This window comes from Methylococcus geothermalis, assembly GCF_012769535.1.
GTDB classification, from domain to species: domain Bacteria; phylum Pseudomonadota; class Gammaproteobacteria; order Methylococcales; family Methylococcaceae; genus Methylococcus; species Methylococcus geothermalis.
The window spans coordinates 1109410-1165612 of the sequence record NZ_CP046565.1 but is presented as its reverse complement, the minus strand read 5'-3'; the positions used below and the strand labels follow the sequence as shown (position 1 = coordinate 1165612).

At 63.3% G+C, this 56203-nt stretch carries 55 protein-coding genes, 1 tRNA gene and 1 pseudogene (1 of these 57 cut by a window edge); 22 read left to right on the top strand and 35 right to left on the bottom strand.

Annotated features, from left to right (window positions below):
- The 4 genes from GNH96_RS05650 to GNH96_RS05635 form a co-directional block, all read left to right on the top strand.
- Nucleotides 1-271 carry the 3' portion of a YybH family protein gene (locus GNH96_RS05650; protein WP_169602777.1) on the top strand. It extends 188 nt beyond the left edge of the window, so 271 of the gene's 459 nt are visible here — the last part of the coding sequence; its start codon lies beyond the left edge, outside the window; its stop codon occupies nt 269-271.
- Between the two features lie 244 nt (nt 272-515).
- Nucleotides 516-1100 (top strand): superoxide dismutase, encoded by a 585-nt coding sequence (locus tag GNH96_RS05645; RefSeq protein ID WP_169602776.1) that lies wholly within the window; start codon nt 516-518, stop codon nt 1098-1100.
- A 117-nt stretch (nt 1101-1217) separates the two neighbouring features.
- On the top strand, nt 1218-1913 hold the full coding sequence (locus GNH96_RS05640; protein ID WP_169602775.1) for an SDR family oxidoreductase: 696 nt from the start codon (nt 1218-1220) through the stop codon (nt 1911-1913).
- A gap of 28 nt (nt 1914-1941) precedes the next feature.
- Entirely contained in the window at nt 1942-2370 is a 429-nt protein-coding gene (locus GNH96_RS05635; protein WP_169602774.1) for an exosortase system-associated protein, TIGR04073 family, read from the top strand.
- A gap of 7 nt (nt 2371-2377) precedes the next feature.
- On the opposite strand, the gene GNH96_RS05630 is transcribed toward GNH96_RS05635, so the two are convergent.
- The gene (locus tag GNH96_RS05630) at nt 2378-2791 is read right to left on the bottom strand and encodes a gamma-glutamylcyclotransferase family protein (protein ID WP_169602773.1); all 414 of its coding nucleotides are present in this window, start codon (nt 2789-2791) and stop codon (nt 2378-2380) included.
- A gap of 53 nt (nt 2792-2844) precedes the next feature.
- Here GNH96_RS05630 and GNH96_RS05625 point away from each other — a divergent pair, with 53 nt between their 5' ends.
- The 5 genes from GNH96_RS05625 to GNH96_RS05605 all read left to right on the top strand — a co-directional run bounded on the left by GNH96_RS05625 (nt 2845) and on the right by GNH96_RS05605 (nt 8964).
- Entirely contained in the window at nt 2845-4995 is a 2151-nt protein-coding gene (locus tag GNH96_RS05625) for an AMP-binding protein (RefSeq protein WP_169602772.1), read from the top strand.
- The gene (gene lplT / locus GNH96_RS05620) at nt 4992-6155 is read left to right on the top strand and encodes a lysophospholipid transporter LplT (protein WP_169602771.1); all 1164 of its coding nucleotides are present in this window, start codon (nt 4992-4994) and stop codon (nt 6153-6155) included. The genes GNH96_RS05625 and lplT overlap by 4 nt, the downstream gene beginning before the upstream one ends.
- A 106-nt stretch (nt 6156-6261) precedes the next feature.
- A complete protein-coding gene (locus tag GNH96_RS05615) occupies nt 6262-6588 on the top strand; it encodes a DUF2782 domain-containing protein (RefSeq protein WP_228720031.1) in 327 nt (108 codons plus the stop codon).
- Between the two features lie 45 nt (nt 6589-6633).
- A complete protein-coding gene (gene gshA / locus GNH96_RS05610) occupies nt 6634-8217 on the top strand; it encodes a glutamate--cysteine ligase (protein WP_169602769.1) in 1584 nt (527 codons plus the stop codon).
- A 24-nt stretch (nt 8218-8241) separates the two neighbouring features.
- The gene (locus GNH96_RS05605) at nt 8242-8964 is read left to right on the top strand and encodes a phosphoadenylyl-sulfate reductase (RefSeq protein WP_169602768.1); all 723 of its coding nucleotides are present in this window, start codon (nt 8242-8244) and stop codon (nt 8962-8964) included.
- A gap of 10 nt (nt 8965-8974) precedes the next feature.
- Here GNH96_RS05605 and cysB read toward each other — a convergent pair whose 3' ends face one another.
- The 3 genes from cysB to GNH96_RS05590 all read right to left on the bottom strand — a co-directional run bounded on the left by cysB (nt 8975) and on the right by GNH96_RS05590 (nt 11305).
- Nucleotides 8975-9949, bottom strand: coding sequence for an HTH-type transcriptional regulator CysB (cysB, locus tag GNH96_RS05600; protein WP_169602767.1), 975 nt, complete (start codon nt 9947-9949; stop codon nt 8975-8977).
- Nucleotides 9950-10042: 93 nt separating this feature from the next.
- The gene (gene fdxA / locus GNH96_RS05595) at nt 10043-10366 is read right to left on the bottom strand and encodes a ferredoxin FdxA (protein WP_169602766.1); all 324 of its coding nucleotides are present in this window, start codon (nt 10364-10366) and stop codon (nt 10043-10045) included.
- Between the two features lie 135 nt (nt 10367-10501).
- A complete protein-coding gene (locus tag GNH96_RS05590; protein WP_169602765.1) occupies nt 10502-11305 on the bottom strand; it encodes an inositol monophosphatase family protein in 804 nt (267 codons plus the stop codon).
- A 225-nt stretch (nt 11306-11530) separates the two neighbouring features.
- On the opposite strand from GNH96_RS05590, the gene GNH96_RS05585 reads away from it, so the two are divergent.
- The 4 genes from GNH96_RS05585 (at nt 11531) to GNH96_RS05570 (ending at nt 16604) form a co-directional block, all read left to right on the top strand.
- The gene (locus GNH96_RS05585; protein ID WP_169602764.1) at nt 11531-13228 is read left to right on the top strand and encodes a SulP family inorganic anion transporter; all 1698 of its coding nucleotides are present in this window, start codon (nt 11531-11533) and stop codon (nt 13226-13228) included.
- 72 nt (nt 13229-13300) lie between these two features.
- Nucleotides 13301-14782 carry a sensor histidine kinase gene (locus GNH96_RS05580; RefSeq protein ID WP_169602763.1) on the top strand — a complete coding sequence of 494 codons (1482 nt, stop codon included), beginning with the start codon at nt 13301-13303 and terminating at the stop codon, nt 14780-14782.
- Nucleotides 14772-16169: a sigma-54-dependent transcriptional regulator gene (locus GNH96_RS05575; protein WP_169602762.1), complete on the top strand. Its 1398-nt coding sequence runs from the start codon at nt 14772-14774 to the stop codon at nt 16167-16169. Before GNH96_RS05580 ends, GNH96_RS05575 begins: the two co-directional genes overlap by 11 nt.
- Before the next feature lie 198 nt (nt 16170-16367).
- Nucleotides 16368-16604, top strand: coding sequence for a hypothetical protein (locus GNH96_RS05570; RefSeq protein WP_169602761.1), 237 nt, complete (start codon nt 16368-16370; stop codon nt 16602-16604).
- On the opposite strand, the gene ribA is transcribed toward GNH96_RS05570, so the two are convergent.
- From ribA to GNH96_RS05535, 7 genes are all read right to left on the bottom strand, one after another.
- The gene (gene ribA, locus GNH96_RS16235) at nt 16572-17786 is read right to left on the bottom strand and encodes a GTP cyclohydrolase II (protein WP_169602760.1); all 1215 of its coding nucleotides are present in this window, start codon (nt 17784-17786) and stop codon (nt 16572-16574) included. The two genes, GNH96_RS05570 and ribA, sit on opposite strands and share 33 nt — an antisense overlap.
- A gap of 134 nt (nt 17787-17920) precedes the next feature.
- Nucleotides 17921-19960 carry a thioredoxin domain-containing protein gene (locus tag GNH96_RS05560; protein ID WP_169602759.1) on the bottom strand — a complete coding sequence of 680 codons (2040 nt, stop codon included), beginning with the start codon at nt 19958-19960 and terminating at the stop codon, nt 17921-17923.
- Between the two features lie 139 nt (nt 19961-20099).
- Nucleotides 20100-21227, bottom strand: coding sequence for a sodium ion-translocating decarboxylase subunit beta (locus tag GNH96_RS05555; RefSeq protein WP_169602758.1), 1128 nt, complete (start codon nt 21225-21227; stop codon nt 20100-20102).
- Nucleotides 21228-21240: 13 nt separating this feature from the next.
- Nucleotides 21241-23037 (bottom strand): sodium-extruding oxaloacetate decarboxylase subunit alpha, encoded by a 1797-nt coding sequence (oadA, locus tag GNH96_RS05550; protein ID WP_169602757.1) that lies wholly within the window; start codon nt 23035-23037, stop codon nt 21241-21243.
- An 11-nt stretch (nt 23038-23048) separates the two neighbouring features.
- Entirely contained in the window at nt 23049-23273 is a 225-nt protein-coding gene (locus GNH96_RS05545) for an OadG family protein (RefSeq protein WP_267313391.1), read from the bottom strand.
- Nucleotides 23274-23454: 181 nt separating this feature from the next.
- The gene (locus GNH96_RS05540) at nt 23455-23748 is read right to left on the bottom strand and encodes a hypothetical protein (protein ID WP_169602755.1); all 294 of its coding nucleotides are present in this window, start codon (nt 23746-23748) and stop codon (nt 23455-23457) included.
- A gap of 39 nt (nt 23749-23787) precedes the next feature.
- Nucleotides 23788-24078 (bottom strand): cellulose binding domain-containing protein, encoded by a 291-nt coding sequence (locus GNH96_RS05535; protein ID WP_169602754.1) that lies wholly within the window; start codon nt 24076-24078, stop codon nt 23788-23790.
- Between the two features lie 386 nt (nt 24079-24464).
- On the opposite strand from GNH96_RS05535, the gene ispG reads away from it, so the two are divergent.
- Nucleotides 24465-25688, top strand: coding sequence for a flavodoxin-dependent (E)-4-hydroxy-3-methylbut-2-enyl-diphosphate synthase (ispG, locus tag GNH96_RS05530; RefSeq protein WP_169602753.1), 1224 nt, complete (start codon nt 24465-24467; stop codon nt 25686-25688).
- A gap of 6 nt (nt 25689-25694) precedes the next feature.
- Here ispG and GNH96_RS05525 read toward each other — a convergent pair whose 3' ends face one another.
- Together GNH96_RS05525 and acnB are read right to left on the bottom strand one after the other, a co-directional pair.
- Entirely contained in the window at nt 25695-26513 is an 819-nt protein-coding gene (locus tag GNH96_RS05525; protein WP_169602752.1) for a ferritin-like domain-containing protein, read from the bottom strand.
- Nucleotides 26514-26547: 34 nt separating this feature from the next.
- Entirely contained in the window at nt 26548-29124 is a 2577-nt protein-coding gene (gene acnB / locus GNH96_RS05520; protein WP_169602751.1) for a bifunctional aconitate hydratase 2/2-methylisocitrate dehydratase, read from the bottom strand.
- 134 nt (nt 29125-29258) lie between these two features.
- On the opposite strand from acnB, the gene GNH96_RS05515 reads away from it, so the two are divergent.
- Nucleotides 29259-30215 carry a histone deacetylase family protein gene (locus tag GNH96_RS05515; protein WP_169602750.1) on the top strand — a complete coding sequence of 319 codons (957 nt, stop codon included), beginning with the start codon at nt 29259-29261 and terminating at the stop codon, nt 30213-30215.
- On the opposite strand, the gene GNH96_RS05510 is transcribed toward GNH96_RS05515, so the two are convergent.
- The 12 genes from GNH96_RS05510 to GNH96_RS05455 form a co-directional block, all read right to left on the bottom strand.
- Complete coding sequence (locus GNH96_RS05510; protein ID WP_169602749.1) at nt 30212-31540, bottom strand: UDP-glucose dehydrogenase family protein; 1329 nt, start codon at nt 31538-31540, stop codon at nt 30212-30214. The two genes, GNH96_RS05515 and GNH96_RS05510, sit on opposite strands and share 4 nt — an antisense overlap.
- Before the next feature lie 46 nt (nt 31541-31586).
- The gene (locus GNH96_RS05505; protein WP_169602748.1) at nt 31587-32768 is read right to left on the bottom strand and encodes an O-succinylhomoserine sulfhydrylase; all 1182 of its coding nucleotides are present in this window, start codon (nt 32766-32768) and stop codon (nt 31587-31589) included.
- Nucleotides 32769-32779: 11 nt separating this feature from the next.
- A complete protein-coding gene (gene purF / locus GNH96_RS05500) occupies nt 32780-34288 on the bottom strand; it encodes an amidophosphoribosyltransferase (protein ID WP_169602747.1) in 1509 nt (502 codons plus the stop codon).
- 44 nt (nt 34289-34332) lie between these two features.
- Nucleotides 34333-34857 (bottom strand): CvpA family protein, encoded by a 525-nt coding sequence (locus GNH96_RS05495; protein WP_169602746.1) that lies wholly within the window; start codon nt 34855-34857, stop codon nt 34333-34335.
- A 3-nt stretch (nt 34858-34860) separates the two neighbouring features.
- Complete coding sequence (locus GNH96_RS05490) at nt 34861-35691, bottom strand: SPOR domain-containing protein (RefSeq protein WP_169602745.1); 831 nt, start codon at nt 35689-35691, stop codon at nt 34861-34863.
- Complete coding sequence (gene folC / locus GNH96_RS05485) at nt 35676-36980, bottom strand: bifunctional tetrahydrofolate synthase/dihydrofolate synthase (protein ID WP_169602744.1); 1305 nt, start codon at nt 36978-36980, stop codon at nt 35676-35678. Before folC ends, GNH96_RS05490 begins: the two co-directional genes overlap by 16 nt.
- 3 nt (nt 36981-36983) lie before the next feature.
- Entirely contained in the window at nt 36984-37961 is a 978-nt protein-coding gene (accD, locus tag GNH96_RS05480) for an acetyl-CoA carboxylase, carboxyltransferase subunit beta (protein WP_169602743.1), read from the bottom strand.
- A 14-nt stretch (nt 37962-37975) separates the two neighbouring features.
- Nucleotides 37976-38779 (bottom strand): tryptophan synthase subunit alpha, encoded by an 804-nt coding sequence (gene trpA / locus GNH96_RS05475; RefSeq protein WP_169602742.1) that lies wholly within the window; start codon nt 38777-38779, stop codon nt 37976-37978.
- A complete protein-coding gene (gene trpB / locus GNH96_RS05470; RefSeq protein ID WP_169602741.1) occupies nt 38776-39987 on the bottom strand; it encodes a tryptophan synthase subunit beta in 1212 nt (403 codons plus the stop codon). Before trpB ends, trpA begins: the two co-directional genes overlap by 4 nt.
- Entirely contained in the window at nt 39962-40630 is a 669-nt protein-coding gene (locus tag GNH96_RS05465; protein WP_169602740.1) for a phosphoribosylanthranilate isomerase, read from the bottom strand. Before GNH96_RS05465 ends, trpB begins: the two co-directional genes overlap by 26 nt.
- Nucleotides 40627-41442: a tRNA pseudouridine(38-40) synthase TruA gene (gene truA / locus GNH96_RS05460; RefSeq protein ID WP_169602739.1), complete on the bottom strand. Its 816-nt coding sequence runs from the start codon at nt 41440-41442 to the stop codon at nt 40627-40629. Before truA ends, GNH96_RS05465 begins: the two co-directional genes overlap by 4 nt.
- 231 nt (nt 41443-41673) lie before the next feature.
- Nucleotides 41674-42141, bottom strand: coding sequence for a cysteine rich repeat-containing protein (locus tag GNH96_RS05455; RefSeq protein ID WP_169602738.1), 468 nt, complete (start codon nt 42139-42141; stop codon nt 41674-41676).
- A 312-nt stretch (nt 42142-42453) separates the two neighbouring features.
- On the opposite strand from GNH96_RS05455, the gene GNH96_RS05450 reads away from it, so the two are divergent.
- Nucleotides 42454-43125 (top strand): protein-methionine-sulfoxide reductase heme-binding subunit MsrQ, encoded by a 672-nt coding sequence (locus GNH96_RS05450; protein ID WP_169602737.1) that lies wholly within the window; start codon nt 42454-42456, stop codon nt 43123-43125.
- Nucleotides 43126-43418: 293 nt separating this feature from the next.
- Here the strand turns inward: GNH96_RS05450 and GNH96_RS05445 are convergent, their stop codons facing one another.
- The 10 genes from GNH96_RS05445 to GNH96_RS05400 all read right to left on the bottom strand — a co-directional run bounded on the left by GNH96_RS05445 (nt 43419) and on the right by GNH96_RS05400 (nt 50420).
- A complete protein-coding gene (locus tag GNH96_RS05445) occupies nt 43419-43979 on the bottom strand; it encodes a hypothetical protein (protein WP_188114793.1) in 561 nt (186 codons plus the stop codon).
- 410 nt (nt 43980-44389) lie between these two features.
- Nucleotides 44390-44716, bottom strand: a complete 327-nt coding sequence (locus GNH96_RS05440) for a hypothetical protein (protein ID WP_169602736.1) — start codon at nt 44714-44716, stop codon at nt 44390-44392.
- Nucleotides 44717-44896: 180 nt separating this feature from the next.
- Complete coding sequence (locus tag GNH96_RS05435; RefSeq protein WP_169602735.1) at nt 44897-45112, bottom strand: hypothetical protein; 216 nt, start codon at nt 45110-45112, stop codon at nt 44897-44899.
- A 354-nt stretch (nt 45113-45466) separates the two neighbouring features.
- The gene (locus GNH96_RS05430; protein ID WP_228720030.1) at nt 45467-46084 is read right to left on the bottom strand and encodes a hypothetical protein; all 618 of its coding nucleotides are present in this window, start codon (nt 46082-46084) and stop codon (nt 45467-45469) included.
- 139 nt (nt 46085-46223) lie between these two features.
- Nucleotides 46224-46466 (bottom strand): transposase, encoded by a 243-nt coding sequence (locus tag GNH96_RS05425; protein ID WP_169602734.1) that lies wholly within the window; start codon nt 46464-46466, stop codon nt 46224-46226.
- Nucleotides 46467-46547: 81 nt separating this feature from the next.
- Nucleotides 46548-46621, bottom strand: a tRNA-Gln gene (locus GNH96_RS05420).
- An 11-nt stretch (nt 46622-46632) separates the two neighbouring features.
- On the bottom strand, nt 46633-47025 hold the full coding sequence (rpsI, locus tag GNH96_RS05415) for a 30S ribosomal protein S9 (protein WP_169602733.1): 393 nt from the start codon (nt 47023-47025) through the stop codon (nt 46633-46635).
- A gap of 16 nt (nt 47026-47041) precedes the next feature.
- Nucleotides 47042-47470 carry a 50S ribosomal protein L13 gene (gene rplM, locus GNH96_RS05410; protein WP_010960215.1) on the bottom strand — a complete coding sequence of 143 codons (429 nt, stop codon included), beginning with the start codon at nt 47468-47470 and terminating at the stop codon, nt 47042-47044.
- 76 nt (nt 47471-47546) lie between these two features.
- Nucleotides 47547-49394, bottom strand: coding sequence for a polysaccharide biosynthesis protein (locus GNH96_RS05405; RefSeq protein WP_169602732.1), 1848 nt, complete (start codon nt 49392-49394; stop codon nt 47547-47549).
- Nucleotides 49395-49397: 3 nt separating this feature from the next.
- Nucleotides 49398-50420, bottom strand: a complete 1023-nt coding sequence (locus GNH96_RS05400) for an MraY family glycosyltransferase (protein WP_169602731.1) — start codon at nt 50418-50420, stop codon at nt 49398-49400.
- Between the two features lie 166 nt (nt 50421-50586).
- Between GNH96_RS05400 and GNH96_RS05395 the strand changes: the two genes are divergently transcribed.
- From GNH96_RS05395 to GNH96_RS05370, 6 genes and pseudogenes are all read left to right on the top strand, one after another.
- Nucleotides 50587-50772, top strand: a complete 186-nt coding sequence (locus tag GNH96_RS05395; RefSeq protein WP_169602730.1) for a YezD family protein — start codon at nt 50587-50589, stop codon at nt 50770-50772.
- Nucleotides 50773-50909: 137 nt separating this feature from the next.
- On the top strand, nt 50910-52535 hold the full coding sequence (locus tag GNH96_RS05390; RefSeq protein ID WP_169602729.1) for an OprO/OprP family phosphate-selective porin: 1626 nt from the start codon (nt 50910-50912) through the stop codon (nt 52533-52535).
- Between the two features lie 66 nt (nt 52536-52601).
- The gene (locus GNH96_RS05385; RefSeq protein ID WP_169602728.1) at nt 52602-53618 is read left to right on the top strand and encodes a sulfate ABC transporter substrate-binding protein; all 1017 of its coding nucleotides are present in this window, start codon (nt 52602-52604) and stop codon (nt 53616-53618) included.
- A gap of 222 nt (nt 53619-53840) precedes the next feature.
- Nucleotides 53841-54695, top strand: coding sequence for an EAL domain-containing protein (locus GNH96_RS05380; RefSeq protein ID WP_169602727.1), 855 nt, complete (start codon nt 53841-53843; stop codon nt 54693-54695).
- 191 nt (nt 54696-54886) lie between these two features.
- A pseudogene (locus GNH96_RS05375) lies at nt 54887-55228 on the top strand (phosphoadenosine phosphosulfate reductase domain-containing protein); the annotation flags it as partial.
- 67 nt (nt 55229-55295) lie between these two features.
- A complete protein-coding gene (locus GNH96_RS05370; RefSeq protein WP_169602726.1) occupies nt 55296-56141 on the top strand; it encodes a DUF3883 domain-containing protein in 846 nt (281 codons plus the stop codon).
- Nucleotides 56142-56203 lie beyond the last annotated feature (62 nt).

Here is a 56203-nt window from a genome sequence, read left to right as displayed (position 1 = left end):
AAAAGTCTCCCGCGATCCGGGCGAAATCCGCAACTTCTGGCGGACCTTGATCGACCAGGGCGCCTTCAAAATCGATATCGTAGATGTTAAAGGCGAAAAAGACGACACCATCGTCACCACCACGACCTTGTCCGACCTGAAGACGTTGCAGGATTCGCACCAGACGCTGAGGTACCACTACGACGGCGTGCTCTACAGCGTGCTGAAACGCCAGAGCGATGGCAGCTGGAAAGCCCAGGTCCAGCAGTGGTCGGAACGAGCCCGTGGCTGAGATCGGCAACGCCGCCGATCGGCGCCGGCACCTGCCCGGGCCGTGTAAGCCCCTGCCCCGAACGAGCTTCCCCTGAAGCTCGTTCGTGCTTTCCCCGGCCGCTCGGTCCACCGCCCGGTTTCTTGCCCCGACGGTCGATGCCAACCCCGGCTTTTCCTAGTAAAATACCCGGGATTTCATCTGCCCGGAGGCATCCTCGCCGTTCGGGCGATTTGCCACCATCCACCCAACAAGGAGACCAGTCATGATCCATGAACTACCCGCCCTGCCATACGCCAAGAATGCCCTGGAACCACACATTTCAGCGGAAACGCTGGAATTCCATCATGGGAAGCACCACCAGACCTACGTCACCAATCTGAACAACCTGATCCCGGGTACCGAGTACGAAAACCTGTCCCTGGAAGAGATCATCCGCAAGGCGCCGGCCGGCGGCATCTTCAACAACGCGGCCCAGATATGGAACCACACCTTCTATTGGAACAGCCTGTCCCCGAACGGCGGCGGCGAACCCACCGGTGCGCTGGCCGAAGCCATCGTCAAGACCTTCGGCTCGTTCGAGAAATTCAAGGAAGAATTCACCAAGTGCGCGGTGACGACCTTCGGTTCGGGCTGGGCCTGGCTGGTCAAGAACGCCGATGGCAGCCTGGCGCTGGTCAGCACCGCCAACGCCGGCTGCCCGCTGACCTCGGGCCAGACTCCGCTCCTGACCTGCGATGTGTGGGAGCACGCTTATTACATCGACTACCGGAATGCCCGCCCAAAATATGTGGAAGCGTTCTGGAACCTGGTGAACTGGGAATTCGCCGCGGCCAATTTCGCCGGCTAAAGCCGTTCCCCGGCGAACGCCGGAGCCCTTGCCCAGGCCGGGCAAGGGCTTTTTCATGTCCACCCGTGGATATAATAGAATTCGCCTCCGAGACATCCTCCGATTGAGGGACCCAGCGTGCTTTCCGTTCTGGTGACCGGCGCCAACCGCGGCCTCGGCCTCGAATTCACCCGACAGTACCTCGATGCCGGCTGGCGAGTGATCGCCACCTGCCGCCATCCCCACGACGCCCCGGAACTGCGCGACCTGGCCAAGCGTCACGAGCACTTGGCCATCCACGCCTTGGACGTGCGGACCTTCACCTCGATCGATCAGTTCGCCTCGGCGCTGGCCGGCCAGCCGCTCGATGTCCTCATCAACAACGCCGGCGTCTACGGCGACGAACCCGGCAACGGCTTCGGGGCCATCGACTACGAACTCTGGCAGGACGTCCTCAGAACCAACGCCATGGCGCCGGTGAAAATGGCGGAAAGCTTCCTGCCGCATCTCGAACGCGGAAGCCGCAAGCTGATCGTCGGCATAACCAGCCTGATGGGCAGCATGGGAGACAACACCAGCGGCGGCGCGCTCTACTATCGCTCCAGCAAAGCGGCACTCAACGCCACGTTCAAGAGCTTGTCCCTGGACCTCAAGCCGCGCGGCATCGGAGTGCTGCTCCTCAACCCCGGATGGGTGCAGACCGACATGGGCGGCCCCCAGGCGCCGACGACCGCGGAGCGAAGCGTCGGCGGCATGCGGCGAATCATCGCTGAATACACGCCGGCGCTGTCCGGGCGCTTGATGAATTTCGACGGCAGGGAATTGCCGTGGTAACCCATCCTCGAGTCTTAAGGACCCCGCCATGCCGAACAAAGCACTCGCCCTCCCGACCCTGCTCCTGCTGACGGGCCTCGGCGCCGCCATCCCGGCAGCGCAAGCCGACGACTACGGCACCACCACATCGCTCAAGCTGGGCAGCGGCCTGTCGAACCTGGCCATGGGCTGGCTGGAGATACCAAAGAACATGATCAACACCAGCAACCAGACGAACGTCCTGTTCGGCATCTCCGGCGGCCTGCTCAAGGGTCTGCTGCACACGGTCGGACGCACGCTCACCGGCGCCGTGGACTTCGTCACCTTCCCGGTTCCGACCCAGCCGATCGCCCATCCGGAATTCGTGTGGCAGAAATTTTCCGAAGAAACGACCTACGGCCCGGCATTCGCCTCGGGGACCTTCAAGGACCCGAAGCCCGCACCGGCCCCCGCGGCCGCGCCTTATTCGAAGATGTGAGTTGCGCTCAGCGAAACTGCCGGCGGCAGCGCCGGAGGTAGGCCGGGCCGTGCGCCTTGATGAAATCATCCAGTTTCCAGTCGCGGTCAATCAGCAGATGCACGTTGCGGGGCGGGATCAGATAGACTTCGGCCGGTTTGCGCCCCAGTTCGGCGGTTGAAACCATGACCTCAGTCCGTGTGTAGAAAGCGTCCTCGAACCGGTCCAGCCGAGCGAGAGCGCAAGAGTCGAGGCCGAGAAACAAGGTGCCTTGAGTGATCGCTCCGGTTTCACGCCGCAATCCCGGATAGCTGCGGCGGCGCAGGCGATAGCGCGCATGGTCGTGGAGCCAGGCCGGCACGGTCTCGAAACTCCGTCCCGCCACGGCGGCCATCACGCCCGGCAACTGCAGGGTGCCATAGGCGAACAGCGACATTTTCATTTTTCCCGGAATCCAACAGGTTCATTACAGCCGGCAACAAGGCCACCTTCGAAATGATCAAGCCGATAATCCGACTCGTACTCAAGGCCCTGTACCGGGTCCAGGTCAAGGGCATCGAACATTATCACGGCGCCGGAAAGCGGGTGCTCATCGTCTCGAACCACACCTCGTTCCTCGATCCCCTGCTGCTCTGGGCCTTTCTCCCAGACGAAATCACCTTTGCGATCAACACCCATATCGCCCGATCCTGGTGGGTCAAACCTGCCTTGCACTGGGTCCGCACCTTCCCGATGGACCCCATCAATCCCATGTCGATCAAGGCCTTGACCCATCACCTGCGCCGGGACCTGAAAGCCGTGGTATTCCCGGAAGGCCGCATCACCGTGACCGGCTCGCTGATGAAGATCTACGACGGGTCCGGCATGGTCGCGGACAAGGCCGACGCCGTGGTGCTGCCGATCCGGATCGACGGTGCCCAGTACTCACCGTTTTCCCGCCTCAAGGGCGTGGTCCGGCTGCGCTGGCTGCCCCGGATCACCATCAACATCCTGCCATCGCGAAAGATCAGCCCACCGCCTGACATCCATGGCGAGGAACGCCGCCGCCATGCCGGTCTCGCGCTGTCGGACATCATGAGCGAGATGATATTCGCCACCGGCAACCACCACGGCACCTTGTTCTCGGCCCTGCTCGATGCCCGCAAGGTGCACGGCGGCAAGACTCTCGTGCTCGAAGACACCGAGCGCAAGCCGGCCAGCTACAACCAGCTGATCGCCCGCGCCCTGTTCGCCGGCGAGCGACTCGAACGCTTGACCGAAGCGGGTGAAACGGTCGGCCTACTGCTGCCCACCGCCATCGGCACGGTGGCGACGCTGCTCGGATTGCAGCACACCGGCCGCATCCCCGCCATGCTCAATTTCAGCACCGGCGTCTCCGTTCTGCTGGCGGCCTGCGAAACCGCGGCGATCCGGACGGTCCTGACCTCCCGGCGCTTCGTCGAGGGAGCAAAACTGGAGGATACCATCAGCCAGCTTGAAACCAAGGTCAAGGTGATCTATCTGGACGACGTCTTCCGGGACGTGTCGGCCCTGGACAAACTGCGGGCGCTGGCGAAAGGACGCGCGGTCGATTACGGCTACCGCAACCGTGTTTCGGCGGATTCGCCGGCCGTGATCCTGTTTACCTCGGGCTCGGAAGGAGCGCCCAAGGGCGTCGCGCTCTCGCACGCCAACCTGCTCTCCAACCGCGAGCAGTTCGCCGCGCGCGTGGACTTCGGGCCGCAGGACGTGATCCTCAACGCCCTGCCCCTGTTCCATTCCTTCGGCCTCACCACCGGCACCCTGTTGCCCCTGCTGTCGGGCACCCGGATATTCCTTTACCCCTCGCCGCTGCATTACCGGATCATCCCCGAGGTCGCCTACGACATCAACGCCACCATCCTGTTCGGGACCAACACCTTTCTGAGCGGCTACGGCAAACATGCCCATCCTTACGATTTCTACAGCATCCGCTACGTGTTCGCCGGCGCCGAAAAGGTACAGGCCGAGACCCGCAAGCTGTGGGCCGAAAAGTTCGGCATCCGCATCATGGAAGGCTATGGCGTCACCGAAACCAGCCCGGTGCTGACGGTCAACACCCCGATGCATTACCGGGAAGGCACGGTCGGCCGCCTCATGCCGGGCATCGACTACGCCCTGGAACCGGTCGAGGGCATCGCCGACGGCGGCCGTCTGCACGTGAAAGGGCCGAACGTCATGCTCGGCTATCTCCAAGCCCACGCGCCGGCTCGGATCGAGCCGCCAGCCTCCTGCTTCGGTCCCGGCTGGTACGACACCGGCGACATCGTCAGCGTGGACGAGCACGGCTTCGTCACCATCAAGGGGCGGGCCAAGCGGTTCGCCAAGATCGGCGGAGAAATGATCTCGCTGGCGGTCATCGAAGAACTGGCGGCCAAGGTGTGGCCGGATGCGCAGCATGCCGTGATCAGCCTGCCCGACCCGCGCAAGGGCGAACAGATCGTACTGGCCACCAACCACGCTCGAGCCGAACGGACGCCGCTGTTCGAACGGGCACGGGCCGAGGGGCTGGGCGAACTCTACCTGCCCAAGCAGATCCGGATCCTGCCGGCCCTGCCGCTGCTCGGCTCCGGCAAGATCGACTACCCCTCGCTCGCGGCCCTGTTGTCGGCGGAGAACAGCGCATGATCAAGGGGCTCGTTCCACTGGTCATCGCCCAGTTCCTCTCCGCCTTCGCGGACAACGCGATCCTGTTCACCGTCATCGCCATCGTGCTGCAGGGAGGAGAACGCGGGGAGTGGTACATCCCGGCGCTGCAGAGCGTTTTCCTGGTCGCCTACGTCACGCTTGCACCCTGGGTCGGCATCTGGGCCGACCGCCTCCCCAAGCCACAGGTGCTGATCATCGCCAATCTCATCAAGACGGCGGGAGGCGGCCTGCTGCTGGCCGGCATCGAACCTCTGATCGCCTATTCGCTGGTCGGTGCCGGGGCTGCGCTGTACAGCCCTGCCAAATACGGCATCCTGCCGGAAATCGCGGACGAGGATCAGCTCGTCAAGGCCAACGGATGGGTGGAGGGCGCCACCATCGCCGCCATTCTGCTCGGGACCGTCGGCGGCGCCAGGATCGCCGACCAGTCGATCCCGGCGGCCCTGTTCGTCATCTGCGGCTGCTTTCTGCTTTCAACCCTGGTCAGCCTGACGCTGCCAGGACTGCCCGCGCGCCGCCACGACGGATCGCCAGCCGTCCAGCAACTGGTCACGCAGAGCAGAATATTGCTGAAGTCGCAACGCGCCCGGCTGGTGCTGCTGGGCCTGGCCATGTTCTGGGCCGCCGCCGCGACCCTGCGCGTCGTTCTGGTCGCCTGGGCGCCCGCGGTACTCCACACCCAGACCGCCACCGATATCGCCGAGCTTACTCTGTTCACCGCCATCGGCATCGTGATCGGCGCCGCCCTGGCGCCGAGCTGGATCCCGCTCTCGGCGATCCGCCGTACCCGCTATGCCGGTTACGCCATCGCGCTCATGTTCGGCCTGCTTGCGGCTTCGTCCGAACCCTGGCCGGCCCGCACCGCCCTGCTCGGTATCGGCGTCGCCGGCGGCTTCTTCGTGGTACCGCTCAATGCCGCCATCCAGGATATAGGCCACCGCGGCGTCGGCGCCGGGATCACCGTGGCGATCCAGAATTTCTTCCTGAACGCCGCCATGCTCGTCGCTGTCGGTCTTTATACCGCCGCTGCCGCTCGTGGCGCCGATCCGGTCATGGTCCTGCTGGTCATGGGCGCCATCGTGCTCGTATTCGTCGCGAGAATAGCCGTCCGGCTTCCCCGAAACCTGACGGATACCTGACAACGCCACGGCAGAGGGGCGGGCGGGCCGAATCTATAATATGATTAGCGCCCTGAAGACTTCAGACCTCATAGCGTCCATGCCATTCCCGACCCGACGACTTCCCATGTTGCTCCTGCTGCTCACGCCGCTTGCCTGGGGCATTGATTCGCCGGAGGATGGCAACCTCCAGCCCGTGCCCGATCCGCCGGACATCCCGGGGCCGGTCCAGAGCGGGGAGGAGCTGGCGCCGGACGTGACCATCATGCGCAAGGGCGAAGACCTCTACGAGGAATACCGCATCAACGGCAGGCTCTACATGATCAAGGTCAAACCCAAGATCGGCCCGCCCTACGTCATGATGGACAAGGATGGCGACGGCAACATGGACGTCCGGACGACCGACATGGCCCGCAGTATGGACATCCCGCAATGGGTCCTGTTCAGCTGGTAAACCGCCGCCTGCGCTCACGGCAACAAACTTTCAGGATTTCCGCGCTTGAGAAAACTCATCGACTCGCGGCTCGAGCAGCTCGCCCGCGCCGGGCAGGCGCATCTGCTGCGAAAAGGATTGAAGGGACTGGAAAAGGAGAGCCTTCGCATCACGACCTCCGGTGAAATTGCGCAAACCCCGCATCCGAAGGCCCTGGGATCGGCGCTGACCCATCCCGCCATCACCACCGACTATTCCGAAGCGCTGATCGAGCTGATCACCCCGCCTTTCGAGGATAGCGCCGACACCTTGGCGGCGCTGGAAGACATCCATCGCTTCGTTCATGCCAATATCGACGGCGAACTGCTGCTGGCGACCTCGATGCCCTGCCGGATCGAGGGCGACGAGAGCATCCCGATCGCGGTCTATGGCAGTTCCAACATCGGCAAGATGAAGCACGTCTACCGCCGCGGCCTGGGCTACCGCTATGGCCGGGCCATGCAAGCCATCGCCGGCGTCCATTTCAATTATTCGGTGAACGAGGATTTATGGCCGGTGCTGCAGGCACTGGCCGGCGACCGCCGGCCGCTCCCGCAGTTCGTTGCAGACCGCTATTTCGGGATGGTGCGCAACATCCAGCGCTTCGGCTGGCTGATCCTGTACCTGTACGGCACATCGCCCGCCATGTCCAAGTCCTTCCTTACAGGGAGGGAGACGCCGCTGGCTTCGAGTTTCGCCGAATTCGACCCGACCACTTGGCACCGTCCCTACGCCACCTCGCTGCGCATGAGCGACATCGGCTACCGCAATGACAATCAGGCCAGCCTCGACATTTCCTTCAACCGGCTCGATGATTACGTCCGCGATCTGAGCCACGCCATCTCCACGCCCTATGCGCCCTACCAGGCCATCGGCATCGAAGTGGACGGCGAATACCGCCAGCTCAACGCCAACATCCTGCAGATCGAAAACGAATACTACAGCACCGTGCGCCCGAAGCAGATCACGCGCTCCGGCGAAATGCCCACCCTGGCCCTGAAGAAACGCGGCATCAGCTATCTCGAACTGCGCTCGGTGGACCTGAACTGCTATCACCCGGCCGGAATCAGCCCCGAACAATTGAGGTTCCTGGAGACCTTCATGCTGCTATCCTTGCTCGCCGACAGCCCGCCGATGAGCACCGAGGAGAAGAAAACCGCGGCCAACAACATGCTGGCCACCGCCTGTTGCGGCCGCACGCCGGGCATGGCACTGATGAGGGGCGATGGCGCGGTGGACCTTCGAGCCTGGGCTAAGGAGCTGTGCGAATCCATGGAGCCGATCGCCGCTGCGCTGGACGGCGATTCGAATGACCGCCCCTATTCCCTCGCCCTTGAGCACCAATATGTGGCTATCGCCGATCCCGAACAGCACCTTCCTTCGGCCCGCATGCTGCGGGAAATGCGCAGCAACCGCGAATCGTTCGCCGAATTCGCCCAGCGGCTCTCGGTGCAGCACGCCGAAGCCATGCGCAGCCATCCCCTCGCGCCCGAAACGGAAGCCAGCATGCGGCGCATGGCCGAAGAATCCCTGGCGGAACAGGAAGCGATCGAGGCAAGCGATTCTCTCGCCTTCGCCGAGTTCCTGCAGCGCTACTTCGCCCAAACCTGAAAGCACGTCATAGACTCTGCCCCCATGACACACGCCGACATCGAAACACTCCGGACCGAACTGGCCGACCGTTCGCCGCGCACCGTGCTGGAAGCGGCATTGAAGCGCTTCGAACGGATCGCCGTCTCCTTCAGCGGGGCGGAAGACGTTGTACTGGTGGACATGGCCTCGCGCCTCCGTCCCGGCATCGAGGTATTCACGCTGGACACCGGCCGCCTGCACGCCGAAACCTATCGCTTCCTCGAAGAAGTGCGCGAGCGCTTTCCGATCAGGCTCGAAGTCTTGTCTCCGGATGCGGCGGAACTGGAAACCATGGTGCGGGAAAAGGGGCTGTTCAGCTTCTACCGGGACGGCCACCAGGAATGCTGCGGAATCCGCAAGGTCGGGCCGCTGCGCCGCAAGCTGGCGACGCTCGATGCCTGGATCACCGGCCAGCGCCGGGATCAGAATCCGACCCGGCAGGCGGTACCGGAAGTGGAAGCCGATCCGGCCTTTGCGAGCGAAGACCATCCCCTTGTGAAGTTCAATCCGCTGGCCGGCTGGACTTCGATCCAGGTGTGGGATTACATCGCCGCCTGCGACATCCCGTTCAATGCCTTGCACCTCAAAGGGTATGTCAGCATCGGCTGCGAACCCTGCACCCGCCCGATCCGCCCCGGCCAGCACGAACGCGAGGGCCGCTGGTGGTGGGAGGATGCGCTCAAGAAGGAATGCGGCCTGCACATCGGCGACTCCTCCAAGGACTGAGCGGCCGCAGCTACCGGACCGGCAAAGTCAGGCCGGCAAACAGGGTTTCGAGCTCCTTGGGTTCGCGCGAAGCCAGCGCCCGATCCACCACCTCGCGGGTCAGGTGCGGTGCGAACAGTGCAATGAAATCGTAGAGGAAACCGCGAACGAAGACGTCGCGCCTCAGCCCGATATTGGTCACACTGTATTCGAACAGGTGGGAGGCATCCAGCGCCACGAGGTCCGCGTCCGTCTCCGGGTTGTAGGCCATCTTGGCGATGATGCCCACTCCCAGCCCCAGCCGCACATAAGTCTTGATGACGTCGGCGTCGACCGCGGTCAAGGCGAGCCGCGGCTTGATGCCCGCCGTGTTGAAAGCCTGATCCAGTTGCGAACGGCCGGTGAAACCGAAGACGTAGGTGATCAACGGATGTTCGCCGATATCCTGCAGGGTGAGGCTGGGCCTCTCGGCCAAGGGATGGCCCTTCGGCACCAGGGCGATCCGGTTCCACTTGTAGCAGGGCAGCATCACCAGGTTGCCGAACAGCTCGATCGCCTCGGTGGCGATGGCAATATCCACCAAACCGCGCGAGGCTTCCTCGGCAATCTGGAGCGGCGTGCCCTGATGCATGTTGAGCTTGATGCCGGGATAACGCAGCATGAACTCGCGCACCACCGGCGGCAGGGCATAGCGGGCCTGGGTATGGGTGGTCGCGATGGAGAGCGAGCCGACGCGGTTGTCGCGGAACTCCTGGGCAACGCTGCGGATGTCCTGGACCTTGCTCAGAATCTGCCCTGCCAGTTCGACCACGTGTTTTCCGGCCGGCGTGATCTCGGTCAGATGCTTGCCATTGCGGGAGAATATGGAAATGCCGAGTTCCTCCTCCAGCAGCTTGATCTGCTTGCTGATGCCGGGCTGGGAGGTGAACAGGGCATCCGCGGTGGAGGAAACGTTGAGATCGTGCTGGGAGACTTCCCAGACGTAGCGAAGCTGCTGCAGCTTCACGTCGCTACTCCGGGAATCGAGCCGGCACGCGCGTCGCGCCGAGGAAGCGAAGACGCGCGCCGGTACAGCGAAGCCGGTGCTTGGCCGGGACGGTCAGCGCTCAAGATACTGCAGCTTGTCCGGCTTGCCATTCCACTCGTCGGCGTCGGGGAGGGCATCCTTCACTTCGGAAATGCTGGGCCAGATCTTGGAAAGCTCGGCGTTCAACTGGATGAACTGCTCCTGCCCTTCGGGCAGTTCGTCCTCCGAATAGATCGCATGAGCGGGGCATTCGGGTTCACACAGCGTGCAATCGATACATTCATCGGGGTCGATGACGAGAAAATTGGGGCCCTCGTGAAAACAATCCACCGGACAGACATCAACGCAATCGGTGTATTTGCATTTGATGCAGTTTTCAGTCACAACAAAAGTCATCTGAGCAATCCTAAAAGTCGTTCGCTTGAGTGAAACCTTGGCATGTCGGGAACGGCCGCGCCCTGTCCCGCATCGTGGGCACGCATTTTACATGTGTGCCCACGTTTTCCCAAAACGCCGAATGACCTGGCTAGACTATCCCTCCAACGGCGCCGCGCCCAGCCACGATACCCACTGGGCAAACAAATCGGGATCGAGCGCGGCCACGGCGGAACGCATGCCCATGTCCCCCGCGGTCGACGACTCATGGGCGAGGCGCGTTGCCCGGCCGCCGGCTTCGCCCAGGATCAGCATTCCAGCGGCGTAGTCCCACAGCTTCTGGCCGCCGTGCAAATAAAGATGGTAACGGCCCGCGGCCAGCCAGCACCACTCCAGGGCCGTCGAACCGAAGTTGCGTTGCGAGCTGAACGGTGGCTCGTCCGCCAGCCGGCGTCTTAAGGCGCGATCGAGACGCTTGAAATCGACCACGGCGATGCAGCGCCGCAAGGGCAGACCGACACGCCGCGGCATCAGACGCTCGCCGTTCAACCATGCGCCGCCGCCGGCCTTGGCATGAAAAAGCTCGTCGCGCACCGGATCGTAGACCAACCCCAGCACCGAACGCTCCTCCCGGATCAGGGCCAGCGAAATCGAAAAGAAAGGAATGCCGGCCGCGAAATTGCTGGTCCCATCCAATGGATCCAGGCACCACAGGCCGGGCCCGGCGCGCATCAGGAGTCCACGTTGCTCCTCCCCGCTCATTTCCTCGCCGAGCACCTCGAAACTTGGCGTCAGCTTGCGGAGTTCTGCGACCAGCCGCTCTTGAGCGGCCAGGTCGGCCTCGGTCACGATGCTGCCGTCGGGCTTGACCGACCGCTGGGAGCGGGCGAAACGAGGGAGCAACTCCCTCTGCGCGACGTCTTTGAGCAATGCCTCCAGGAGTGCGATTTCGGGAAACATTTTCCGGTCGGGCCTCTCTAACGTTCAGCCAAAGTTTACGCGAAAAACCGCAGGAGCGGTCGGAGGCCGATGGTGGATAACCCCCGCTTGTGGGTGGAGTCAACCACCATCATCGGCTGCCCCCTCGCCAAGGCGCCGCCAGTAGGCCGTTTGTCGATCCACCGTCAATGGCACGGTTCTCGCTTGTCTGAATCAACGACATCCATCACCCAATGCGAGACCGCCATGAACACAGCGACGATTGCCGAGAGTATCCCGCCGGACGGCATGGCCGGCCTGCGAGCACACTGGAAAAGCGACTTGGTCTCGGGCTTTCTAATCTTCCTGATCGCCCTGCCCCTTTGCCTTGGAGTCGCCATGGCCTCGGGCTTCCCGCCCATGGCCGGGATCATTTCGGCCGTGGTCGGAGGCCTCCTGGTTTCCCGGATCAACGGCTCCTACATGACCATCAACGGCCCTGCCGCCGGACTCATCGTGGTCATTCTTGCCGCTACCCAGACATTGGGCCAGGGCGACGCGATGCAGGGTTATCGCTGCACGCTGGCTGCCATCGTGGTGGCCTCGGCACTGCAGATCGCGATGGGATTACTCAAGGCGGGACGCCTCAACGCCTATTTCCCGGCTTCCGTGGTCCACGGCATGCTCGCTGCGATCGGCATCATCATCATGGCCAAGCAGTTCCACATCATGGTGGGCGTCAAACCGGAGGCCGCCAGCGACGACCTGCTCGCGACGATTGCCGAGATTCCCCACAGCCTGCTCGACCCCAACCCGGAAATCGCGCTGATCGGCGCCGTGGGCCTTTTGATCCTCATCGCCTGGTCGCTGATGCGAAGCCGCTATCTCAAGATGGTGCCGGCACCGCTGCTGGTCGTGCTCGCCGGCATGGCGCTCGGCAAATATTTCGATCTGGATCATGAACATATTTATATGTTCCATCCGGACAACCCGATTCTGCCGCACCACGAATACACCGTCGGCCCCAAGTTCCTGGTGACCATTCCGGAGGACTTCACCGCGGGTTTCTATCTCCCTGATTTTTCCAAGGTCTGGACGGCGGACTTCTGGGGCGCCGCGATCAGCATCTGCCTGGTCGGCAGCCTGGAAACGCTGCTCAGCGCGGTGGCGGTGGACAAACTCGACCCTTACAAGCGCTGCTCCAACCTGAACCGCGATCTCACCGCCGTCGGCGCCGGCAACCTGATCTGCGGCTTGATCGGAGGACTGCCGATGATCGCGGAAATCGTGCGCAGCTCGGCCAACATCACCAACGGAGCGAAGACCGGCTGGGCCAACTTTTTCCACGGCGCCTTCCTGCTGCTGTTCGTCGCGCTGTTCCCGCACGTCATTCACGAGATTCCGCTGGCTTCGCTGGCAGCGCTGCTGGTGTATACCGGTTTCCGGCTGGCCTCGCCCAGGGAATTCGCCAAGACCATGGATATCGGCTGGGAACAGTTGACGCTGTTCGTGATCACCATTCTCGGCGTGCTCGCCACGGATCTGTTGATCGGCGTTGCCATCGGCATTCTCGCCAAGCTGGCGATCCACATGCTGCGGGGCGTTGATCCGAAACACCTGCTCAAGATTTCCTATCGGATAGAAGAGGTTCCGCCCGACACCTTTGTGATCCACGTCGACGGCTCTGCGATCTTCTCCAATTTCATCGCCCTGAAAAGCGAAGTCGCGGATTTTCCCGTCGGCAAGACCGTGATCTTCGACCTGTCGAATGCCGATTTCATCGACCACACCGTGATGGAATTCATCGACCATTTCCGGCATGACTACGTGCAGCGAGGCGGCCATTGCGAAATACGGGGCCTCGAATCCCACGTACCGTATTCGAGCCATCCCCTGGCCGCAAGAAAACGCAAATCGCCGGCGAAGGACTCCGGCAAAGTCAAATTGGGCAGGCAAGCCGGCTGAGGCCAGCGCAGGCGCGGGCCCTGGAACGGCACGGGGTCTGGGCTATAATGCCCGCTTCCCCGCCTATTCCGCATGTCCGTCGTGAAACCTCTGGTCTACCGTGCGGCCCAGCTTCGCGGCTGGGCCCTGCTCGGCCTGCTCGTGCTGATCCTTGCCGTGCTGGTGGGCATGATCTGGCGCAACCTGGACCGGTTCGAGACCATCCGCGCCCACGTCAATTACGCCCACCGCATCATGCAGACCGGCCTGGACCTTCAAAAGGCCCTGACCGATTCGTTGCAGGACAATGAAAAAGCAATCCAGCCCGGACGCTTCGATGCCCTGGCCCGCGACCTCAACCAGCTCCGCCAATCCGACCAGCATTTCGATCCCGATACGCCGCGCAAGCTCCAAATCGTGGAAGGCTATCTCGCCGATCCTCTCCTCGGCCAGATGGGCGCGCGCCCGCGGCGAACGCGCCTGCTGCTGGCGCTCCATGTGATGAGCGAAATGCTGGACGCGGAAACCGCCCGCCGGGAAGAGTTGCTGGAAGACATCAGCACCAATACCCGCAGCGAGATCACTCTGGCCAGCCTCACGCTCGCCGCCATCCTGCTGGTGACCATGCTGTTCCTCACCCGCCGCATCCTGAAGCCCTTGCGGAATCTGCGGGAACTGCTGTCGCGCATCGCCATCGAGGATTTCTCGCCGATCGCCACCCACAACCTGGACCCGGTGCTGCTGCCGGTTTTCACCAGCTACAACGAAATGGTGGGCCAGCTCGCCGAACTGCAGGAAACCAAGCGGCGTTATGCGGAGGCCTTGGAAGCGGACGTGCGTTCGGCCACCCAGGCCCTGCTCGAGCAGCAATACAGCCTCGCGCGAGCCGAGCGCTTCGCTGCGCTGGGCGAACTCGCCGCCGGCATCGCGCATGAATTGCGCAATCCGCTGGCGGGCATCCAAATGAGCTGCACCAACCTCCGGCATGAGGTCAGCAACCCGGAACAGGCCGAGCGGCTTGATCTCATCATCGACGAACTCAAGCGGATGGCCAGGCTGCTCAACGACTTGCTCGCGCAGGGCCAGCACACGCCGGCGCCTGCCCGGGACTTCAACCTCGCCGCGCTAGTTCGCGACCTCACTGCGTTGACGCGCTATCAGATTCCCTCCCATATCGCGCTGAACTACGAGGTGCCCGAGGGGCTGACCTGCCACTTGCCGGACGGCAGCTTGCGGCAAGCCCTGCTCAATCTGATCCTGAATGCCGCGGCAGCCATCGGCCCGGCGCCCGGCGAGATCGACGTCGAGGTCCATACCGAGGGCGAGCAATTGATCATCCAAGTCTGCGACAATGGTCCCGGGTTTTCGGACGAAATTTTGAAACACGGTGTCCGGCCGTTCGGAACCGGCCGGCCGGGCGGAACCGGCCTCGGCCTCGCCATGGTGCAGCGCTTCATCCGCGAGGTGAACGGCCAGATGCATCTGGCCAACCGCAGCCAGGGCGGCGCCTGCTGCACGCTCATCATCCCGCGCCACACCGCTTCTGCCGGAGAAATACCCACTTATGGCCTATAGCTTGCTGATCATCGAAGACGAGAAACTGCTCGGCTCGGAACTGGTCCGGCATTACGAACGGGCCGGCTGGGACGTCGATTGGGCCAAGACCTTGGCCGAGGCGCGCAACCTGTTCACCAAGAAGGCGGTCGACCCCCTGCTGGTGCTCTCCGACCGCAGTCTGCCGGACGGCAACGCGCTGGACCTGATGGAGGAAATGCGCGGCCAAGGCAACACTTCGGAATGGCTGCTGCTGACCGGCTACGGCAGCGTGCCGGATTCGGTCCGCGCCCTGCGCCTGGGCGCTTACGACTTCCTGGAGAAACCCTGCGAACTCGAGCGCCTCGACCTGGTGGTCGCCAGCGCCACGCGTTCCGCCCAGGCGCAGCGCCGCCTGCTCGAACAGGCGCAGGAACGGCACCGCCGATATTCGCCCGAGGCCTATGTCGGCCGCAGCGAAGCCGCGCAGCGAGTGCGCGACATGCTCGAGCGCCTCACCCGGGTGCCTTTCAGCGCGCTGATCATCGGCGGCGAGAGCGGCACCGGCAAGGGACTGGTCGCGCGCATCCTGCATTATTCGGGCAAGCGCGCCCAGCACCCGTTGATCGAACTCAACTGCGCCGCGCTCCCCCACGATCTGCTCGAATCCGAGCTGTTCGGACACGAGGCCGGCGCCTTCACCGGGGCCATCGGCCGCCATCGCGGACTCATCGAACAGGCCGACGGCGGCACCCTGTTCCTGGACGAGATCGGGGAAATGCACCTCGACCTGCAGGCCAAGCTGCTCAAGGCCATCGAAGACCGCAAGATCCGCCGGCTGGGCTCGGAAAAGGAAATCAGCGTCGATGTCCAGATCCTGGCTGCCAGCAACCGCGACCTGGAAGATATGGTGCGCAACAGCAGCTTCCGCGGCGACCTTTTTCACCGGCTGAGCGTTTTCCGGCTGCAACTGCCGCCGCTGCGCCAGGTCAAGCAGGACCTGGAAGAACTGGTGCCATTGCTGATCGCGGAATTCAACGCCAAAGCCGGAAAGCAGGTGAAGGTCATTCCCGACGACGCCTGGAGCCTGCTCAAGGCCTATGACTGGCCCGGCAATGTCCGTGAACTCCGCAACGTCATCGAGCGCTGCGTGCTGTTCGCCGACGGCCCGGTATTCCCCACGCAATGGCTGCAATTGCCCGGCCAGCTCAACATTCCGCCGGCCCATCCCGCGGTCCCGGCCGGAACCGAGTGCATCGTGCTGCCCCTGGACGGCAGCATGGCGCTGGACGACATGGACTGCTACATCATCCGCACCACGCTCGATCGCTATGGCGGCAACGTCACCGCCGCGGCCCGGGCCCTGGGCGCCACCCGCGAGACGTTGCGCTATCGCATCCGCAAATACGGCCTCAAGGAAACCGCCTGATCCGCCCGTGCCCTTGTCGGATTTCCGACAAATCGCCGCACTATTCGGGTGCGATGACTTCACGAGCGACGGCCTCGATGGCGCCTAGGCCATGATTTTCAAGGCTTGGCTGGGACGGCACGGGATATGCTGGATACAGGGCAAGGACCCCGCGCTACGGAACGGCTTCGACCTCACCGATGACCGGAGGACATGCCGATGACCACGCCCATCGCAAGCCGCCTGCACAAGGCCAAGACCTTCCTGGTGCTGTGGGGCTGCGGCTGGAAACGCCGAAAGCTCCCCTCAGCAACCTCATACCGCATCGAATGGCAGGACCCCGCTTCCGGCGCCTGGTATGGCGACCGGACCGCCCTGCGGCTGTTGAAAGTCCAGGCCTTGGCGCCCTATGACCGGCCAGAGTCAACCGGCGGGCGTTATTGCCGGCGCTTCTGAGCCATCGATGCGCAACGGGCCGTACACGACCAGATCCCGACCCAGCGGCTGACAGCCGCAGTCGGCGATCCTGGCGGATTCCAGCCCGGAACCGCCGGTCCCGGTTTGGCCCCGAAACTGGGGCACGACGGTGATCACGCAGTAGTCCGCCAGCGCACCCTCGAGGAAACGGCCGATCAAGCCTGCATCGCCGTCGACCAGGAGGGAACGCACCCCGAGACCGAGGATCGCCGCCAACGCTGCCGCAAGGTCGATGTCGCCTCGGGCGTCCGCGGGTACCGCAACGACATCACCGGCGGTTGCCGGCGTGCCGGCCAGGGCGAGCCTCACCGGCGCTTTCGAACCATCGTGCCAAGCGAGCCGCAGCGCCGGCCCGGCCGGTTTCAATACCGCATCATGAGCGGCCCGCAGGGCAGCGGACAGCTCGCACGCCTCCGGCCCGGAAACCTGCGCGTCCCCTCCGCCCAGGCTCTGGGCGTGACTCAGCGTCACGAACGGCCGGCCGGGCGAAAGCGGGCCTTCAGCCAGGCGTTCGAACAGGGCAGCGAGGAACGGAAAACGGGGCCGCTTCCGCTCGAACGAGAGCATATGCGACATTTTCTCGACCTTGGCCCGGAGGTAACGGACGTTCTCCGGATGACTGGGCGCCTCGATCGGCACCCGAGCGCCGATGGGTATACCGTAGCGGCGCAGTTCGTCCAGCTTTTTGGGATTGTTGGTCATCAGCCGAACGCTCTTCACGCCCAGGTCTTCCAGGATGCGCGCGGCCACGTAATAGTCGCGCTCATCGGCCTGATGGCCCAGGCGCAGATTGGCCTCCACCGTATCCAGCCCCTCGTCCTGGAGGTTATAGGCCCGCAGCTTTTGCACCAGGCCGATGCCGCGCCCTTCCTGGCGCAGATACAGCAGCACGCCGCAATCCGCCTCACCGATTGCGCTCAGCGCCAGATCGAGCTGTTCGCCGCAGTCACAGCGGCGGGAACCGAACACGTCGCCGGTCAGGCACTCGGAATGGACGCGGGCCAGCACATTCTCCCTCCCCCTGACCTCACCTTTCACCAATGCCAGATGCTGCTTGTCGTCCTGGGCGCCGCCGTAGCAGTGGATGACGAAATCGCCGAAGCGGTTGGGAAGACGGGTGCTGACGAGCGCGTGAACGACGGAGGAAGTCCGGGTTTTCATGCAGGCGGTGAATTCCGAAAGAGTGCGGCTGAGCGGCGCTGGAACCGACGATCCGAGGCTTCGCTCAAGATGAAAATCTACGCTTATACACAAGTTTGGCAATGCATGCCAAGCGCATGGGCCTAGACGTGGGATCAGCAGGCCGACAAGATGTCATTCAGCGCCTCGAGGGACGCCGCCGGTGGCGCGCAGACCCGCCCGCGGCAGACATAGGCCAGCGGCCCGCTCGAACCCGGAACCCGTGCCGCCAGTTCCGGCGGCAGCCCGTCCGCATCGGCGGGAATCGCATAGACGAGGGCATCGGGACAAGCTTCGAGCGCCCGCATGCGCCACGGGGCCAGCGCCTCGCCTTGGCCCCGCAGGATGACCAGCGGCGGCGGGGTGAGCCATTCCCGCGCCGCATTCATCAAAGCGCCGTGGGCATGGGGGTACTGGGCCATCGCCCGCCGCGCCGCCCTCAGGCCCCGTTCGGCCGCATCGGCATAGCGCAGGTCCCCCGTCAGGCCGGCGAGCCGGATCAGCGCGCGGATCGCGACGCCGTTGCCGGACGGCATGGACTCGTCCATCCAGGGCTTGGGACGCTGGATGAGCGCTTCGTGATCGGCCGAGGTAAAGAAGAACCCGCCGTATTCGGCATCCTCGAAACGCTCCAGCAACCGGTCCGCCAAGTCGGCCGCCCAGTCCAGATCGTCCGTGCGCCAGTGCGTCTGCAGGCGTTCCAGCGCCGCATCCAGCAGGAAGGCGTGGTCGTCGAGATAGGCATCGAACCGTGCCCGCCCGTCCTTGTAGACCGACATCAGCCGGCCATCGACGTCCATGGTCCGGCGCACGAACTCGAAGGCCCGGGCCGCGGAGTCCTCGAAATCGTCCCGTCCCAGCAAACGCCCGGCCACGGTCATGCCCCGGATCATGAGGCCGTTCCAGGAAGCGATGACTTTGTCGTCCCGACCGGGCCACACCCGCTGATCCCGCATGGAAAGCAAGCGGGCGCGAGCCGAGGCCAGGAGCCTTGCGGTCTGGTCCGGGGATTTCCCCACGGCGCCGGCGACGGCCTCCAGCGGTTCGGCCACGTGCAGATGCCAATGACCCTCGAAGTTCGGGGTCTCGTCCAGGCCATAATGGCGGGAAAACACCGCGTACTCGTCCTCGGTGAGCAGCGCCCGCACTTGCAGGCGATCCCAGACGTAGAACCTGCCCTCCTCACCCTCCGAATCCGCGTCGAAAGCCGCGTAGTAGCCGCCTTCCGGGGACTGCATCTCGCGGATCACCCATTCGGCGGTTTCGATCGCGACGGCGGCGTAGGCCGGATCGCCGGTGTGCGCCGCCATCCTGGCATACAGCTCAAGCAACGGACCGTTGTCATAGAGCATCTTCTCGAAATGCGGAATCTCCCAGCGTTCGTCCACCGAGTAGCGGGCGAAGCCGCCGCCGAGGTGATCGTAGATGCCACCGCGAGCCATGCCGTCGAGCGTCGTGCGAAGCATCTCGAAACCCTCGCCATCCGAGTGCAGCAGGAATTCGAGATCGGCTGTGTGCGGGAACTTGGGTGCGGAACCGAATCCGCCGTGGACGGGATCGAAGTTTGTCCGCAGCGCATGCCTCGCCCGCGCCAGCAGTTCGGCATCCGGCAGCTCAGCGCCGTGGCCTTCACGGCCCATGGCCGCCAGAGCCTCGCGCAACACCTGGCCGTTCTGGGCAAGGTCGCCGCGGTGCTCGGCATAGAAGGCGGCCAGCTGGTGCAGCACCGAGACGAAGGCCGGCATGCCATAGCGCGGTTCCTTGGGGAAATAGGTGCCGGTGAAGAACGGCACCAGATCGTGCGGATTCAGGCAGACCGTGAGAGGCCAGCCCCCGCCCCGCCGCGAGAGCATCTGGTGGACGGTCTGATAGATGCGGTCGAGATCGGGCCGCTCTTCGCGGTCCACCTTGATGTTGACGAACAGACGGTTCATGACTTCCGCCGTCGCCCCGTCCTCGAACGATTCGTGCGCCATGACATGGCACCAGTGACAGGCGGAATAGCCGATCGACAGCAGGATCGGCCGGTCGGAACGGCGGGCCTCCTCCAGCGCCTCCGGCCCCCAGGGATACCAATCCACCGGATTGTGGGCGTGCTGCAGCAGATAGGGACTGGTCTCGCCTTTCAGGCGGTTGGCGTGCTGTTGGTTGCGCATGCGCGGCCGGCGTTTCGGATGAGGGGAATGGCCCAAGTGTATCAGCTCCCCGCCTTTTCCGAGTATTCCGCTAGGAATAAAGCGGGTTTCAGGCGCCGTTTTCAGCGGCATCCCGTGCGCCCGGAAGCGGAAACGCCGTTTACTGCACCAGCGCCAGCAGAACGCCCGCGGCCACGGCGGAGCCGATCACGCCGGCCACGTTCGGTCCCATGGCATGCATCAGGAGGAAGTTGTGGGGATTGCTCTCCTGGCCCACCTTGTTGGCCACCCGTGCCGACATCGGGACGGCGGAGACACCGGCCGCGCCGATCAGGGGGTTGATCTGGTGCGAAGTGAAGCGGTTCATCAGCTTCGCCATCAGCACCCCGGAGGCCGTGCCGAAGCCGAAGGCGATGGCGCCGAGCACGAGGATCCCCAAGGTCTCCGGCCGGAGGAAGGCATTCGCACTCAGCTTGGAGCCGACCGAAAGCCCCAGGAATATGGTGACGATGTTGATCAGCTCGTTCTGGGACGTTTTGCTCAGCCGTTCGACCACGCCGCATTCGCGCATCAGGTTACCCAGGCAGAACATGCCGATCAGGGGCGCGGCCGACGGCAGCAGCAAGGCGGTCAGGATCAGCAACACGACCGGGAAAATGACTTTCTCGGTCTTGCCGACGACGCGCAACTGGGTCATCTCGATCAGACGTTCTTCCGGCGTGGTCAGGGCACGCATGATCGGCGGCTGAATCAGCGGCACCAGGGCCATATAGGAATAGGCCGCCACGGCAATGGCCCCGAGCAGGTCGGGTGCCAGCCTGGAGGCGACGTAGATGGCGGTTGGACCGTCCGCGCCGCCGATGATGGCGATGGCCGCGGCATCCTTGAAGCTGAACTGCAGGCCGGGTACCAGGTTCAGCGCCAGCGCGCCGAACAGGGTGCCGAAGATGCCGAACTGGGCAGCCGCTCCCAGCAGGAGTGTCTTGGGATTGGCCAGCATGGGGCCGAAGTCGGTCATCGCTCCCACGCCCATGAAGATCAAGAGCGGAAATATCCCGGACTTGATGCCGAAATAGAGATAGGACAGCAGCCCTCCCTCTTCGGCGATCCCGGCCACGGGAATGTTGCTGAGCACCGCGCCGAACCCGATCGGCAGCAGCAGCAGAGGCTCGAAGCCCTTGCGGATGGCCAGGTAGATGAGCAGGAACCCGACCGTCATCATGACGACCTGTCCCCACTGGAAATTGGACAGGCCGGTGCTGCTCCACAATTCGACGAATCCGTTCATGGATCGGCCCGCCTCAGCCCAGAGTGACCAGCACGTCGCCGGTGTTGACGGTATCGCCCGGCTTCACGGCGATGCCCACCACGACGCCGCCGCCGCGCGCCCTCACCTCGGTCTCCATTTTCATGGCCTCCATGACGACGACCACCTGACCTTCGGCCACCTTCTGCCCTTCCGTGACATTGATGCGCAGCACATGTCCCGCCATCGGCGCGTTGACCGATTCGCTGACGACCTGGGAAGCGAGAATCTGTGCCGCCGTGGACGGCGAAGCGGCGCCGGTCACCGGATTGATCGCCCCGATGGCGCCGCCCGGAGCCACCTCGACCCGATAGCTGCGGCCGTTGACCGTGACCGTGTACAGCCTGGCCCCATCGGGCGACACCGCCTCGCCGGTCACCGCGGCCACGGGAGCGGCAGGCTCGGCGCCGGGTGCCGGCTCGAAGGCCGCCGGATTGCCCCGATTCTGCAGGAAACGCCAGCCGACCTGGGGAAACAGGGCGTAGGTCAGCACGTCCTCGACCTGCGGGGAGGAAAGCTTGATGCCGTGCTCCTTGGCCAGGCGCTTCAATTCGTCCGTCAGCTTCTTGAGCTCGGGCTCCAGGAGATCGGCGGGGCGGCAGGTGATCGGCTCGTCGCCTTTGAGCACACGGGACTGCAGTTCGGCATTGACCGGCGCCGGGGTGGCGCCGTATTCGCCCCTCAGGACACCGGCGGTTTCCTTGGTGATGGTCTTGTAGCGCTCCCCTGCGAGCACGTTGAACACGGCCTGGGTACCGACGATCTGCGAGGTCGGCGTCACCAGCGGAATGAAGCCCAGATCCTCGCGGACCTTCGGAATCTCCCGCATCACTTCGTCGAAGCGGTCCAGCGCGCCCTGCTCCTTGAGCTGGCTCTCCAGGTTGGTGAGCATCCCACCCGGCACCTGCGCCACCAGAATGCGGCTGTCGACACCCTTGAGGCTGCCCTCGAACTTGGCGTACTTCTTTCGGACCTCGCGGAAATAGGCCGCGATTTCCTCCAGCAAGCGGATATCGAGACCGGTGTCACGCTCGCGCCCCTGGAAGATGGCCACGACGGCCTCGGTGGGGCTGTGGCCATAGGTCATGCTCATCGACGAAATCGCCGTATCGACGTTGTCGATACCGGCCTCGACCGCCTTCACGATGGCTGCCGTGCTCAGCCCGGTGGTCGCATGGCACTGCATGTGGATCGGCACGCCGACTTCCTGCTTGAGGCGGCCGACCAGCTCTTCGGCGACGTAAGGCTTGAGCAAGCCCGCCATGTCCTTGATACAAATCGAATGGGCGCCCATGTCCTCCAGGCGCTTGGACAAATCGACCCACATGTCGATCGTGTGCACCGGGCTGACGGTATAAGAAATCGCGCCCTGAGCATGCTTGCCCATGGCGACCGTGGCGCGGATGGCTTTTTCGAAGTTGCGGAGGTCGTTGAGCGCGTCGAAGATGCGGAACACGTCGACGCCGTTCTCAGCCGAACGCTCCACGAATTTTTCCACCACGTCGTCGGCGTAATGGCGATAGCCCAGCAGGTTCTGGCCCCGCAGCAGCATCTGCAGGCGGGTGTTCGGCAGGGCCTTCTTCAGGGCCCGCAGGCGCACCCACGGATCTTCACCCAGATAGCGGATGCAGGCATCGAAGGTCGCACCGCCCCAGGCTTCCAAGGACCAGAATCCGACCTTGTCCAGCTTGGGACAGATCGGCAGCATGTCCTCAAGACGAAAGCGGGTGGCCAACAGGGACTGATGTGCATCGCGCAGGACGACGTCAGTAATGCCCAAGGGGGTTGCCATGCAAAAACTCCTTAGAATGTGCCTTGCTTGTTTTGATAGCGGTGGATCGCAGCCGTGATCGCAGCGACGATTTCCGCCTCGTCCTCACCCCCGACATTCCTGACGGGTACGGTGCTCGCCGGCTTCAGCACGATCGGCTCCTCCGGCGAATAACGGCCGAGCAGCCGCGACGTCGCGTGGATGACTCCCACCAACAGCGCCAGAAACAGGAACACGATGGTCATGCCGATGAGCATGAGCCTGCTCCCGGCCAGCAAGAGCTCTGGGATCGACGATTCCATGCGGGAAATTTCAGGTTTGCGAAAAAACGCCGGAATGATAAAGCGCTCCGGCGGGAAAGTCGAACTACGCCGCCGGTGCGGTCCACCTCCGCGCTTCGACGGCACATCAGGGGAAGGGTGAAAAACTCGCTTCGGTTCAGCGATTGAGCTGAAGCATGTTCTGGTCGTCCCTGGAGCCACGCTGCTCTTCGTACCGCTGCTGCGGCTCCTTCGGTTTGAGCGTGAGCTTGGCGATGCCGGTCCAGCCGGCCATGAACATCAGCATTGCGATCGACGATACCGTCACCGACGCCGTCAGCCGGTCCGGGCGTTTCGCCCAGAACAACACCCACTTGGGCTTGATCAGGCTGATGATCATGCCGATGACGAAAAAGACGGCGGCGAATGCCACCAGAATTCTTAAGAGCATCACCTTGGTAGCCAGGTCCATACGCACATCCTCGAAACGAGTCATTCGGGAAAACCGCGATTAAACCGGATTCGGTGAATCCGCGCCACTCGCTCTGCCCATGCCGGACCCGGTCAGCGCGCGGCAGTCTTCGAAACGAGCCGCTCCGCCCACCGGTATCGCCCGGTTCCAGCCGTCGCCGTCGACCGTCAGCGCAGCACCGGCCTGACAAACGGCGTTCCGCACTCGGGTCACCGTTCCCTCGACCGGCAGGGCGACGTGCCAGACCTTGTGAACCCGCGCCGTGTTCTGCACTTCGACATGGGCGCAGTCGCTTGTCTCCGAGTCCGTCGCGGAGGTCAGGACCGCCATCAGGCCGGCGCCCTAGGGGGAAGCTCGATGGCGGGATCAGCCGCGCCGCCAGGCAACGCACGACCGCCGCCCGCCATTCCCCCGGAAAAATCATCGCCGTGAACAGCACCAGACCTGGGATTCCTGCGTCATGACCCGCGCAGGAACGAGATGTCATCCGGCCCCACCGGAACGGCGATGCCGATGAGGCCAAGGCCGTGCCAAGCTGGCGCAGCCCTTGTCATGCATGCGCCACAGCGCATCAGCAGGGGCCGGAAACGGATTCTTCGATGGCTTCGGGCGACAGGATTCGGGGATTGACACCCGAGTAAGGAACTAGGAAATTAGTCGGACACGCGTCAACTGGTAAAATCGCCCAGTCAATTCCCCATCTCTTCAGGTAACGCATGATGAATCGCAAACAGACTGTCGGCGTGCGCGTCGGTTCGGTACAGATCGGGGGCGGCGCGCCCATCGTGGTCCAGTCCATGACCAACACCGACACCGCCGACGTGGCGGGAACCGTTCGCCAGGTGATCGACCTGGCCCGGGCCGGTTCGGAACTGGTGCGCCTCACCGTCAACAACGAGGAAGCCGCGGAAGCCGTGCCGCGCATCCGCGAGGAACTCGATCGCCAAGGCTGCAACGTGCCGCTGGTAGGCGACTTCCATTTCAATGGCCACAAGCTGCTCGAAAAATACCCCGCCTGTGCCGAGGCGCTGGGCAAGTTCCGCATCAATCCGGGCAACGTCGGACGCGGCTCCAAGCGCGACCCGCAGTTCGCCCAGATGATCGAATTCGCCTGCCGCTACGACAAGCCGGTCCGCATCGGCGTCAACTGGGGCAGCCTGGACCCGTCGGTGCTGGCCCGTTTGCTCGACGAGAACGCCCGGCTCGCCGAGCCCCGCCTCCTGCCCGAAGTGATGCGCGAAGCCGTGATCACCTCGGCGCTGGAAAGCGCGGAAAAGGCGCAGAGCTTCGGCCTGGCGAAGGACCGCATCGTGCTGTCGTGCAAGATGAGCGGGGTGCAGGAGCTGATCTCCGTCTACGAGTCCTTGTCGAGCCGCTGCGACTACGCCCTGCACCTGGGGCTGACCGAGGCCGGCATGGGCTCCAAGGGCATCGTCGCCTCCACCGCCGCGCTGTCCGTGCTGCTGCAGCAGGGCATCGGCGACACCATCCGCATCTCGCTCACCCCCGAACCCGGCGCCGACCGCAGCCTGGAAGTCATCGTCGCCCAGGAAATCCTGCAAACCTTAGGTCTGCGCTCGTTCACCCCCATGGTGATCTCCTGCCCCGGCTGCGGCCGCACCACCAGCGACTATTTCCAGAAACTGGCCCAGCAGATCCAGTCGCACCTGCGCCACAAGATGCCCGAATGGCGCAAGCGCTATCACGGGGTGGAAGACATGCACGTCGCCGTCATGGGCTGCGTGGTGAACGGCCCGGGCGAGAGCAAGAACGCCAACATCGGCATCAGCCTGCCCGGCAATGGCGAACAACCGGTCGCGCCGGTGTTCGAGGACGGCGTCAAGACGGTGACGCTGAAGGGCGACCGCATCGCCGAGGAATTCCAGGAACTGGTCGAGCGCTACATCGAATCCCACTACGGAAGCCGGGCCGAAGCCTGAGCCGCCTCAACTCTCCGCAGCAGGCGCCGCATCAACGTCCAAGCGTTCGAGTTCACGCGCACTGAACCCCGCGCGCCGGCGGAGTTCGGCATTGAAAGGTCCTCGGACCTGGCCGCGCATATGGCGCCGCACCAGGGAAAAATACTCCTCTTCGGGATCGACGCCGCGCTGCCCGCAAAGCCACCGGAACCAGTGCGAGCCCAGGGCCACGTGGCCGACCTCGTCGTGGAGGATGCGCTCGAGGATGGCGACGCTCCGTTCGTCGCCGACCTGCCGCAGCCTCTCGATCATGCCCGGCGTCACGTCCAGCCCGCGTGCCTCCATGAAGCGCGGCACCATGGCCATGCGGGCCGCGGCATCGTAGGCGGTGTCCTCCGCGAGGCTCCACAACCCGCCGTGGGCCGGCAGATCGCCGTAATCGGCGCCGAGTTCCCTCAGCCGCTGCCGCACCAGCGCGAAGTGCTCCGCCTCTTCCGCCGCCACCCTCGACCAATCGCGGTAATAGCCTTCCGGCAGCCCGCGGAAGCGGTAGAGATGATCCCAGGCCAGTTGGATGGCGCTGAACTCGATGTGGGCCACCGCGTGCAATAGCGCCACCCGGCCCTGGAGGGTGTTGATACCGCGACGCGGCAGATCGCGCGGATCGACCCGCGGCGGGCGCTCCGGGAAACGGGCGAAGCCGATCGGCAGGGGCTCGCCTTCGGCTCCGAAATCAAGCTCGCCGGCCAGACAGGCCTGCCAAGCTTCGCGGGACAATGCCAGCTTGGTGTCGATGTCGGGCGAGCCGAGGCAGCGCTCGGCATACGCGTATCCGTTCCCGGTCATGCCCACCGCCGCGACGAATCCCTGCGATCCGCCCTCAAGCCGCTTCCACGGCCTTCACCGCCGCCGCCCGCTCGGCATAAGCCGGCGTCTGGTCGAAGTTCAGGTAGCGGTAGGTATCGGCCGCGGCCTCATCGATCTTGCCGGCATAAGCCATGTATTCCTCCACGCTCGGAATCCGGCCCAGAATGGAACAGACCGCTGCCAGTTCGGCCGAAGCCAGGAACACCTGGGCACCGGCGCCGAGGCGGTTGGGAAAGTTGCGGGTGGAGGTCGACACCACCGTGGCATTGTCGGCCACCCGCGCCTGGTTGCCCATGCACAAGGAACAGCCGGGCATCTCGGTGCGGGCGCCGGCCTTGCCGTAGGTGGCGTAATAGCCTTCCTCGGTGAGCTGAGCCTGGTCCATGCGGGTGGGCGGGGCGATCCACAACCGGGTCGGGGTGGGTTTGCCGAAAGCTTCCAGCAGCCTGCCGGCGGCGCGGAAGTGGCCGATGTTGGTCATGCAGGAACCGAGGAACACCTCGTCGATGTGGGTGCCGGCGACCTGTGACAGCGGCTTGACGTCGTCCGGATCGTTGGGGCAGCACAGCAAGGGCTCGGTGATCTGGTTCAGGTCGATCTCGATGATTTCGGCGTATTCGGCGTCCGCATCCGCCTCCAGCAACTGCGGATCGGCCAGCCAGGCTTCCATCGCATCGATGCGCCGCCGCAGGGTGCGCGCGTCGCCGTAGCCTTCGGCGATCATCCAGCGCAGCAGGGTGATGTTGGAATGCAGGTATTCTTCGATCGGCGCCTTGTTCAGCTTGATGGTGCAGGCCGCCGCCGAACGCTCGGCGGAGGCGTCGGCCAGCTCGAAGGCCTGTTCGACCTTGAGATCCGGCAGTCCCTCGATTTCCAGGATGCGGCCGGAGAACACGTTCTTCTTGCCCTGCTTCTCGACCGTCAGCAAGCCCCGCTGCAGCGCCGCATAGGGAATCGCGTGCACCAGATCGCGCAGGGTGATCCCGGGCTGCATCTCGCCCTTGAAGCGGACCAGCACGGATTCCGGCATGTCCAGCGGCATCACCCCGGTAGCGGCGGCGAAGGCCACCAGCCCGGAACCGGCGGGGAATGAGATGCCGATCGGGAAGCGGGTATGCGAATCGCCGCCGGTACCGACGGTATCCGGCAGCAGCATGCGGTTGAGCCAGGAATGGATGATGCCATCGCCCGGACGCAGGGACACGCCGCCGCGGTTCATGATGAAATCCGGCAGGGTATGGTGGGTCTCGATGTCGACCGGCTTGGGATAGGCCGCGGTGTGGCAGAACGACTGCAACACCAGATCGGCCGAAAAGCCGAGGCAGGCCAGATCCTTGAGCTCGTCCCGCGTCATCGGGCCGGTGGTATCCTGCGAGCCCACCGTCGTCATGTGCGGTTCGCAGTAGGTGCCGGGGCGGATACCGGCCACGCCGCAGGCCTTGCCCACGATCTTCTGCGCCAGGGTATAGCCCTTGCCAGCATCGGTCTGCGCCTTGGGCCGGCGGAAGACTTCCGAAGGCGGCAGGCCCAAAGCCCTGCGGGCGCGGTCGGTGAGGCCGCGGCCGATGATCAGGTTGATGCGCCCGCCGGCCCGCACTTCATCCAACAGGATGTCGCTCTTGAGCGCGAACCGGCACAGCTCGGCGCCGCTACCGTGGCTCCGCACCACACCCTCGTACGGGTAGATGTCGATCACATCGCCCATCTGCATGGCGGTGACGTCGCATTCGATGGGCAAGGCGCCCGAGTCTTCCATGGTGTTGAAGAAGATCGGCGCGATCTTGCCGCCGATGCAGACCCCGCCCTGTCGCTTGTTGGGCACGTGGGGAATGTCCTCGCCGATGAACCAGAGCACGGAATTCGTGGCCGACTTGCGCGACGACCCGGTGCCGACCACGTCGCCCACATAGGCCACCGGGAAGCCTTTGGCCTTGAGTTCGGCGATCTGCGCTTCGGCATCGTAAATCCCCTCGCGCGGCACCTTCAGCATGGCCTTGGCGTGCAGCGGGATGTCCGGGCGCGACCAGGCGTCCTGGGCCGGCGACAGGTCGTCGGTATTGGTCTCGCCGGCCACCTTGAACACGGTCACGGTCAGCTTCTCGGGCACCTCCGGGCGGGAGGTGAACCATTCGGCTTCGGCCCAGGAACGCAGCACGGCCTGGGCATGGACGTTGCCGGCTTCCGCCTTGACCTGCACGTCGTGGAAGGCGTCGAACATGAGCAGGGTGCGGGACAAGCCGTGAGCCGCCACCGGGGCCAGCGCCGGATGGTCCAGCAACTCGATCAGCGGCGCGACGTTGTAGCCGCCCAGCATGGTGCCGAGCAGCTCGACGGCCTGCCTGGGCGACACGATCGGCGAAACCGCCTCTCCCCGGGCGACGGCCGCCAGAAAACCCGCCTTCACGTAAGCCGCCTCGTCCACCCCCGGCGGCACACGGTTGCTCAGGAGATCGAGCAGAAACGCCTCCTCGCCGGCGGGCGGCGCCTTCAGCAGTTCCACCAGGGCGGCGGTCTGTTCGGCGGTCAGCGGCTTGGGCACGACACCCTGTGCGGCACGTTCGGCCACGTGCTCTCGGTAGTGGGTCAGCATGTTCGAACCTTGAGATGGTGATGGAAAACGACCCCGCCCTCCTCGCGGCCAGCCACCGGGAGAATTCGAATTCGTGCGGGAAACATGGGAGGCTATTATAGGGAATAACCTCCCCGAAACGGCACGCGCAGACAATGACGACGCTCTATATCAGCCATCCGGTCTTTCTCCGCCATGACACCGGCCCCGGCCATCCGGAAGGTTCGGTGCGCCTCGCCGCCATCGAGACCGCCCTGGCGGCGCCGGAATTCCAGGGCCTCCGGCGTCTGCAAGCACCGCGCGCCGAAATCTCCCGGCTCGAACTGGTCCATGCCAAGGGACACATCGAACGGGTGTTCGCCGCGATTCCGCAGACCGGCCATCACTTCGTCGATGCCGATACGGTGGTCTCGCCCGAATCCGGTGAGGCCGCCCTGCACGCGGTCGGCGCGGTGTGCCTGGCCGTGGATCAGGTGATGGGCAAGCAAGCGCGCAACGCCTTCTGCGCGGTGCGCCCGCCGGGACATCACGCGGAACCGGACGCGGCCATGGGCTTCTGCCTGTTCAACAACGTCGCCATCGCCGCCGCCCATGCCCTCGCCAACCACGGGCTGCAGCGCGTCGCCATCATGGATTTCGACGTGCATCACGGCAACGGCACCCAGGCCGCCTTCAGGCGCAACCCGGCGGTCCTGTATGTCTCGACCCACCAGTATCCCTGGTATCCGGGGACGGGCAGTGCCAAGGAAACCGGCGTCGGCAACCTGGTCAACATCCCCCTGCCCGCGGGCACGGGCTCCGCGGCCTACCGCAAGGCCGTCACGGACACCGCGCTGCCCGCCATCGACCGCTTCCGGCCCGAACTCATCCTGGTGTCGGCCGGCTTCGACGCCCACCGCGACGACCCGCTGGCCGGCCTCGCGCTCACCGAGGACGACTACGCCTGGATCACCGCGGAACTCATGAAGCTGGCGGACCGCCATGCCTGCGGGCGCGTCGTGTCGGTGCTCGAAGGCGGTTACGCCCTTGAGGCCCTGGGCCGCAGCGTCGCGGCCCATGTCCGGACACTGCTCCTGCCCAGCCCGGGCGCCCTCGCAGCGGCGGCAGCCTAGGCCGTGCCTCGCCCGATGGCGAAATAGTCGAAGCCCTGCGCCTTCATGTGCGCGGGATCGTAGATGTTGCGGCCGTCGAAGACCGCGGGACGCGTGAGGGTGTGCCTGATTTCGTCGAAATCGGGGCTGCGGAACACGTTCCATTCGGTGACCACCGCCAGCGCATCGGCGCCCTGCAGGGCCGATTCCGGCGAATCGCACAGGATCAGGTCCGCCCGCTCGCCGTAGAGGCGATGCGCCTCCTCCCTCGCCACCGGGTCGAAGGCGCGTACTTTCGCTCCCGCCCGCCACAAGGCTTCCATCAGCGTGCGGCTGGGCGCTTCGCGCATGTCGTCGGTGTTCGGCTTGAAGGCCAGTCCCCAGACGGCGATGGTCCTGCCGGCCAGATCGCCGCCGAAATAGGCGCTGATCTTCTCGAACAGCTTCTCCTTCTGGCGGTCGTTCACCGCTTCCACCGCCTGCAATAAGGGGGCGGGATAGCCGACGTCACGGGCGGTGCGCTCGAGCGCCTTGACGTCCTTGGGGAAGCAGGAACCGCCGTAACCGCAGCCGGGATAGATGAAGTGGTAGCCGATGCGCGGATCGGAGCCGATGCCGACGCGGACCTTCTCGATGTCGGCGCCGAGCCGCTCGGCGAGGTTGGCCAGCTCGTTCATGAAGCTGATCTTGGTGGCCAGCATGGCATTGGCGGCGTACTTGGTCAGCTCGGCGGAGCGGATGTCCATGCACACCATGCGGTCGTGGCTGCGGTTGAACGGGGCGTAGAGCGCGCGCAGCAGTTCGGTGGTGCGCGGGTTGTCGGTGCCGACCACGATCCGGTCCGGCTTCATGAAATCCTCGATGGCCGCGCCCTCCTTGAGGAATTCCGGATTGGAGACGACGTCGAACTCGATGGCGGCCCCGCGCCGGGCCAGCACCTCGCCCACGGCTCCCCGCACCTTGTCCGCCGTGCCCACCGGCACGGTGGATTTGTTGACGATGACCCGGTAGTCGCGCATCCGCTCGCCGATGCTGCGCGCCACGGCCAGCACGTACTGCAAATCGGCCGAGCCGTCCTCGTCAGGCGGGGTGCCGACGGCGATGAACTGGAACAGGCCATGGCTCACGCCGAGGTCGACGTCGGTGGTGAACTGCAGGCGGCCGGCCGCCATGTTGCGCTTGATGATGGTGTCGAGGCCCGGCTCGTAGATCGGCACCTCACCCTGGTTGAGACGCTGGATCTTGCCCGCGTCGATGTCGATGCAGACGACGTCGTTGCCGACCTCGGCCAGACAGGCGCCGGTGACCAGGCCGACATAGCCGGAACCAAAGATGGTGACTTTCATGCGGTTTCCTTAAAGAAGCGAGAAGGGAGGGATACGAAAGACCGTCTCAAGCGAAACGGGCCAGATCGGCCTGAATGTCGGCAAGGCTCTCCAGGCCGACGGCGATGCGGATCAGCCCGTCGGCGATGCCGGCGGCGGCCCGGGCTTCCGGGCTCAGGCGGCCATGGGTGGTGGTCGCCGGATGGGTGATGGTGGTCTTGGCATCGCCGAGATTGCCGGTGATCGACAGCAGCCGGGTGCTGTCGATCAGCCGCCAGGCGGCTTCCTGCCCGCCCTTCACCTCGAAACTGACGATGCCGCCGAAGCCGGACTGCTGGCTGGCGGCGAGTTCGTGCTGGGGATGGCTGGGCAGGCCCGGGTAATGCACCCGCTCCACCCAGGGCTGCGCCTCCAGCCAGCGGGCCAGACCGAGCGCGTTCTCGCAGTGGGCTTTCATCCGTAGACCCAGCGTCTCCAGGCCTTTGAGGAACACCCAGGCGTTGAACGGGCTCATCGCGGGACCGCCGGTGCGCAGGAAGGGATAGATTTCGGCATCAAGCAAATCGCGCCCGCCGACGATGGCGCCGCCCACACAGCGGCCCTGACCGTCCAGGTACTTGGTGGCCGAATGGATCACGATGTCCGCGCCCAGGGCCAGCGGCCGCTGCAAGGCCGGGGTGCAGAAGCAGTTGTCCACCACCAGCAGGCAGCCGCGGGCATGGGCGATTTCGGCGAGCCTTGGGATGTCGGCGATTTCGGTGAGCGGATTGGACGGGGTCTCCAGAAACAGGAAACGGGTCTCGGGCCGGATGGCCGCCTCCCAGCCTTCATCATCGGTGAGGCCGACGAACGTCGTGGGCACCCCGAACTTGGCCAGGTAGTTCTGGAACAGCATGGTGGTGTTCCCGAAAACGCCGCGCGAGCACACCACGTGATCGCCTGCCTTCAGCAGCCCGAACGCCGTGCTGGCGATGGCGGCCATGCCGGAACCGACGGCGATGCAACGCTCCCCGCCCTCCAGCGCGGCGAGCCTTTCCTCGAAGGTGCGCACCGTGGGGTTGGTGAAACGCGAGTAGATGTTGCCCGGCGCCTTGCCGGCGAAGCGCTCGGCGGCCTCGGCGGCACTCCGGAATACGTAGCTGGAAGTGGCGAAGATCGGCTCCGCGTGCTCCTGCTCCATCGTCCGCCGCTGCCCGGCGCGCACGGCCCGGGTTTCCATGGCGAATTCGTTCCAGTCCAGATCGTCCACGGCCCTCTCCTTTAGACGGTGTTGTAAAGATCGATGGCCGTCGCGCCGGCTTCCCGCAGGGCCTTCGCCCCGTCCGAGCGGTGCTTGCTCAGACGGTCCAGATAGGCCTGGTCGATGTCGCCGGTGACGTAGTCCTTGTCGAAGCAGGACGTGTCGAATCGGGGGATGAACGGGTTGCCCTTCTGCACCGATTCGATTAGATCGGCCAGGTCCTGGTAGACCAGCCAATCCGCGCCCAGCTCTTCCCGCACTTCCTCGTCGGTCCGGCCGTGCGCGATCAGTTCCTCGACCGCCGGCATGTCGATGCCATAGACATTGGGGTAGCGCACCGGCGGCGAGGCCGAGGCGAAATAGACCTTGCGGGCGCCGGCGTCGCGGGCCATCTGGATGATCTGGGTCGAGGTGGTGCCGCGCACGATGGAATCGTCCACCAGCAGCACGTTCTTGCCCTTGAACTCCAGATCGATGGCATTGAGTTTCTGTCGCACCGATTTCTTGCGCAGGGTCTGGCCAGGCATGATGAAGGTGCGCCCGATGTAGCGGTTCTTGATGAAGCCTTCGCTGTATTTCACCCCCAGCCGGTTGGCGAGCTGCAGCGCAGACGTTCGGCTGGTGTCCGGGATGGGGATGACCACGTCGATGTCGTGCTCGGGGCGCTCCCGGAGAATCTTGTCGGCCAGCTTGTCGCCCATGCGCAGCCGGGCCTTGTAGACGGAGATGTCGTCGATGATGGAGTCCGGCCGGGCGAAATAGACGAATTCGAAGATACACGGCGAATACACGACGTGTTCGGCGCACCGCCGGGTATGCAGGGTGCCGTCCTTCTCGATCAGGATCGCCTCGCCCGGCGCCACGTCCCGGACCAGCTCGAACCCCAGCACGTCCAGCGCCACGCTCTCGGAGGCGATCATGTATTCCTTGCCGTCATTGCCGTCGCGCTCGCCGAACACCAGGGGACGAATCCCGTGCGGATCGCGAAAGCCGACGACGCCGAAACCGGTGATCATCGCCACTACGGCATAAGCGCCGCGGCAGCGCCGGTGCACCGCGGAGACGGCGCGGAACACGTCGTCCGCCGACACCCGCAGCTTGCCGATCCCCTGCATTTCGTGGGCGAAGACATTGAGCAGGACTTCCGAATCCGAATCGGTATTGATGTGGCGCTGGTCCTGCCGGAACAGCTCACGCTTGAGCGTTTCCGCGTTGGTCAAGTTGCCGTTGTGGGCGAGCGAGATGCCATACGGCGAATTGACGTAGAACGGCTGGGCTTCGGCGGTGCTGGAACAGCCCGCCGTGGGATAGCGCACATGGCCGATACCCATCGAGCCCTTCAGCTCGACCATATGGCGGGTGTGGAACACGTCCCGCACCAAGCCGCTTTCCTTGCGCAGATGCAGCCGCTCCCTTTCGCAGGTCACGATGCCGGCGGCGTCCTGGCCGCGATGCTGAAGCACGGTAAGCGCCTCGTACAATTCCTGGTTGACTTCATCGTTGGAAACGATACCGGCAATTCCGCACATAGCCTGAACCTGTAAAGCAATTAGAGCAATGGAACGAGGGGGTGTTAAGGATAGGCCACTTGGCCTGCGATTTCAGCCGGCAGCAGCGTCTTGATCCACAACGCCATGGACTGGAACGGCGGGATCAGGCGCGACTCCCGCCACCACGGGTCCCTGGGCAGCGGCGTGAACCCGGCCAGGAGCACCAGCACCGAGACCAGCAGCACGCCGCGCGCCAGCCCGAACACCAGCCCGGCCAGCCGGTCGGTGCCGCCCAGCCCGGTGCCCGTCACCAGCCGCCCGAGCAGAAAAGCAGTGAGGCCGCCCGCCATCAGGCTGACCAGGAAGATCGCGACGAAGGCGGCGCCGAGCCGCAGCGAGGGCACCGAGATCAGGTTCTCGAGATGGACCGCCAGGTCCTGGCTGAACCGCAGCCCCAGCCAGATCGACACAGCCCAGGCTGCCAGCGAGAACACCTCTCGCACCAAGCCGCGGACCAGCCCGACCAATGCGGACAAGCCCATCAACGCGATGATGAGATAATCGGCCCAGGTCAGATCACCCGCGACCGCCGTGCCCTGCGGAAACATCGCCTAGCGGGCGCGGGACGGCACCAGATAGCCGCGGATGCCGGCGACCGATTCGAGTTGGCGCAGCGCCTGCTCGGCCTTGGCCTTGTCGGGCTCCGGCCCGATCCGAACGCGGTAGGTCACCTTCCCGGTGCTGCCGCGGACGGTTTCGGCATAGGCCGACAACTTGTTCTGGCGCAGTTTTTCGACCAGCGCCTTGGCATTGGCCTCCTCGACGAAGCTTCCCGCCTGCACCAGCCAGACCGAAGAACCGGCGGCCGGCGTCGCGAGCGGCGCGTTTTCCGGCTTGCGGACCGGAGGCTCGGCCGGCATCGCCTTCGCCTGAGGCTTGTTCGCCTTTTCGGTCGGCGGCTTGCTCTCGGCCGGCGGAGCGGTTGCGGCGGGCATTTTCTTCGGTGCGGCCGGCTTCGCCGTGGGTTTGACCGTCGGCGCCGCTTCCGCAGGCGACATGTCCTCTTCCACCCATGCGTCGGCCGGCGCTTCCTCCGGTTCGGCGGTCTGTCCGGGTTTCTCCTTCTGCGGCGCCGCTCCGCGTTTCGCTGCCGGCGAAGGCTGGGCCGCGCCTTCCCCACCGGCACCGTTTTCGCCGCCGGTGATCGGAATGATGCGGTGCGCCCCTTCGGCTTCCACGGGTTCGGCCGTCGCGACCTCGTCAACCGAGCGCGGCAGCTCCACCGGCTGCTCCTCCATATCCTTCGGCATCGGCGGAATCTCGCCCACTTCCGCACGGGAAGGCTCATCCGGTTTCTCGTCGAACAGCATGGGCACGAAAATCACGGCGAAGGCGACGATGACCGTTGCGCCGATCAGCCGCCGTTTCAACTGTTCATCCATACATTTCCTCGGACATTGAGCGGATTTGCTTCGATTCGGGCCAGATACTCGGCGACCAGGAAAAAGGAACCGAACACCAGAATGATGGATTCATTCTCGGCATTTCGATGCACCCTTGCAAACGCCTCGGCGGCGTCGGCAAACCCCTGATGCACGCCTTCCACGCCGAGCCCGGCGAAAACCGGCATCAGGATGTCCGGCGTCGCAGCCCGCGGCAGCTGCAGGGGCGCGAGATACCAGTCGTCGACCAGATCGCGGATGCACCCGACCACGCCGCGGATATCCTTGTCGCGCATCATGGCGAACACCGCGTGCACCGGGCGCTCCCGCTTGAACTCCCGCAGGAACTCCGCAAGCACGCGGACGGCATGGGGATTGTGCGCCACGTCGAGCAGCACGGTCGGCTCACCCTCCAGTATCTGGAACCGGCCCGGCAGATAGATGTTCGCGAGCCCCGACCGGACGGCCGCCTCCGTCACAGGGAGCCGCGGCCTGATGGCCTCGATCACCTGCAGCACCGCGGACATGTTGAAATACTGATGGTCGCCCCGCAGGCACGGCTCGGGCAGTGCCGCGTGGGTTTCCCCACGCCCGTACCAGGTCCAGCTCGTGTCCTCGCGCCGGAAGGAAAAGTCGCGCCCTTGCAACAGCAGCTCGGCGCCGATCTCCTCCGCATGCCGCAGCACCGTGGCCGGCGCATCGGGGTCGCCCAGGACGCACGGCCGTCCCGGCCGGAAGATGCCCGCTTTCTCCTGCCCGATGGCTTCGCGGGTCAAACCCAGCCATTCCTCGTGATCGATGCCGATGCTGGCGACCAGCGCAGCGTCGGCATCGACGATGTTGACGGCATCGAGCCGCCCGCCGAGGCCGACCTCGAGGATCTGCACATCGAGTTCGGCGCGGCGGAAGATGTCCAGCGCCGCCAGCGTGCCGAACTCGAAGAAACTCAGCGTGGTATCACCGCGCACCGCTTCGATCCGCTCGAACGAAGCGCAGATGGCCGCGTCATCGACCGGTATTCCATCGATGCAGATGCGCTCGTTGTAGCGCAGGATATGGGGCGAGGTGTAGGCGCCGACACGGTAACCGGCCCGGCGCAGGATGGTATCCAGCGCCGCGACGCAGGAGCCCTTGCCGTTGGTGCCGCCGACGGTGACGGTGAAGGGCCGGTCCCGGGCCGGGTTGAGCGCGCGGTACACCCGGCGCACCCGCTCCAGGCCGAGATCGATGACCTGCGGGTGTAGGGTTTCCTGCCAGGACAGCCACTCCCCGAGAGTCGAGAAGCGCATCGGCTATTCGGCTTCCGGATCGTCCACCGGCAACGCGGAAAGGTAACGGGCCAGCTCGGCCTCGCCGCCTGTCTCCCCGATCGCGGGAGACGCGGGCTTCTGCACGGCGGGAGCAACCGCCCGGCCGTCGCGGGTCATGAGGCTCAAAAGCGCGGCGATGCGCTCACGCAGGTCGCGCCGGTCGACGATCATGTCGATGGCACCGTGTTCGAGCAGGAACTCGCTGCGCTGGAACCCTTCCGGCAATTTCTCCCGCACCGTCTGCTCGATCACGCGGGGCCCGGCGAATCCGATCAGGGCACCCGGTTCGGCGATATTGACGTCGCCCAGCATGGCGAAGCTCGCCGAAACCCCGCCCATGGTCGGATCGGTCAGGACCGAAATGAACGGAATCCTCGCCTTGGACAGGCGTCCCAAGGCAGCGCAGGTCTTGGCCATCTGGAACAACGACAGCAGCGACTCCTGCATGCGGGCGCCGCCGCTGGCGCTGAAAACCACGAAGGGGGCTCCATGCTCCAGACTGTGATTCACGCCGCGCACGAAGCGCTCGCCGACCACCGAACCCATGGAGCCGCCCATGAACTCGAAATTGAAGGCTCCCGCCACGATGGGCCGACCCAGCAGCTGGCCGGCCACCACGATCAGCGCGTCCTTTTCGCCGGTCGCCTTCTGTGCCTGCAACAGACGGTCCTTGTACTTCTTGCTGTCCTTGAATTTCAGGGGATCCTGAGGTGCCAGATTGTCGCCGACTTCCAGCCTGTTGCCCGGATCGAGAAACAGGTGCAGCCGCTTGCGGGCCGTAATGCGCATGTGATGCGAGCACTTCGGGCACACTTCGAGATTGCGTTCGACTTCCGACCTGTAAAGGATGGCGTTGCAATTCGGACATTTGCACCACAGCCCCTCGGGCACGGTGCCCTTGGTCGAAGCCTCGGTGCGGATCTTGGAAGGAACGAGTTTATGGAACCAGCTCAAGGTCATGATTTCTCTCGGATTCAGGCATCCAGCGCCCGCCGCATGGCGGCGAGCAAGTCGACGATCTCCTTGCGCGCCTGTTCGGGCCTGTCCTGAGCCGCCGCGATCTTTTCCACCAGGGCGCTGCCCACCACCACGGCATCGGCAAACCGGCCTATGGCCGCCGCAGTTTCGGCGTTCTTGACACCGAACCCGACTCCGACGGGCAGGTCGGTCAGCGACTTGATATGGGCGATCCTGCTTTCGACCTCGCCGAGGTCGAGATGCGAGGCCCCGGTCACCCCCTTGAGGGACACATAATACAGATAGCCGCGCCCCAGCGCCGCCATGCGCTCGATCCGCGCGTCGGAGCTGTTGGGCGCCAGCAGGAAAATCGGGTCGACTCCGGCCGCATGCAGCATCGGCACGAACTCGCCCGCCTCTTCCGGCGGCATGTCGACGGTCAGCACGCCGTCGACGCCGGCCGCCTTGGCGCGGTCGGCGAAGGCTTGGTAACCCATGCATTCGACGGGATTGAGATAGCCCATCAGCACGATGGGCGTCGCCTGGTCGGTGCGGCGGAACTCGGCCACCATGTCGAGCGTCTTGCGCAGGCTCATGTGATGGACAAGAGCCCGCTCGCTGGCTTTCTGGATCACCGGGCCATCGGCCATGGGATCGGAAAACGGCACGCCCAGCTCGATGATGTCGGCCCCGGCTTCGACCATGGCGTGCATGGCCGGCAAGGTGAAGCCGGGTTCCGGGTCGCCCGCGGTGATGAAGGGGATCAGGGCCTTGCGCCCGTCCTGGCGCAGCGCTTGGAACGTCGAGGTCAGACGGCTCACAGGACGATGCCCTCCCGGCTGGCGATGGTGTTGATGTCCTTGTCGCCGCGGCCGGACAGGTTGACCAGGACGATCTTGTCGGGACTCAGGGTCGGCGCCAGCTTGAGGGCATAGGCGACGGCATGGCTGGACTCCAGCGCCGGGATGATGCCCTCCAGCCGGGTCAGGGTGTGGAACGCCTCCAGCGCCTCCTCGTCGGTGGCGCTGACATAGGTCGCGCGGCCGGAATCCTTGAGCCAGGCGTGTTCCGGGCCGACGCCGGGGTAGTCCAGGCCGGCGGAGATGGAGTGGGTCTCGATGATCTCGCCGTCGTCGTCTTCCATCAGATAGGTCCGGTTGCCGTGCAATACGCCGGGACGGCCCGCGCTCAGCGGCGCCGAATGGCGGCCGGTTTCGATGCCGTCGCCGGCAGCCTCCACCCCGTACATGGCAACCTCGCGGTCGTCGACGAAGGGGTAGAACAGGCCGATCGCGTTGGACCCTCCACCCACGCAGGCGACCAGGGCGTCGGGAAGGCGCCCGGCCAGGTCCAGCATCTGGCTGCGGGCCTCGCGCCCGATCACGGCCTGGAAGTCGCGCACCATGGCGGGATAGGGATGGGGGCCGGCCACCGTGCCGATGATGTAGAAGGTCTCGTCGACGTTGGTGACCCAATCGCGCATGGCTTCGTTCAAAGCATCCTTCAGGGTTTGGGAGCCCGATTCGACCGCCACCACGGTGGCGCCGAGCAGCTTCATCCGGAACACGTTGAGGGCCTGACGCTGAACGTCGACCGCTCCCATGTAAACCACGCATTCCATCCCCAGGCGTGCGGCCACGGTGGCGGTGGCGACGCCGTGCTGGCCGGCACCGGTTTCGGCGATCACCCGCCGCTTGCCCATGCGCTTGGCCAGCAGGGCTTGGCCGACGGTGTTGTTGACCTTGTGCGCGCCGGTGTGGTTGAGGTCTTCGCGCTTGAAATAGATCTGCGCGCCGCCCAGTACGCGGCTCAGGCGCTCGGCGTGGTAGATCGGCGAAGGGCGGCCGACGTAATGGTTCAAATCGTGATCCAGCTCGGCGAGAAACGCCGGGTCCTTCATGTAGCGATGATAGGCGTCGCGCAGTTCGTCCAACGGCGCCATCAGCGTCTCGGCGACGAAAATGCCGCCGTAGGGTCCGAAATGGCCCCGGTCATCCGGCAGGTTATAGGGCTGAATCTCGTCTTGCATGGTCAAATTCGTACACCTCACGTAAAAACGCCGCCATTTTGTCGTGGTCCTTCATTCCCTTCCGCTCGCCCTCCACGCCGCTCGATACGTCGACGGCATAGGGCCTTGCCGTTTCCAGAGCCTCTTTCACATTGGCCGGGGTGAGCCCGCCCGCCAGAATCAGCGGCAGCGCGCAAACGGCCTCGGCCCGCCCCCAGTCGAACGTCATGCCGGTCCCGCCGGGCTCCCCCGGCTGGTAGGCATCCAGCAGCAGGCCGGCGGCACCGGCGTACCGGCGCGCTTCGGTCCCGACGTCGACACCTGGCTTCATCCGCAAGGCCTTGATGTAGGGCCGGCCGAAGCCAGCGCAATACTCAGGGGATTCTTCGCCGTGAAACTGCAGCAGATCGATCCGCACGGAACCGCAGATTTCCCGGACCCACGCCTGGTCGGCATCCACGAAGAGGCCCACCACCGTGACGAATGCCGGCACGGCCGAGGCGATGGCCCCCGCCTGGGCGACGCTCACGTTGCGCGGGCTGGGACCGTGGAACACCAGGCCCAGCGCATCGGCGCCGAGAGCCACCGCGCAAGCTGCGTCCTCGGCCTGCGTGAAACCGCAAATTTTAACCCGAGTTCGCCGTGAGAGATACGCCGACATCATGATTCGTCATCCGGCTCGTAGCGGCGGGCATCCGCCGGCAGATGTTCGAAAACGGTATCGCGCGCCAATCCGAACTCCTCCGGATAGCACACCCCTCCCAGATACAGCCCGTCCGGCGGGGCGGTGACGCCGCCCTGGGCGCGGTCCCGCATGGACAGAAGCTCGCCGACCCAGGCGGGGTCATGCTTGCCCGCTCCCACCGCCATGAGCACCCCGGCGATGTTGCGCACCATGTGGTGCACGAAGGCGTTGGCGGCAATTTCCATGACCACCCTTTCGCCTTCCCGGCGCACGTGCAGGAAATGCACCCGGCGGAATGGACTGCGGGACTGGCACTGCTGGGCGCGAAAGGAGGAGAAATCATGTTCACCGATCAGGTGGACCGCCCCCTCCCGCATTCGTTCGACATCCAGCGGCGCGTGGCACCAGGTGAGCTGGCGGGGCCGCAAAGCGGAACGCATGGGGCGGTTCAGTATCTCGTAGCGGTAATAGCGGGCGATCGCGCTCAACCGTGCGTGAAACCGGGGCTCGATCTCCCGCACCCATAAAATCCGCACATCGTCCGGCAGTGCGGTATTGGCGCCCAGCAGCCAGGAGCGCTCGCTGCGCCGGCTTTCGGTATCGAAATGCACCACCTGCTCGATGGCATGGACACCTGCGTCGGTACGGCCCGCGCAGACCACCCGGATCGGAGCATCGGCGACGCGGCTCAAAGCCTGCTCGACCACGGACTGGATGGTGCGCTTACCGCTCTGCCGTTGCCAGCCGGCAAATCCGCTGCCGTCATATTCTATGCCTAACGCAATCCGCATGTTCCGGGCCCGATTCGAGGCGCGCTATCGTACCAGAAACGCTCCCGACCGGCTTATCCACAGAATCTGTGGATAATTCTGTGTGCCTCCTGCAGAACATCCTCGCAAGTCATTGATTCGACGGGACGCTATCGAATCCGACGAAATCGAGACACCAGCGTCGTAGTTTCCCGGCGAATCCCGTATCGGCGCGGCGGATGCCTCTGCGCCGATACAGGCCGGATCAACCGGTTATTTGACCTTGTTCAGCCCAGTGTCCTCGATCGCCTGCTCGCATCGCGAGCTGACCTTGGCTTCGTTCTTTTCCAGGCAGGCCAACAGCCGCCCCTCGCCGGGCTCGACGTTGGCGCAGTACTTCTCCAGATCGTCGTCGCATTCCGCCGCAACGTAGCTCAAGGCATTGACTTCGCGCTGGAGCTGGGCGGCCGCATCATAAATGGCGTACTCGCAGCGCGTCGAAAGCTTGTCCTGATAGGCATAGAGGCAAGCCAGCTGACGGCCGTCGCCGGGCATGACATCCTTGCAGAATTTGTCCAGCTCGGCCTTGCAGCCGGTCTTGAAAGTCGCCACGAGGTCATCGGCCTGGGTCTGCTCGGGGGGCGGGCTTGCCTTGGTTTCGGCCTTCTTCGCCGCGCAAGCGGGCTGCGTCATGAACGCCGCCAGCAGCAGGCCGGCGAACAGGTATCGTGCAGTGTACATTTGATGTTCCTTGTTGAATGGGTAATGTGGGGAATCGCGCACCCCTCGCCCGCAAGTTCCGACCCGAGCCGGCCCTTCCGTTGGCGGCGCGCCCCGGCATTGTAGCCAGACGCCCTCGGAAAACCTATCCGGGGTAAAGGGTTCCCGCCTTCGGGGAACGAGGGAGCCGTTTTGCAAAATGAAGAAAGCCGACAGAAAATAACCGAGCGCCGTACTCAACCATGCGACATCCCTCAGCCACCGCCGGAACTTGCCGGGCACGCAAGACACCCCTCCCCGCCACCTTTTTCCAGACGAAACGCCTCTCCCCTCATGAAGAACCCGTCCGAACCCGCGATCCGGTTACTGAACCAAGGACTCATCCTCGCAGGCGTCGCACCGTTCCTCCATCTGACGCTGGGCGCCTTCAACCATGGCCTTGGCGCAAATCCCGTGGAGACCATTTCCCACAGCAGCGGCCTTTGGGCACTGAGGCTACTGCTGGCCACCCTCGCCATCACGCCGCTGAGCAGACTCCTTGGCGGACCTTGGCTTATTCGCCTGCGCCGTACGGCCGCCCTGCTCGCTTTCTTCTACGCCTGCCTGCATGCCTTGACTTATCTGGTGTTCGATCAGCTTTTCGATGGAGGCGAAATCTGGCGGGACCTTGTCCGTCGCCCGCACATTGCCGCCGGCATGGGGAGCTTTCTGATATTGATTCCCTTGGCTGCCACGTCCAGCCAAGCCATGGCCCAGCGTCTCGGCCGCGGCAACTGGCGTCGGCTACACCGGTGGGCATATGTCGCCGCAGCGGCCGGCGTATTCCATTATTTCTGGTTGGTAAAACGGGACACATCGGGGCCGGCCTTGTACGTCGCGATTCTGGCATTCCTGCTGTGCCTGCGACTGGACGAGGCCACCCGCCGGCGGTCTGGCCGCGGCAGGGCCGACCGTCCGATTCCTGCTTCGCAAAATCCCAAAATTACAAATCCTTCGGCGAACTGACCCTGAAACAGGGTGATGAAAGCATTGCGGCAGCGCCGATGCATAATGTCAACCGCATTGAGTCTTGTATAGTTAGCCGCTCGATGCGGAGTGTGTGACAAGACACTTACCTCATGGATATGCTTGGGAAGCAGAACTATGTTATGTTGGGAACCGTGGCCGGCGGTGGTTCCCCGGTCATATGAAATCCCAAGTTTCATGTCATGGAAACCAGTTGGCGGCGGCCGGCGGACCCCTTCATCCGCGGGTCGCCGCCGCTTAACCCCCACGCTCGACGCGTCAGTCGTCAGGCATCAATGATCCGGCGCGCCTTTGGCGTCTTCGTTCCAGATCGGATTATCGCGGTCTTGCGGGTCGAGTTTCACGATATCTTCAGGGAAGATATGCCAGAACGAGCGATCAATCGCGCCTTCCCGATAATGCGACTCCTTTCTTTCATGATGGAACGGGCACCACCAGTTCTCCACCAGCTTCACGAGATACGCGTGCCATTCGAACAACCCCACGCTGAATGGACAATACCATGTACAATTGAGTATCCAGAATAGCTTTGACTGCGTAGGACTGAGCCTATAACCAGGCTGCATTACAATCTGGCTTGAATAGTTATATCTATAACTATTACGATCCGGAAGATAATCCTTCAGCGTCTTGACTTTTTCAGCCCCCATCAGCTTCAGATGGAAATAACTGACATAGGCGCTAAATAACACGAAAGGCAGCGTCAGGATGGGCACATAAATCAGCAATACCCCCAGGACACGCTTCGTATACGAAATGTCCTTATGGTGCTTTCCAATAACGACGCAGCTCGTTTCCGCCCCCGATGGATCACAGGTTTCACACTTTTTCATTTTCAGCCTCAGCCAATGCGTTCTAGTTTTTATGAGCACAACACAAGCGCAGACGTATAAGACGCCGGCACCTATCCTCTGCTTTCGATATCCGCAAGAGCCGTCGCCGGCACCTGCGGCAGAGAAGCTATGAGGTCGAAGGCGCCACGTCAAGCGGCATCTCACCTCATCCCGCTCGCGATGCTCAGGCGGCATTGCACGACTCGCGGCAAGGACACCGGCTGGAGCGACGCTACGGCTGTGCCGTGCACGGACATGCCTGGCCGAGACCGGCCTCACGGAGCCGGCCGGCGGGTTCGGGGCCTGAACCACGGGATTCCGGGTAACGGAGTCCACCGCTCCCGACCTGGCCCGCTGTAAATTAAATGTCGGGCCGGAGCGGTGGCGCGACCGCCCCGCGATGAGAAGGGTTATTGCATGCCTTTTTTCAAGCTGTCGAGCAATTTGCTTCCGGCGGCCGCATCGTCGCTGCCCACCAACACCATCACGGTCATGTGATCACCCATGCGAATGCACTCGATCACCGCCAGAGTCTTATCGTTCCAGGAGCGCACCGAATCGGCATCCTTACTGATCTTGCCGGTCGTCTGCGCGGTCATGAGCGACTCACCACGGCTTACGCATTCGGCCTGGCTCAGAGCGGACTGCATGTGGTCCCAGTACATATTAGGGGTGGCCAAAGCAGCTTGGGATGCGCCCAGCAGGGCGGCCGGTAGCAGAAAAGATTTCGCAAACATGGTCGATCCTCCTCGTTCTTTACGTTCAAAAACGGGACCCGCTTCGGGAGGGATTGCCGGAGGAAGCGGAAACTCGCCTTTCAATCGGAATAGTAAGGGCAAGCAGCATAAACTTGCCCACCGGTCAACTCAGCATCAAGAGCACCCTACCGATCCTTCGCGCTCCGGCCGACCCTGCCGTCAGGCTTCGAAGGATTCATAACCCTGCAAAGCATCGGGCTTCCGGCCAGGCGGGCCGCCATCGACACCCCGCTCCTTATAAAGAAGATAGACGAAAATCGCCATCAACAAGGTCAGAATCCAATATTTCAACCAGAACAGAAACTTCAGTTTGGCCAGAAATGCAGGATGCCCCACGAGATAAGCGTTGAACTGAGCGAAGAAATTTTCGAACATGGCGGGCGACCTCGATGAATGTGGAAGCCGGTTGCCTCGGCTTTTTATGCGGAACCAAGCCCGTCGCCGATTCGACGAGAAATACCACAGTTCCCTTCGTAAGGCACTGCGGCGAAGGGACTGAATCCTCTCCTTGCAGGGTACCGGCGGATAGGCGCATCAATTTGACCACGAATCGGTGCATTCGGTTCCTTGAAATGCCCTCGGTGAAGTCTTGCAGGGAAATAGCTAAGCGGTCAGGACACCTCACGGCCTGGGCGCTCGGCACTCCCTCAGCGATGACCGAAGGCTCGCATGGCGGCGGCAATGACAAGATACAAGGCGGCTACGACAATCGCCCGGATTTTTCCCCAGTTAGAGCGCACCTTTCTTCTGGGCATCTCTTATGAATCGTCCGATACAATCGGCCATCGCGAGGCCAATCAGTTTCGAGGGATCCTCCAACTTGGAGCCCTCCTTGCGTGCTTCCTGAGTCGATTCAACGACGTTCGAGTAAACGACCTTTCCATTTTTCGTAACCACGAAAGAAACAGCGATTTCGAACCTCATCCCGGTCATGCCGACCCAATCGAAGCTGAAGCGGCGGATTTCACCAGACACGCTATGAGGGCTGCCGTCCGATACCATATAGCCGGAAAAAGCAAGATCCTTCTTCACAGCATTCGTGAACAGCGCATCAACATTTTCTGACAAATAGGTGTATGCCATGCCAGACTTATCCTGCTGAGCCTCATCGGGCCCGACATCACCCACCGCAGCAGGAAGATATTCAAAGGTCTTGACGTAAAGCTCGCCTGTTCCTTTCGATAGGTTGGCCGGCTTATAAGAGACATCGACGTGCTGGGCACATCCACCAGCAAGGCCGACAATGACAAAGGCAAGTATCAATATTTTCTTAGAAAGAAAGAGCAACATAAAAACCCCAAGAATTAACTTACCAAACGTCAAAAAAAGATCGTCATGCTTCGGCATAACGGCATGCTGCGTGCCGGAAGAATCCGCCGACGATCTTCGGTAGCTTCCGGAGCCGTCGCAATACTGCGGCGAGGCATCGTTTCAATTCCTCCTTGTTCGCCGGCGGTTGTTTGACCACGCGCTATTTGGCGGCGCCTCACTCCTGTTCGTCTGGATCCAGCCTCGGCGAATGAGGCGGCAGGTCGATCAGTTTGAATTTCCCCCGCTGTTGGTCGACGTATTCCTTGACCCGCTTGGCATCAGGGATCGGATGGCCATCGATGACCAGGACAATGGGTGGCTTGGCTCCCGCCATCAGCCGCTCGAGGAATTCGCGGAACACCACCGCCGTCACCGTATCCTCGTGCACCATGAAAGGGAAGTCCCCACGAGCACTCACCGCCATTGCGGTCAACGGTGCCGCCAGTGTGCCACGACCGCAAACGAAAAAGGCCCCCATCGCTGGAGGCCTTGATTTTATTGGCTGGGGGACGTGGATTCGAACCACGGTTGGCGGAGTCAGAGTCCGCTGTCCTACCGCTAGACGATCCCCCAACAGAACTCGGTTAACGCTTGGAGTACTGCGGACGACGGCGCGCCTTATGGAGGCCAACCTTCTTACGTTCGACCTCACGAGCGTCGCGGGTCACGTAGCCGGCTTTGCGCAGTACCGGACGCATGGTTTCGTCCAGCTCGATGAGTGCGCGTGACAGGCCATGACGGATGGCGCCCGCCTGACCGGAAGGTCCACCGCCGACGACTTTGACGTTGACATCAAGCTTGTCCGTCATTTCGACCGCTTCCAGCGGCTGCATGACGATCATGCGGTCGGTCTTACGGCCGAAGTATTCTTCCAGCGATTTGTCGTTGATGCGGATCTGGCCGGTGCCGGTCCGGGTGTAGACGCGGGCGATCGCGCTCTTGCGGCGGCCCGTGCCGTAGTACTGCGTCTGTGCCATGTGCCTGACTAATTCGTTAGATTTCGAGAGGTTTCGGTTGCTGCGCCTGATGCTGATGGCTCGGCCCCGCGTAGACCTTGAGCTTGCGGAACATGGCCCGGCCCAGAGGGTTCTTCGGCAGCATCCCCTTCACCGCGGTCTCGATGATGAGTTCGGGACGGCGATCACGCAGCTTGCCCAGGCTGATCGACTTCATGTTGCCGATGTAGCCGGTGTGCTTGTAGTAAATCTTATCCTGTTCCTTGTTGCCGGTCACGCGCACTTTTTCCGCATTGACGACGACGATGTAGTCGCCGGTATCGACATGCGGCGTATATTCAGGCTTGTGCTTGCCCCGCAGGCGGCGCGCGATTTCCGTGCTCAGACGGCCGAGCGTCTTGCCTTCGGCATCGACGACATACCAGTCGCGTTTGACCTCAGCCGGTTTTGCGCTAAAGGTTTTCATTCTTGTACGCTCCGTTCTGGCGTCCCAATTCAAAGCGGGGATCATACTGAAATGGACAGTGAAACACAAGCGGATTTCAGTTTTCCGTCCCCGTCTCGCGGTACTCCGGTACCAGTTGGCACAATTCCTGGCGGACGGCTTCCTGGTCGAAACTGCGGCAGGCGGCGTCCATGGCGGCGATCCGGGCCGCTACGACGGAGCGGTCGCAGAAGGTGGCCTGGGCCAGCATCAGCTTGGCGTAGCCCGTCGGCTGGAGCTGCTCCGTACCCAGAAACAGTTCCTCGTGCATTTTCTCACCGGGCCGCAGACCAATATATTCGATGGCAATATCTTCGCCAGGGCGCTTGCCGCTGAGGCGGATCATCTGTTCGGCCAGATAGCCGATGCGGATGGGCTCCCCCATGTCCAGCACGAACACTTCCCCGCCCTGCCCGGTCGCCGCCGCCTTCATGATGAGCTGGCAGGCTTCGGGAATGGTCATGAAAAACCGGGTGACTTCCGGATGCGTCACGGTGACCGGTCCACCGTTGCGGATCTGTTCGCGGAACAGCGGCACGACGCTGCCGGCGGAGCCGAGCACGTTGCCGAAACGCACAGTGATGAACCGTGTCGCCGCCTCGCCGTTGTAGCTCTGAACCACCAACTCGGCGGCGCGCTTGGTGGCGCCCATCACGTTGGTCGGATTGACGGCCTTGTCCGTGGAGATCAGCACGAACTCGCCGACCCCGCGCTCGACCGCGGCTTCCGCCACCGTGCGGGTGCCGATCACGTTGTTGAAGGCGGCTTCCCGGACCTGCTGCTGCAGCAAGGGGACATGCTTGTAGGCCGCGGCATGGAAGATGACTGCCGGCGCGTGAACATCGATCGCCCGCCTGATCGCGACGGCGTCGGTGACATCGCCCAGGACGGCGTGAATCTCCATCTCGGGGAAGGATCGCCGCAGTTCGAGCTCGATGCGATAAAGGTTGAATTCGCTGCGCTCGAAGACGACGAGACGCCCCAGTGAAAATCGCGCGATCTGCTTGCACAGCTCCGATCCGATGGATCCACCTCCACCCGTCACCATGATGCACTTGCCGTCGAGGTAGCCGGCCAATTCGGCGGAATCCAGCCGCACCGGCGCCCGGCCCAACAGGTCCTCGATGGAAACGTCCCGCAAGGCATCGGACAGGCGCCCGCTCCACATGTCCCGCACCGACGGCAGGGTCAGGAACGGCAGGCCGGTGGTCTCGCAGATTTCCACGATGCGGCGCATTTCCCGGTCGCCGGCCGAAGGCATCGCGATCAGGATGGCCTCGATGTCCAGCTTTTCGACCAGCGAGGGGATGCGGTCGCAGGCGCCGCGCACACGCACGCCGTGAATTTCCCAGCCGCGCTTATGAGGATCGTCGTCGACGAAAGCCACCGGTGCGAAAGCCGATTCGGCGCTGCGCAGCAGGTCCCTCACCAGGGTTTCGCCGGCTTTGCCGGCGCCGACGATCAACGCCCGCCGCCCGTTCATCAGATGCACCGAGCGGTCCTTCCACATCCGGTACAAGGCGCGTGGGGTCGACAGAAACAGCACCAGCAACAGCGTGTAGAGCGGGATGACCGAGCGCGGCACGGCGTCCAGCCGGTCGAGGAAGAACAAAACCGCGACGATCAGGATGATGCCGCTGGCCGAGGCCTTGGCGATCCGCAGGAGATCGGGCATGGAGGCGAAGCGCCAGATGCCCCGGTACAGGCCGAACAGCCGGAACACCACGCCCTGGATCACCACCACCAGCGGCAGCCATTTGATCGCGACGCTGAGGTGCGGCTCCGGCACTTCCGACAGATTGAAGCGCAGCCAATAGGCGCCGAACCATGCCAACGGCACCATCAGCAGATCGTGCAGGAAAATGACGGTGCGCGAACGCAGTTTGTCGAGGTGTGCTCGAATCACGGACTAAAGCTCGGGTTGGCCGGCTCGCAGGCGGATCGCCAAGTAGAGCAGCGGCAGGTAAGCCAGTATCAGTAAAGGCAGCTCCCAGGCCGGTTTCCAGGCCGCAAGGCCGGCCAGAGGCAAAAGCCATAGCAGGTTGAGCGCCAGAACGCGATGATCGACCGGCGCGTGACCGCCGAGTAGCCGCGCCGCGTGCTGATAAGCGTGCGAGCGATGCGCCTGGTACCAGCGTTCGCCGCCGGCCATGCGGCGGGCCAAGGTGAAGCTCGCATCCACCACGAATACCCCGGCCAGAATCAACCAGACCGTGAGGCTCAGCGTCCCGGCCTTGGCCGTCGCGATCGCCTCGCAGCCCAGCAGGTAGCCCACGAAGCCGCTGCCGACATCGCCCATGAAAATCTTCGCCGGGGGCCAATTCCATATCAAAAAGCCCAGCGCTGCGACCGCAAGCAACCCGGGCGCGAGAGGCGGAAAAATGCCGAGCGGCAATGATAGCAAAAGCAGGAAGGAGGCACCGGCCGCAACGCAGACGACTTCCAGGCCGGCCAATCCATCGATGCCGTCCATGAAATTGAACAAGTTCAGCATCCAGGCGATGACCAGCACGCCGACGAAGTCGGCGAATCCGCCGGAACCGAACGATACGAAACCCAACCTTAAGGGCATATCTCCCGGCATGGTCATCACAGCCAAGGCTGCCGCGGCCAGATGCGCCAGCAAGCGCCAGCGCGCCGGCAGATGGCCGTGGTCGTCCCAGAACCCCACCGCCGCGACCAGCACCCCACCGGCCAGGATGGCGAAGCCGGCGACGGGCTCGCCGACGACGCAGCGCCAGTACACATCCCCTGCCAAGAACGCCACCACGATGGCAAGGCCGCCGCCGCGCGGCGTCGGCAGCCGATGAGAACTGCGGGCATTCGGAATATCCAGCAAGCGCCGTTGCGCGTAGCGCCGGACTACGCCGGTGAGACCAAAAGCCAGGGCGAAAACACCTGAGAAACCGGCGATCGAGAGCAAGAAAGGCATTGAAGGACGAATCAAACGGGAATCGGGAAACAGGAGTCGCGATCAAAAAACTTACGGATATATGTCTATTTCTTTTTATTCTTTCTCGTCATAGTTTCGCATGCGTACACTTGTGCCAACTGAGCAACGAGCGTTTGCGCCTGCACAAGCAACGGGGGGATCCACCATGACGCAGCATTCGCAGAAAACACCGCCATCCGAATTGGCGTCGGCAACGCCGGAGATTCAGGCCGCGCGGATCATCGAGGCGCTGACCGGCATCCGCTTCGGCTCCGTCGAGATCACCGTGCATGAAGGACGCATCGTGCAAATCGAAAGGCGGGAGAAATTCCGTCCCCAAGCCGCAAGCTGAACGAACCACCGGCGATCGACCGATCGCGATGCCGACCGGCCCTCCGGAGGCGCATCAGTATAACCAAAACATGAATTCGCTAAGGAACTGACCGGTACACCGGAAGTTCTCCGAACCGACGAATGGAGAGACTTCCCATGTCCAAGAAAAAAGCCCTGAGGCTTGCGGTGACGATTTTGACCGGCCTGAGCGCCCCTACCCTGAACGCCAAAACCCACCACGACCGCGTGGACGTGCTGGAGGCGCGTGTCCACGACTTGGAATCGAAGCTGGAAAAGGCCTTGAATGCGCTGGAAGCGGCCACGGCCAAACAGACGACCGCCGCGGCCCCTGCCCCCGACATCAAGAAAATCGACCAGAAGGTAAAGCTCATCGAGCGCAAGCTGGAAGTGGACAAGGAAGTGTCCGACGGCAAATGGGCCAAGCTGCCCAAAGTCGAAGTCGGCGGTCAAGGCTTGAAGGTGGAAAGCCAGGATGGCGATTTCAGCCTGTCGGTACGCGGCACCATCCAGCAGGACAGCGACTTTTTTATCGACGACAACAATGGCAATCCGGCCAATACCAACGGCGACGATCTCAACAACAATTTCTACCTGCGCCGGGTCCGTCCCACTTTCACCGGCACCGTGTGGAAGTATGTGGACTGGCGCATCATGCCGGATTTCGCCATGGGCAATACTCGATTGTTCGATGCCTACACGGACCTGCGCTATTTCCGCTCGGCGAGCCTGGCCGCGGGCAAGTTCAAGGCGCCGGTCAGCCTCGAACGTCTGCAGAGCGCCTCGGCATTGACGTTCACCGAGCGCGGCTTTCCGACCCAGCTCGCGCCCAACCGCGACATCGGCTTCATGCTGCACGGCGAATTCGACCGCCCGGGCGGTCCCGAAACCGCACGCAGCTCCAACCTGTACCAATTCCCGGAATTCTTCGCCTACCAAGTCGGCGTGTTCGACGGCACGGTCAACAACGGCAATATCGACAGCGCGAACAACGACGCCAAACAGGTGGAGGCCCGCATCTTCGCGCACCCGTTCCAAGGCAGCGGATACGAGGCGGTGGAAGGCTTGGGCGTTGGCATCGCCGGCTCCTGGGGCCATCCGAACGACGCTTCAACACCGACCTATGCCACCCCAGGCCAGCAGACCATGTTCAGATACGTGTCCGCCGCCCGCATCGACGGCACCCAATACCGGGTCTATCCGCAGATGTACTGGAACTGGGGTCCGTTCGGCCTGATCGGCGAATATGCGGTTTCTCAGCAAGGCGTCGCCAACCAGACCACGACCAGCGGGCAGATAGGCCCACGAACCAAGAACGCCAACCAGATCATCGAAAACGATTACGCCTGGAACGTCACCGCGTCCTATGTACTGACCGGGGAAGACAATGTGTTCCAAGGCCAGGGCATCCGGCCACGGCACGCCTTCAACCCCTTCGAAGGGAATTGGGGTGCGTTCCAGGTCGCGGCGCGCTGGACCGATATCAGCTTCAGCGACAACGTCTTCCAAAACATCGCGAAAGCGGGTTCTAAGACTCCGGTATATGCCTATGCCGATCCACGCCAGGCCGTGCGGAACGCGACGAACTGGTCGCTGGGCGTGAACTGGTGGCTGAATCAGAACGTGAAGCTCATGGCCGACTACTCGCAGACCTCCTTCCAGGGTGGGGGTGGCGTTTACGACAGCGCCGGCAAGCTGACCCATGAGGTCGTCGACCGCGAAACGGAGAAAGCCTTCATCACTCGGGTACAGGTTTCCTTTTAAACCGATAGCAGCAACCCAAACAACACGGACCTGCACGTTTTACCGACCCAACGAACGGAGCAAATCATGACATTATCGATCCGGGGTGGCGCCATCGCCTCCCTGTTCTCCATCGCGGCCCTGCTCGGCCTCGGCGCCGCCCAAGCCGCGGACCTCACCCTGCTCAACGTGTCGTACGACCCGACCCGCGAGTTCTACCAGGAATACAACGCCGCCTTCGCCAAGCACTGGAAGGAAAAAACCGGCCAGACGCTCGAGATTCGCCAGTCCCACGGCGGCTCGGGCAAACAGGCCCGCGCGGTGATCGACGGCCTGGACGCCGACGTCGTCACCCTGGCCCTGGCCTACGACGTGCACCAGCTCCACGAGAAGCGCAAGCTGATCTCGTCGGACTGGCAGTCCAAGCTGCCGCACAACAGCGCGCCCTACACCTCCACCATGATATTCCTGGTGCGCAAGGGCAACCCGCTGGGCATCAAGGACTGGGACGATCTGGGCAAGACCGGCGTGTCGGTGGTCACGCCCAACCCGAAGACCTCGGGCGGCGCGCGCTGGAACTACCTGGCGGCCTGGGGCTACGCCCTGAAGAAATACGGCAACGAGCAGGCGGCACGGGACCTGGTCGGGAAGATCTACAAGAATGCCGCCGTGCTCGACACCGGCGCCCGCGGCTCGACCATCACCTTCGCCGAGCGTGAAATCGGCGACGTGCTGATCACCTGGGAAAACGAGGCTTACCTCATCCTGAAGGAATACGGCGCCGACAACTTCGAGCTCGTCGCACCTTCCATCAGCATCCTGGCCGAACCCACGGTCACGGTGGTCGATGATATCGCCCGCCAGCGCGGCACCGGTGACGTCGCCAAGGCTTACCTGGAGTATTTGTACAGCCCGGAAGGCCAGGAACTGGCGGCGAAGCACCATTACCGCCCGCGCGATCAGGCGGTACTGGCCAAACATGCCAAGGACTTCGCCCCGATCCAGTTGTTCACCATCGATGAAGTCTTCGGCGGCTGGGACAAGGCGCAGAAGACCCACTTCGCCGACGGCGGCGTCTTCGACCAGATTTATAGCAGCAAGTGACAGCAGTGGTACTGGGCGCTCCGGAGTTCGACACCCCGTCATCGGAGCGCACTTTTCTTCCACCGCTCATTCAACCCCGGACCAGAGTCAACACGATGCACCGCGCCAACCGATGTCAGCTCCAGATGAATCCCGCGTTCGCGCCTCGAATGCGGTTTCCCCAATCGGAACGATACGAACCGCCGGACACCGGACAGAATCAGCCTATCGAGGACACCGACCATGCCACTTTTCGAACTCGTCAATTGCTTCAACCAAAAGCTTAGGGAAGAGCAGCTGCTCTCCGAAAACCCTCTGGAACTCCACGGCGACCGCGTCGAAGGACGCTTTGGCGACGCCCGGCTGAGCACGGAACTGCACCCCATCCGGTTGGCCCACGCGCCTTCCATGGTCGTCGGCTACGATGCATCACTCAAGGCCTCCCAAACCGCCGCATCCGGCGACACCACCGAACAGGTCTACGCCCTCGCCGAGGACGGTCCGCCGGTAGTCAACCTGGACCGGCTCTGCCGCACCATTCACATGCTGAATTTCCTGCCCATCGCCCATGACGACGGCAGCCTGTTCCTGCATGTCCACCCGCGCCATATCCTGGGTGTGAAACGCAACCACGGCGCCTATTTCGAAGACGTGATCTTCCGCTGCGGGTTATCGCCGCGCCGGGTGGTCATCACCGTTCAGGTGACGCCGGTCTACGACCGCCAGTTCGTCCGCCTGCTGGAAGGCTTGAAGAGCTACCGCGATCACGGCTACGGCACGGCCATCAAGTTCGACGAGCACTCCGACCACGCCTTCCTCGAGCGCTACTGCATCGAGTTCCTTTACCGCTTCGCGCCGGATTTCGTGCGGCTCGACACCGCCTTCTTCGCACGCTTGAAAACGCGGCCGGAATGGGCGAAAAGGAGCCAGAGCCTGCCCGCGGTGATGCGGGGGCTGGATACCCAGTTCCTGCTGGAAGGCGTCGAAAACGAGGCCGACGCCGCGCTGGCACGGATCGTCGGCGCCGACCTGGTCAAAGGCGGCTATTACGAACGGCTGGAATCCGGGGAACGTGAACCCGATCGTGCCATCGCTTGATCCATACCCGAAACCTAAGGTATACGTCACATATGGCTCGTAGCGCTCAACTCCGTTCGGCGGCTTTCCGCGAATATTCCGTTCCGGGAAAGCCGCTCAACGCCTCCCTCGTTCGGCCGCCGCGCGAGCGCAGGCTGACCCACCTAAAGCACCTGGAATCCGAGAGCATCCATATCATCCGCGAAGTGGTGAGCGAGTTCGACGTCTGGCAGTACATCTACCTGGAGCACATCCCCATCGTCCCGCTGTATTTCGCTGCCGAGCGGCCGGTGGTTGAGCGCGACGGCATGCTCATCATGGTGGATGATGAGCGCATGCCGCTGGAACCGGGCGAGGTGCCGATGCTGAAGAAAGTGCGGTTTCGCACCCTGGGCTGCTATCCCCTCACCGGCGCCATCGAATCCGACGCCACCACCCTGCCCGAGATCATCCAGGAAATGCTGCTGACCAAGACCTCCGAGCGCCAGGGCCGGCTCATCGACCACGACCAGGCCGGGTCCATGGAAGAAAAGAAGAAGGAAGGGTATTTCTAAGCCTCACTCTGGCTCTCTTCCGCAATGGCCAATCCAAAAGAAAAGCGTCGCCAGATGGAGAGCAAAAATGCCACAAAATAGTAGTGAAATAAAGCCATATGATTGGGTTATCGAAAATACCAAGACTAAAAACTGGGTGGAATGGATAGCAAGCCATGAACTGAAGATAGATTATTCCGACATTGAGACTTGGGACCATAAAAACTGGGGTACCTGGGGTAAGAGTGGAGGCCCTCCCGTACTCCTAAAGTCTGACCTAAAGTCTACGTTCTGGTATAATGACAGAAAAAAGATTGCAGAAAAGATGCTGCTGTTGCGTCCTAAGCAGGCAACTTTGAAACATCGGGGTGGGCGGCATTACTTAATGGTAGGTTCAGAGGAGCTCTGGTCCTCAAAATATGAGAAGGTAGCGGAATGCGCATTGGCAGCATTTAATGCTGGTGATATACGAAGATTGCTGGCTTTGGAGCCGGCCTATGTAGCCACAAGCTGCCCTCCCACCTCTCCCAAACCAATCGGGAAACCTACGCAACACAAGCTTTCGGATGTGGACTTCAAAAGCTTGCAGGATGCTAAAGCTACCGTCGGCAGAGCCGGAGAGCTAATCGCTTTCGAGTATGAAAAACAGCGACTTCTAACAGATGTTGGATGTACCGACCCCGCTCAATACGTCACGTTGTTGGCAATTGAGGATGTGGGTGCGGGATATGATATCGAGTCCTTATATCCTGGTCAGGAGCGTTACATCGAAGTAAAGTCGTCAACCCAATATCCAAATGAGTTTTATATCACTAAGAATGAGCTCGATACCTTAACCGCCAAGGGTGAGCAGGCATGGATATATATCGTGAAAGTTGATAAAGATATGCAGGGGGGGAGAGGTTGTCTCAATGTTGTCGAACCCGTTCGCTGAACCTATCAAAGTCGAACTCACGGAAATCGCTTCTTGGAAAGCAAAGGTCAAAACATAACGCA

Coding starts and splice junctions, on each gene's coding strand:
- GNH96_RS05380 (WP_169602727.1), top strand. CDS start 53,841: ATGCCACTTTTCGAACTCGTCAATTGCTTCAACCAAAAGCTTAGGGAA.
- purF (WP_169602747.1), bottom strand. CDS start 34,288: ATGTGCGGAATTGCCGGTATCGTTTCCAACGATGAAGTCAACCAGGAA.
- GNH96_RS05545 (WP_267313391.1), bottom strand. CDS start 23,273: ATGCTCATCGGCATGACCATCGTGTTCCTGTTTCTGGCGCTGTTGGTG.
- truA (WP_169602739.1), bottom strand. CDS start 41,442: ATGCGGATTGCGTTAGGCATAGAATATGACGGCAGCGGATTTGCCGGC.
- GNH96_RS05570 (WP_169602761.1), top strand. CDS start 16,368: ATGACCACGCCCATCGCAAGCCGCCTGCACAAGGCCAAGACCTTCCTG.
- GNH96_RS05585 (WP_169602764.1), top strand. CDS start 11,531: ATGAACACAGCGACGATTGCCGAGAGTATCCCGCCGGACGGCATGGCC.
- ribA (WP_169602760.1), bottom strand. CDS start 17,786: ATGAAAACCCGGACTTCCTCCGTCGTTCACGCGCTCGTCAGCACCCGT.
- GNH96_RS05435 (WP_169602735.1), bottom strand. CDS start 45,112: ATGTTCGAAAATTTCTTCGCTCAGTTCAACGCTTATCTCGTGGGGCAT.
- ispG (WP_169602753.1), top strand. CDS start 24,465: ATGATGAATCGCAAACAGACTGTCGGCGTGCGCGTCGGTTCGGTACAG.
- rpsI (WP_169602733.1), bottom strand. CDS start 47,025: ATGGCACAGACGCAGTACTACGGCACGGGCCGCCGCAAGAGCGCGATC.
- GNH96_RS05630 (WP_169602773.1), bottom strand. CDS start 2,791: ATGAAAATGTCGCTGTTCGCCTATGGCACCCTGCAGTTGCCGGGCGTG.
- GNH96_RS05445 (WP_188114793.1), bottom strand. CDS start 43,979: ATGAAAAAGTGTGAAACCTGTGATCCATCGGGGGCGGAAACGAGCTGC.
- GNH96_RS05370 (WP_169602726.1), top strand. CDS start 55,296: ATGCCACAAAATAGTAGTGAAATAAAGCCATATGATTGGGTTATCGAA.
- GNH96_RS05440 (WP_169602736.1), bottom strand. CDS start 44,716: ATGTTTGCGAAATCTTTTCTGCTACCGGCCGCCCTGCTGGGCGCATCC.
- acnB (WP_169602751.1), bottom strand. CDS start 29,124: ATGCTGACCCACTACCGAGAGCACGTGGCCGAACGTGCCGCACAGGGT.
- GNH96_RS05385 (WP_169602728.1), top strand. CDS start 52,602: ATGACATTATCGATCCGGGGTGGCGCCATCGCCTCCCTGTTCTCCATC.
- GNH96_RS05580 (WP_169602763.1), top strand. CDS start 13,301: ATGTCCGTCGTGAAACCTCTGGTCTACCGTGCGGCCCAGCTTCGCGGC.
- fdxA (WP_169602766.1), bottom strand. CDS start 10,366: ATGACTTTTGTTGTGACTGAAAACTGCATCAAATGCAAATACACCGAT.
- GNH96_RS05605 (WP_169602768.1), top strand. CDS start 8,242: ATGACACACGCCGACATCGAAACACTCCGGACCGAACTGGCCGACCGT.
- GNH96_RS05615 (WP_228720031.1), top strand. CDS start 6,262: ATGTTGCTCCTGCTGCTCACGCCGCTTGCCTGGGGCATTGATTCGCCG.
- GNH96_RS05645 (WP_169602776.1), top strand. CDS start 516: ATGATCCATGAACTACCCGCCCTGCCATACGCCAAGAATGCCCTGGAA.
- GNH96_RS05490 (WP_169602745.1), bottom strand. CDS start 35,691: ATGGATGAACAGTTGAAACGGCGGCTGATCGGCGCAACGGTCATCGTC.
- GNH96_RS05635 (WP_169602774.1), top strand. CDS start 1,942: ATGCCGAACAAAGCACTCGCCCTCCCGACCCTGCTCCTGCTGACGGGC.
- GNH96_RS05575 (WP_169602762.1), top strand. CDS start 14,772: ATGGCCTATAGCTTGCTGATCATCGAAGACGAGAAACTGCTCGGCTCG.
- GNH96_RS05395 (WP_169602730.1), top strand. CDS start 50,587: ATGACGCAGCATTCGCAGAAAACACCGCCATCCGAATTGGCGTCGGCA.
- GNH96_RS05515 (WP_169602750.1), top strand. CDS start 29,259: ATGACGACGCTCTATATCAGCCATCCGGTCTTTCTCCGCCATGACACC.
- GNH96_RS05495 (WP_169602746.1), bottom strand. CDS start 34,857: ATGTTTCCGCAGGGCACGGCGGTCGCGGGTGATCTGACCTGGGCCGAT.
- GNH96_RS05450 (WP_169602737.1), top strand. CDS start 42,454: ATGAAGAACCCGTCCGAACCCGCGATCCGGTTACTGAACCAAGGACTC.
- lplT (WP_169602771.1), top strand. CDS start 4,992: ATGATCAAGGGGCTCGTTCCACTGGTCATCGCCCAGTTCCTCTCCGCC.
- GNH96_RS05625 (WP_169602772.1), top strand. CDS start 2,845: ATGATCAAGCCGATAATCCGACTCGTACTCAAGGCCCTGTACCGGGTC.
- GNH96_RS05390 (WP_169602729.1), top strand. CDS start 50,910: ATGTCCAAGAAAAAAGCCCTGAGGCTTGCGGTGACGATTTTGACCGGC.
- rplM (WP_010960215.1), bottom strand. CDS start 47,470: ATGAAAACCTTTAGCGCAAAACCGGCTGAGGTCAAACGCGACTGGTAT.
- GNH96_RS05510 (WP_169602749.1), bottom strand. CDS start 31,540: ATGAAAGTCACCATCTTTGGTTCCGGCTATGTCGGCCTGGTCACCGGC.
- GNH96_RS05535 (WP_169602754.1), bottom strand. CDS start 24,078: ATGGCGGTCCTGACCTCCGCGACGGACTCGGAGACAAGCGACTGCGCC.
- oadA (WP_169602757.1), bottom strand. CDS start 23,037: ATGGCAACCCCCTTGGGCATTACTGACGTCGTCCTGCGCGATGCACAT.
- GNH96_RS05525 (WP_169602752.1), bottom strand. CDS start 26,513: ATGACCGGGAACGGATACGCGTATGCCGAGCGCTGCCTCGGCTCGCCC.
- GNH96_RS05430 (WP_228720030.1), bottom strand. CDS start 46,084: ATGCCGAAGCATGACGATCTTTTTTTGACGTTTGGTAAGTTAATTCTT.
- GNH96_RS05455 (WP_169602738.1), bottom strand. CDS start 42,141: ATGTACACTGCACGATACCTGTTCGCCGGCCTGCTGCTGGCGGCGTTC.
- GNH96_RS05590 (WP_169602765.1), bottom strand. CDS start 11,305: ATGTTTCCCGAAATCGCACTCCTGGAGGCATTGCTCAAAGACGTCGCG.
- GNH96_RS05560 (WP_169602759.1), bottom strand. CDS start 19,960: ATGCGCAACCAACAGCACGCCAACCGCCTGAAAGGCGAGACCAGTCCC.
- GNH96_RS05555 (WP_169602758.1), bottom strand. CDS start 21,227: ATGAACGGATTCGTCGAATTGTGGAGCAGCACCGGCCTGTCCAATTTC.
- folC (WP_169602744.1), bottom strand. CDS start 36,980: ATGCGCTTCTCGACTCTCGGGGAGTGGCTGTCCTGGCAGGAAACCCTA.
- trpB (WP_169602741.1), bottom strand. CDS start 39,987: ATGCAAGACGAGATTCAGCCCTATAACCTGCCGGATGACCGGGGCCAT.
- GNH96_RS05400 (WP_169602731.1), bottom strand. CDS start 50,420: ATGCCTTTCTTGCTCTCGATCGCCGGTTTCTCAGGTGTTTTCGCCCTG.
- GNH96_RS05465 (WP_169602740.1), bottom strand. CDS start 40,630: ATGATGTCGGCGTATCTCTCACGGCGAACTCGGGTTAAAATTTGCGGT.
- GNH96_RS05540 (WP_169602755.1), bottom strand. CDS start 23,748: ATGGACCTGGCTACCAAGGTGATGCTCTTAAGAATTCTGGTGGCATTC.
- accD (WP_169602743.1), bottom strand. CDS start 37,961: ATGACCTTGAGCTGGTTCCATAAACTCGTTCCTTCCAAGATCCGCACC.